55 protein-coding genes (2 of these 55 running past the window's edge) are annotated in these 57671 nt (G+C 46.0%); 26 read left to right on the top strand and 29 right to left on the bottom strand.

Features of this window, described 5'->3' with window-relative positions:
• The 4 genes from dnaX to rluB all read left to right on the top strand — a co-directional run.
• Positions 1 to 101: the 3' portion of a DNA polymerase III subunit gamma/tau gene (dnaX, locus tag NIT79A3_RS08500; protein ID WP_013965807.1), read on the top strand. The gene continues 1504 nt to the left of window position 1, outside the view; only the last 101 of its 1605 coding nucleotides appear in the window; its start codon lies beyond the left edge, outside the window; the stop codon is at positions 99 to 101.
• A 14-nt stretch (positions 102 to 115) separates the two neighbouring features.
• Complete coding sequence (locus tag NIT79A3_RS08495) at positions 116 to 439, top strand: YbaB/EbfC family nucleoid-associated protein (RefSeq protein WP_013965806.1); 324 nt, start codon at positions 116 to 118, stop codon at positions 437 to 439.
• Positions 440 to 576: 137 nt separating this feature from the next.
• Entirely contained in the window at positions 577 to 6078 is a 5502-nt protein-coding gene (locus NIT79A3_RS08490) for a calcium-binding protein (protein WP_013965805.1), read from the top strand.
• 216 nt (positions 6079 to 6294) lie between these two features.
• Entirely contained in the window at positions 6295 to 7134 is an 840-nt protein-coding gene (gene rluB / locus NIT79A3_RS08485) for a 23S rRNA pseudouridine(2605) synthase RluB (RefSeq protein WP_013965804.1), read from the top strand.
• Between the two features lie 190 nt (positions 7135 to 7324).
• Here rluB and NIT79A3_RS08480 read toward each other — a convergent pair whose 3' ends face one another.
• From NIT79A3_RS08480 to prmB, 4 genes are all read right to left on the bottom strand, one after another.
• Positions 7325 to 8011, bottom strand: a complete 687-nt coding sequence (locus tag NIT79A3_RS08480; RefSeq protein WP_013965803.1) for a hypothetical protein — start codon at positions 8009 to 8011, stop codon at positions 7325 to 7327.
• A 30-nt stretch (positions 8012 to 8041) separates the two neighbouring features.
• Complete coding sequence (locus tag NIT79A3_RS08475) at positions 8042 to 8266, bottom strand: hypothetical protein (protein WP_013965802.1); 225 nt, start codon at positions 8264 to 8266, stop codon at positions 8042 to 8044.
• Complete coding sequence (locus NIT79A3_RS08470; protein ID WP_041360261.1) at positions 8263 to 8505, bottom strand: hypothetical protein; 243 nt, start codon at positions 8503 to 8505, stop codon at positions 8263 to 8265. The genes NIT79A3_RS08475 and NIT79A3_RS08470 overlap by 4 nt, the downstream gene beginning before the upstream one ends.
• A 146-nt stretch (positions 8506 to 8651) precedes the next feature.
• On the bottom strand, positions 8652 to 9551 hold the full coding sequence (prmB, locus tag NIT79A3_RS08465) for a 50S ribosomal protein L3 N(5)-glutamine methyltransferase (protein ID WP_013965800.1): 900 nt from the start codon (positions 9549 to 9551) through the stop codon (positions 8652 to 8654).
• Positions 9552 to 9706: 155 nt separating this feature from the next.
• On the opposite strand from prmB, the gene tadA reads away from it, so the two are divergent.
• On the top strand, positions 9707 to 10198 hold the full coding sequence (gene tadA / locus NIT79A3_RS08460; protein WP_013965799.1) for a tRNA adenosine(34) deaminase TadA: 492 nt from the start codon (positions 9707 to 9709) through the stop codon (positions 10196 to 10198).
• The gene (locus NIT79A3_RS08455) at positions 10188 to 10667 is read left to right on the top strand and encodes a L,D-transpeptidase (RefSeq protein ID WP_013965798.1); all 480 of its coding nucleotides are present in this window, start codon (positions 10188 to 10190) and stop codon (positions 10665 to 10667) included. Before tadA ends, NIT79A3_RS08455 begins: the two co-directional genes overlap by 11 nt.
• 140 nt (positions 10668 to 10807) lie before the next feature.
• Here the strand turns inward: NIT79A3_RS08455 and NIT79A3_RS08450 are convergent, their stop codons facing one another.
• On the bottom strand, positions 10808 to 11125 hold the full coding sequence (locus NIT79A3_RS08450) for a hypothetical protein (protein WP_013965797.1): 318 nt from the start codon (positions 11123 to 11125) through the stop codon (positions 10808 to 10810).
• Between the two features lie 458 nt (positions 11126 to 11583).
• Between NIT79A3_RS08450 and NIT79A3_RS08445 the strand changes: the two genes are divergently transcribed.
• From NIT79A3_RS08445 to fghA, 3 genes are read left to right on the top strand one after another with little or no spacing between them, the layout of a single operon-like run.
• Complete coding sequence (locus NIT79A3_RS08445; protein ID WP_013965796.1) at positions 11584 to 12084, top strand: low molecular weight protein-tyrosine-phosphatase; 501 nt, start codon at positions 11584 to 11586, stop codon at positions 12082 to 12084.
• Positions 12084 to 13190, top strand: a complete 1107-nt coding sequence (locus NIT79A3_RS08440) for an S-(hydroxymethyl)glutathione dehydrogenase/class III alcohol dehydrogenase (protein WP_013965795.1) — start codon at positions 12084 to 12086, stop codon at positions 13188 to 13190. The genes NIT79A3_RS08445 and NIT79A3_RS08440 overlap by 1 nt, the downstream gene beginning before the upstream one ends.
• 2 nt (positions 13191 to 13192) lie before the next feature.
• The gene (gene fghA / locus NIT79A3_RS08435; RefSeq protein WP_013965794.1) at positions 13193 to 14035 is read left to right on the top strand and encodes an S-formylglutathione hydrolase; all 843 of its coding nucleotides are present in this window, start codon (positions 13193 to 13195) and stop codon (positions 14033 to 14035) included.
• A gap of 373 nt (positions 14036 to 14408) precedes the next feature.
• On the opposite strand, the gene NIT79A3_RS08430 is transcribed toward fghA, so the two are convergent.
• From NIT79A3_RS08430 to NIT79A3_RS08410, 5 genes are all read right to left on the bottom strand, one after another.
• On the bottom strand, positions 14409 to 14696 hold the full coding sequence (locus tag NIT79A3_RS08430; protein ID WP_013965793.1) for a hypothetical protein: 288 nt from the start codon (positions 14694 to 14696) through the stop codon (positions 14409 to 14411).
• 993 nt (positions 14697 to 15689) lie between these two features.
• Positions 15690 to 16283 carry an RdgB/HAM1 family non-canonical purine NTP pyrophosphatase gene (rdgB, locus tag NIT79A3_RS08425; RefSeq protein WP_198009417.1) on the bottom strand — a complete coding sequence of 198 codons (594 nt, stop codon included), beginning with the start codon at positions 16281 to 16283 and terminating at the stop codon, positions 15690 to 15692.
• Between the two features lies 1 nt (position 16284).
• Entirely contained in the window at positions 16285 to 17022 is a 738-nt protein-coding gene (rph, locus tag NIT79A3_RS08420; protein ID WP_013965789.1) for a ribonuclease PH, read from the bottom strand.
• 27 nt (positions 17023 to 17049) lie between these two features.
• Positions 17050 to 17856 (bottom strand): type I methionyl aminopeptidase, encoded by an 807-nt coding sequence (gene map, locus NIT79A3_RS08415; protein ID WP_013965788.1) that lies wholly within the window; start codon positions 17854 to 17856, stop codon positions 17050 to 17052.
• A gap of 98 nt (positions 17857 to 17954) precedes the next feature.
• Positions 17955 to 18551 (bottom strand): SPOR domain-containing protein, encoded by a 597-nt coding sequence (locus NIT79A3_RS08410; RefSeq protein ID WP_013965787.1) that lies wholly within the window; start codon positions 18549 to 18551, stop codon positions 17955 to 17957.
• A 133-nt stretch (positions 18552 to 18684) separates the two neighbouring features.
• Here NIT79A3_RS08410 and NIT79A3_RS08405 point away from each other — a divergent pair, with 133 nt between their 5' ends.
• Complete coding sequence (locus tag NIT79A3_RS08405; protein WP_013965786.1) at positions 18685 to 19329, top strand: cytochrome c4; 645 nt, start codon at positions 18685 to 18687, stop codon at positions 19327 to 19329.
• A gap of 81 nt (positions 19330 to 19410) precedes the next feature.
• Here NIT79A3_RS08405 and hemL read toward each other — a convergent pair whose 3' ends face one another.
• The 3 genes from hemL to thiD are packed head-to-tail and all read right to left on the bottom strand — an operon-like array spanning position 19411 to position 22228.
• Positions 19411 to 20691: a glutamate-1-semialdehyde 2,1-aminomutase gene (gene hemL, locus NIT79A3_RS08400; RefSeq protein ID WP_013965785.1), complete on the bottom strand. Its 1281-nt coding sequence runs from the start codon at positions 20689 to 20691 to the stop codon at positions 19411 to 19413.
• 48 nt (positions 20692 to 20739) lie between these two features.
• Positions 20740 to 21348, bottom strand: coding sequence for a thiamine phosphate synthase (gene thiE / locus NIT79A3_RS08395; RefSeq protein WP_348225765.1), 609 nt, complete (start codon positions 21346 to 21348; stop codon positions 20740 to 20742).
• Between the two features lie 4 nt (positions 21349 to 21352).
• Positions 21353 to 22228, bottom strand: coding sequence for a bifunctional hydroxymethylpyrimidine kinase/phosphomethylpyrimidine kinase (gene thiD / locus NIT79A3_RS08390; RefSeq protein WP_013965783.1), 876 nt, complete (start codon positions 22226 to 22228; stop codon positions 21353 to 21355).
• A 52-nt stretch (positions 22229 to 22280) separates the two neighbouring features.
• Between thiD and NIT79A3_RS08385 the strand changes: the two genes are divergently transcribed.
• Together NIT79A3_RS08385 and gloA are read left to right on the top strand one after the other, a co-directional pair.
• Positions 22281 to 22469 carry a rubredoxin gene (locus tag NIT79A3_RS08385; protein ID WP_013965782.1) on the top strand — a complete coding sequence of 63 codons (189 nt, stop codon included), beginning with the start codon at positions 22281 to 22283 and terminating at the stop codon, positions 22467 to 22469.
• Entirely contained in the window at positions 22470 to 22859 is a 390-nt protein-coding gene (gene gloA, locus NIT79A3_RS08380) for a lactoylglutathione lyase (protein WP_013965781.1), read from the top strand.
• Positions 22860 to 22908: 49 nt separating this feature from the next.
• On the opposite strand, the gene NIT79A3_RS08375 is transcribed toward gloA, so the two are convergent.
• Positions 22909 to 23613 carry an SAM-dependent methyltransferase gene (locus tag NIT79A3_RS08375; RefSeq protein ID WP_013965780.1) on the bottom strand — a complete coding sequence of 235 codons (705 nt, stop codon included), beginning with the start codon at positions 23611 to 23613 and terminating at the stop codon, positions 22909 to 22911.
• A gap of 59 nt (positions 23614 to 23672) precedes the next feature.
• Positions 23673 to 24056: a Co2+/Mg2+ efflux protein ApaG gene (gene apaG / locus NIT79A3_RS08370; protein WP_041360257.1), complete on the bottom strand. Its 384-nt coding sequence runs from the start codon at positions 24054 to 24056 to the stop codon at positions 23673 to 23675.
• A gap of 147 nt (positions 24057 to 24203) precedes the next feature.
• Between apaG and rpe the strand changes: the two genes are divergently transcribed.
• Genes rpe through trpE form a run of 3 tightly spaced genes read left to right on the top strand, consistent with a single transcriptional unit; the run spans position 24204 to position 27137 of the window.
• Positions 24204 to 24881: a ribulose-phosphate 3-epimerase gene (gene rpe, locus NIT79A3_RS08365; protein WP_013965778.1), complete on the top strand. Its 678-nt coding sequence runs from the start codon at positions 24204 to 24206 to the stop codon at positions 24879 to 24881.
• 45 nt (positions 24882 to 24926) lie between these two features.
• Complete coding sequence (locus NIT79A3_RS08360) at positions 24927 to 25655, top strand: phosphoglycolate phosphatase (protein WP_013965777.1); 729 nt, start codon at positions 24927 to 24929, stop codon at positions 25653 to 25655.
• Positions 25656 to 25664: 9 nt separating this feature from the next.
• Positions 25665 to 27137: an anthranilate synthase component I gene (gene trpE, locus NIT79A3_RS08355; protein WP_013965776.1), complete on the top strand. Its 1473-nt coding sequence runs from the start codon at positions 25665 to 25667 to the stop codon at positions 27135 to 27137.
• 48 nt (positions 27138 to 27185) lie between these two features.
• On the opposite strand, the gene NIT79A3_RS08350 is transcribed toward trpE, so the two are convergent.
• Complete coding sequence (locus NIT79A3_RS08350; protein ID WP_013965775.1) at positions 27186 to 30260, bottom strand: patatin-like phospholipase family protein; 3075 nt, start codon at positions 30258 to 30260, stop codon at positions 27186 to 27188.
• Between the two features lie 448 nt (positions 30261 to 30708).
• Between NIT79A3_RS08350 and NIT79A3_RS08345 the strand changes: the two genes are divergently transcribed.
• Positions 30709 to 31743 carry an IS630 family transposase gene (locus tag NIT79A3_RS08345; protein ID WP_013965774.1) on the top strand — a complete coding sequence of 345 codons (1035 nt, stop codon included), beginning with the start codon at positions 30709 to 30711 and terminating at the stop codon, positions 31741 to 31743.
• 408 nt (positions 31744 to 32151) lie between these two features.
• Here NIT79A3_RS08345 and NIT79A3_RS08340 read toward each other — a convergent pair whose 3' ends face one another.
• The 8 genes from NIT79A3_RS08340 to NIT79A3_RS08305 form a co-directional block, all read right to left on the bottom strand.
• Positions 32152 to 32742 (bottom strand): CBS domain-containing protein, encoded by a 591-nt coding sequence (locus tag NIT79A3_RS08340; RefSeq protein ID WP_013965773.1) that lies wholly within the window; start codon positions 32740 to 32742, stop codon positions 32152 to 32154.
• 268 nt (positions 32743 to 33010) lie between these two features.
• On the bottom strand, positions 33011 to 34453 hold the full coding sequence (gene dacB / locus NIT79A3_RS08335; protein WP_013965772.1) for a D-alanyl-D-alanine carboxypeptidase/D-alanyl-D-alanine-endopeptidase: 1443 nt from the start codon (positions 34451 to 34453) through the stop codon (positions 33011 to 33013).
• 22 nt (positions 34454 to 34475) lie between these two features.
• A complete protein-coding gene (locus NIT79A3_RS08330; RefSeq protein WP_013965771.1) occupies positions 34476 to 34784 on the bottom strand; it encodes a hypothetical protein in 309 nt (102 codons plus the stop codon).
• A 35-nt stretch (positions 34785 to 34819) separates the two neighbouring features.
• Positions 34820 to 35695 (bottom strand): succinate--CoA ligase subunit alpha, encoded by an 876-nt coding sequence (gene sucD / locus NIT79A3_RS08325; RefSeq protein ID WP_013965770.1) that lies wholly within the window; start codon positions 35693 to 35695, stop codon positions 34820 to 34822.
• 34 nt (positions 35696 to 35729) lie between these two features.
• Positions 35730 to 36905, bottom strand: a complete 1176-nt coding sequence (gene sucC, locus NIT79A3_RS08320; protein WP_013965769.1) for an ADP-forming succinate--CoA ligase subunit beta — start codon at positions 36903 to 36905, stop codon at positions 35730 to 35732.
• 151 nt (positions 36906 to 37056) lie between these two features.
• Entirely contained in the window at positions 37057 to 37821 is a 765-nt protein-coding gene (locus NIT79A3_RS08315) for a hypothetical protein (RefSeq protein WP_013965768.1), read from the bottom strand.
• Between the two features lie 158 nt (positions 37822 to 37979).
• Positions 37980 to 38210 carry a BrnA antitoxin family protein gene (locus NIT79A3_RS08310; protein ID WP_013965767.1) on the bottom strand — a complete coding sequence of 77 codons (231 nt, stop codon included), beginning with the start codon at positions 38208 to 38210 and terminating at the stop codon, positions 37980 to 37982.
• Complete coding sequence (locus NIT79A3_RS08305; RefSeq protein WP_013965766.1) at positions 38207 to 39841, bottom strand: DNA mismatch repair protein MutS; 1635 nt, start codon at positions 39839 to 39841, stop codon at positions 38207 to 38209. Before NIT79A3_RS08305 ends, NIT79A3_RS08310 begins: the two co-directional genes overlap by 4 nt.
• A gap of 131 nt (positions 39842 to 39972) precedes the next feature.
• Here NIT79A3_RS08305 and NIT79A3_RS08300 point away from each other — a divergent pair, with 131 nt between their 5' ends.
• The 3 genes from NIT79A3_RS08300 to NIT79A3_RS08290 are packed head-to-tail and all read left to right on the top strand — an operon-like array spanning position 39973 to position 42993.
• Positions 39973 to 41124, top strand: a complete 1152-nt coding sequence (locus NIT79A3_RS08300; protein ID WP_013965765.1) for an efflux RND transporter periplasmic adaptor subunit — start codon at positions 39973 to 39975, stop codon at positions 41122 to 41124.
• Positions 41121 to 41804, top strand: coding sequence for an ABC transporter ATP-binding protein (locus NIT79A3_RS08295; protein WP_013965764.1), 684 nt, complete (start codon positions 41121 to 41123; stop codon positions 41802 to 41804). The genes NIT79A3_RS08300 and NIT79A3_RS08295 overlap by 4 nt, the downstream gene beginning before the upstream one ends.
• Positions 41791 to 42993, top strand: a complete 1203-nt coding sequence (locus NIT79A3_RS08290) for an ABC transporter permease (protein ID WP_013965763.1) — start codon at positions 41791 to 41793, stop codon at positions 42991 to 42993. Before NIT79A3_RS08295 ends, NIT79A3_RS08290 begins: the two co-directional genes overlap by 14 nt.
• A gap of 20 nt (positions 42994 to 43013) precedes the next feature.
• Here the strand turns inward: NIT79A3_RS08290 and NIT79A3_RS08285 are convergent, their stop codons facing one another.
• The gene (locus NIT79A3_RS08285) at positions 43014 to 43211 is read right to left on the bottom strand and encodes a hypothetical protein (protein WP_013965762.1); all 198 of its coding nucleotides are present in this window, start codon (positions 43209 to 43211) and stop codon (positions 43014 to 43016) included.
• Between the two features lie 381 nt (positions 43212 to 43592).
• Here NIT79A3_RS08285 and NIT79A3_RS08280 point away from each other — a divergent pair, with 381 nt between their 5' ends.
• The gene (locus NIT79A3_RS08280) at positions 43593 to 44576 is read left to right on the top strand and encodes an endonuclease/exonuclease/phosphatase family protein (protein ID WP_013965761.1); all 984 of its coding nucleotides are present in this window, start codon (positions 43593 to 43595) and stop codon (positions 44574 to 44576) included.
• 175 nt (positions 44577 to 44751) lie between these two features.
• Here NIT79A3_RS08280 and NIT79A3_RS08275 read toward each other — a convergent pair whose 3' ends face one another.
• Together NIT79A3_RS08275 and NIT79A3_RS08270 are read right to left on the bottom strand one after the other, a co-directional pair.
• Positions 44752 to 46077: an amino acid ABC transporter substrate-binding protein gene (locus NIT79A3_RS08275; protein ID WP_013965760.1), complete on the bottom strand. Its 1326-nt coding sequence runs from the start codon at positions 46075 to 46077 to the stop codon at positions 44752 to 44754.
• A 90-nt stretch (positions 46078 to 46167) separates the two neighbouring features.
• On the bottom strand, positions 46168 to 47721 hold the full coding sequence (locus NIT79A3_RS08270) for a hypothetical protein (RefSeq protein WP_013965759.1): 1554 nt from the start codon (positions 47719 to 47721) through the stop codon (positions 46168 to 46170).
• Positions 47722 to 48109: 388 nt separating this feature from the next.
• On the opposite strand from NIT79A3_RS08270, the gene NIT79A3_RS08265 reads away from it, so the two are divergent.
• The 4 genes from NIT79A3_RS08265 (at position 48110) to NIT79A3_RS08250 (ending at position 52047) form a co-directional block, all read left to right on the top strand.
• A complete protein-coding gene (locus NIT79A3_RS08265) occupies positions 48110 to 49309 on the top strand; it encodes an ABC transporter permease (protein ID WP_013965758.1) in 1200 nt (399 codons plus the stop codon).
• A gap of 166 nt (positions 49310 to 49475) precedes the next feature.
• Positions 49476 to 50768 (top strand): porin, encoded by a 1293-nt coding sequence (locus NIT79A3_RS08260; RefSeq protein WP_156797047.1) that lies wholly within the window; start codon positions 49476 to 49478, stop codon positions 50766 to 50768.
• Positions 50769 to 50839: 71 nt separating this feature from the next.
• Positions 50840 to 51379 carry a glutathione peroxidase gene (locus tag NIT79A3_RS08255; RefSeq protein WP_013965756.1) on the top strand — a complete coding sequence of 180 codons (540 nt, stop codon included), beginning with the start codon at positions 50840 to 50842 and terminating at the stop codon, positions 51377 to 51379.
• Positions 51380 to 51471: 92 nt separating this feature from the next.
• Positions 51472 to 52047 (top strand): hypothetical protein, encoded by a 576-nt coding sequence (locus NIT79A3_RS08250; RefSeq protein WP_013965755.1) that lies wholly within the window; start codon positions 51472 to 51474, stop codon positions 52045 to 52047.
• A gap of 45 nt (positions 52048 to 52092) precedes the next feature.
• Here NIT79A3_RS08250 and NIT79A3_RS08245 read toward each other — a convergent pair whose 3' ends face one another.
• Positions 52093 to 53256, bottom strand: a complete 1164-nt coding sequence (locus NIT79A3_RS08245; RefSeq protein ID WP_013965754.1) for a GNAT family N-acetyltransferase — start codon at positions 53254 to 53256, stop codon at positions 52093 to 52095.
• Between the two features lie 154 nt (positions 53257 to 53410).
• Positions 53411 to 54124 (bottom strand): DUF4214 domain-containing protein, encoded by a 714-nt coding sequence (locus tag NIT79A3_RS08240; RefSeq protein WP_013965753.1) that lies wholly within the window; start codon positions 54122 to 54124, stop codon positions 53411 to 53413.
• 541 nt (positions 54125 to 54665) lie between these two features.
• On the opposite strand from NIT79A3_RS08240, the gene NIT79A3_RS08235 reads away from it, so the two are divergent.
• Positions 54666 to 56180: an ABC transporter permease gene (locus NIT79A3_RS08235; protein ID WP_013965752.1), complete on the top strand. Its 1515-nt coding sequence runs from the start codon at positions 54666 to 54668 to the stop codon at positions 56178 to 56180.
• Positions 56177 to 57671: the 5' portion of an ABC transporter ATP-binding protein gene (locus NIT79A3_RS08230; protein WP_013965751.1), read on the top strand. It continues 584 nt past the right edge of the window; 1495 of the gene's 2079 nt are visible here — the first part of the coding sequence; it begins with the start codon at positions 56177 to 56179; the stop codon falls past the right edge of the window. The genes NIT79A3_RS08235 and NIT79A3_RS08230 overlap by 4 nt, the downstream gene beginning before the upstream one ends.

Here is a 57671-nt window from a genome sequence, read left to right as displayed (position 1 = left end):
AAGCCATTGCAGCCATTGAGAAAGATCCGATTGTGCAAGAACTGATTGAACAGTTTGATGCAAAATTAATCGTTCCTTCAATTAAATCGATTCAGAAATAAAGGAGGTAGTAAAAATGAGAGGTAATCTGGGAAATATGATGAAGCAAGCGCAAATGGTGCAGGAAAACATGCGGCAAATGCAGGAAAAGCTTGCCACCATCGAAGTAGAAGGTCAATCGGGAGCGGGTATGGTTAAAGTCATCATGACCTGCCGCCATGATGTCAAAAGAGTCAGTATTGATGACAGCCTTGTGGGTGATGACAAGGAAATGCTGGAAGATCTCGTAGCAGCGGCTTTTAATGACGCTGTCCGGCGCGTGGAATCCACCACTCAGGAAAAAATGGCGGAACTTAGCAGCGGATTGGGTTTGCCGCCAGGCATTAAATTGCCTTTCTAAAGCAAATTATTAGCTATATACAATAATATGAGGTAATTTAGTTACTTTATTAGGGTAATTAATTTACCTATCCATTCGGTAGAATCAATTTATATACGTGGCATCATCGATGCTGCCTGAGTAAATTAGAGGAAACCATGGATGATAAACACCTGGAAGTGGTACGAACAGTTGAAGCGATGTTCAATGCAGCGCCGGGTGCACATTATTTAAATGAATTTGTTACTTTTATTAAAAATACCGGCAGCTCTGTTAAAGAACTGGCCAATATACTTGCTCAAACCGATGTTTTTAAACAATCGCGCTATTCAGACACGCTATCCAATCATGCGTTTGCCGATCGGTTTGTAGAAAATACAGCCGGAACCCTGGTCAATAAGGAAGATAAATCATGGGCTGCCTCGGAAATAGAAAAAATGCTGGATGCTGGCGAAAGCCGGGGAGAAGTCATACACTGGGCGGCAACAGCACTGGCATCGGTCAATTCATCCAATACGCACTGGGGTAACGGAGCCCAGCAATTCAATAACAAAGTCGAAGTAGCTGCCTACTATTCCATTGATCAGGGCGGATCAGCCACGAGTCTGGTTGTTTTACAGGAAGTAACCGCAAATGTAACCGCCAATATCGGCAGCGTTGCTTTAACTAAAACGGCTTTAAAATCAGGTGTAAGCGGAAAAATAATTGATGGCTATATCAAAGATGCCATCGTATTCGCAGATCTAAATGGCGATGGAATTCACAATGCCAATGAATCCAGCGCCACATCGGATGCACTGGGTAATTTCGTTTTGCCTGGGGTAACTGGTTTCGGTCAGTTGATCGTATCCGGAGGAATCGATATTTCCACCGGGAAAGCCTTTGCCGGAAGTATGACGGCACCGCCAGGTTCAACAGTCATTAATCCACTGACCACACTCATTGATAAGATCGCACAAAATAATGCCATTACAGTGGAAGATGCTACCGCAAAGGTATTGGCATCGCTGGGCTTACATCCAGGTGTTGATTTGCTTCATTTTGATCCCATTTATGAAACTAGCCGAACCGGCACCGATAAAGCTGCAACAGATATCGCTTTAGCCATTCATACTGCAGCGGTTAAGGTAAGTATCCTCATCAGTCAAACTGCTGCAGTATTGAATGGCGCAGGCATTTTAACGAATGAAGCTGCGGCTATTGATTTAACCTATGAAGCACTCGCTGCAGCGCTGGTGAGTAATACAGGCTTAGTTGATTTATCAGCCAGCAATACTATTGCACAAATCATTCAAGACACCACCGAATTGTCAGGTGCGAATAATTCCGTGTTATTCAAAATTGGCGCTTTGGCAACCGATGCTTCGCAGACTATTGCTAATTTAAACAAAGCAGTCGTTAATGCCTCTTCAAACAATCCTGACAAATCAAACATACTATCCACCATTGCCGCTGTTCAGATTGTGTCTGAAAACATTGAATCACTGATGAAATCCGGCGCCGCAACAGGAAGTGTCGAGACTACAGTGAGTCGTACAACCGGGTCCACTTTAACCAATGCAATCGCAACGGCAGGTGCCACGGTAGGTGATGTAACCGGTGACGGATTGCCTGATCCGCTGCTACTGCCTTCTCCTCCCGCTTCTGGCGGTGGCGGTGGTAGCGGCTCTACGTCTCCATCTACTGTCCAGTCTTACTTGGCGACGAATGCCACGGCATTTACCGGCACTTCGGCAAATGACATATTGTCAGTTTCTACTGCGGCGACATGGACTCCTCTCGTGATGACGTCGGTTATTCTGGATGGGGACGCAGGCACCAATACGCTAAGCATGCAAGATGGCTCCAGTATTGCAGCGGCGATCGTAATCAATTTTCCTAATTTAACCTTTGATGCAACGGGAGTGACCGGAACCAATGATGTAACCCTGTCGGCATCACAAAACCAGCTCTTTACTGGAACCATGACGGCGGCAGGTACTGGTGCGAATGGTGAAAAGATCACAATTGTCAGTGATGGTGCGATTACAACGCTAACCGATGTGGAAAATTACACTGTGGGCGATGATTCAACGAATGCCCGCACGATAACGGTTTCTAATGCGGGCACAAATGTTACAGCCGATTCGACAACCGATGCGAATACTTTCAACTTGGGTACGCTAACCTATACTGGCACCCTCACGGGCGATAATACCGTAGACGATATTCTCAGCTTGAGCACCGGCGCGGATGTCAGTGGCGGCACCATCACCAGTGTAGAAGCACTGACACTGGCATCGGGAGCAACGATCACACTTACTGCATCACAAAATCAGAGTTTCACCGGCGCCATCACGGCAGCAGGCAGCGGCACAGGCGGTGAAAAAATCACGATTGAAGGTGATGGCGCTGTGACGGCTTTGTCGAATATCGAATCCTATGAATTGGGCGATGACACCACCAATGCCCGCACGCTGACAACAGGCTCAGCCGCATTGAATTTGATTGCTAATAATGCTACCGACACCGTTACAATAAATGCGACGGCACTGGCGCAAAATACAGAACTCACCCTAGCCGCGACAAGCGCTTCGGCATTAGCAGTGAATAGCTTGGCAGGAAACATTGTTGCTTCTAATCTAACCGGGACACTGGCAATAACCACAGCCAACGCAGCCGATAACGGAATCAGCATTACCACAGGAACCGCAGCGGCATCAGTCAATGTGGCCGCCGGTGCGGCAACCGACACGGTCAGTATCGATGCAACCGCTCTGGTAAATAATACTGCGCTATCCATCACCTCAGGCGGAGCAGCCGCAGGTACCGTAAATATTACCGGCCTGACCGGGAATCTGACCGTTTCAAACCCAGCCAGTGGCACAATCGGTGTTACCGTGACGGATAACGCGGTTGACGATGGAATCGCCATCGCAGCTGGAGCAGCTAATTTAGCAATTTCGGGCGTAGCAGACGGCGATACCGTGACGGTAACGGGATTTACTGGAACAACATTGACTGGAGCAATTGCCAATACCACGGGAAAATTCAATATAACTACAGGTACTAGCACAAGCAGCATCACCACAGGTGCTGGTGACGATACTTTTACTTTTGTTGCTGGCACTGGTTTGACCACTGCAGACACGGTAAACGGAGGTACTGGAACGGATACGGTCGCACTGACGAGTAACACAGCGATCGCTGCAACTAACTTTAACAATGTCAGTAATATCGAAGCCATTACGATCGCCAATACAAATACGGCTGTTGCGATTACTACGCAAGATACTTTAGTCGCAGCGGGCGCTACTTTGACGCTATCGAATGCAGCCAATTCGGGTGTGCTGACATTTATTGGCAGTACAGAAACAAACGGTAAATTCAATATCACTGGCGGTACAGGCATTGACAGTATTACGGGCGGAGCTGGTGATGATACGTTTACCTTTGTCGCGGGTACCGGTTTGACCACGGATACAGTCAACGGCGGCACCGGCACGGATACGGTGACTTTGACCGGCACCACGGCCGTTACAGCGGCTCAGTTCAATAATGTCAGTAATATCGAAGTCATTTCACTGCCCAACATGGTCAATACGGCAGTAGCCATCACTACGGTCAATGCATTGGTGGCAGCAAGCGCCACGCTGACATTATCGAATGCGAGTAATGCGGGCATTTTGACATTTAATGGCGCTGCAGAAACAAACGGTACATTCAATATCACGGGTGGTACAGGTAATGACGTCATTACCGGTGGTTCGGGAAATGACACGATTGCCGGTGGCAACGGTAACGACAGCATAACCCCCGGTTTAGGTGATGATACACTTTCAGGCGATTCCGGCAATGACACTTTCACGTTTGCCGCTGTTTCTGGTTTAACCAGTGGAGATACTGTGGATGGCGGCACAGGAACGGATACGGTGGCGCTGACTGGCAATACCGCTTTTACCGCATCCACTGATTTCGATAGTATCAGCAACATTGAAACCATTACGCTGGGTAATACAACCACAGCTGCCACGATTACTACTAAGGATATCTTGGTTGCTGCGGGCGCCACTTTGACGTTATCTACTGCGACTACTGGCGGGCTAACCTTTAACGGCGCCGCAGAAACGGATGGCGATTTTAATATTACCAGCAGCGCCGCTGCTAATGACACAATTACCGGTGGTAATAACGCTGATAGCATTACTTGCGGCACCGGCACGGACGTCATAGCCGGTGGTGGCGGTGATGATACACTGTCATTTGCGGCAAGCACTGGGCTAACCACGGCAGATACAGTGGATGGCGGAACTGGGATTGACACAATTTCTCTAACCGGTACTACGGCGGTTACCGCGACCAATTTTGATAATGTCAGCAATATCGAAGTCATTTCACTCACGCATACCACTACAAATGTCGCGATTACCACCAAAGATATTTTGGTCGCAGCCGGAGCCGCCTTAACACTTCAAGCAACGACGCTGACTACTGGCATATTAACTTTTAATGGCAGCGCAGAGACAAATGGCACTTTCAATATTACAGGCGGCGGGGCAGCAGACGTTATCACGGGAGGAACAGGTAATGACATTATTGACGGTGGCGCGGGAAATAATGTCATCACAGCCGGTTTAGGTAACGATACGATTACTGGGGGTTCAGGTAGCGAGACTTTCACGTTTGCCGCCGCCACCGGTTTAACCAGTGCAGATAGTGTAGACGGAAGCTCGGGAACAGATACAGTCGCCTTAACTGGAAATACGGCATTTACCGCGTCAAATGACTTCGATAACATCAGAAATATTGAAACCATCACACTTGCCAATACCAATACCGCGGTCACTATCACTACGAAAGATATTCTGGTGGCATCCAGTTCAACTTTGACACTCACCAATGCCGCCAATTCCGGTGTGCTGACATTCATTGGCAGCGCAGAAACGGATGGCACCTTCACAATTAATGGCGGCACTGGCAATGACAGCATCACCGGAGGTGCCGGTAACGATACACTCGCTGGCGGCACAGGTGATGACACGCTCATCGGCGGTGCCGGAAATGACAGTATCACCAGTGGCGCCGGCAATGACAGCATCACGGGTGACGCCGGAGCAGATACGATTACTTTGGGTAGCAGTGCAAACGATAATACCCGTCAGACGGTGATTTACAGTTCCGTTTCGGATGGCGCCGCAGCCGGTGCAAATAGCGGCGCCGACGCAATAACTCAACTTGATGCCAATGCCAATGATGCCACGGATGACCTGTCACAGATTACCGGAACATTAAAAACACTGCTGGACGATGATAGCGATGGGATCTTGGATTATGCAACGAGTGACGGTTCTGATTTGGGTAATCAAGCCATCGCTGGCGGCACTGATCAGGAAGCAATTGTGTTATCCGATGCTGAAATAGAAATTGCGCTATCCGCATTTACCACATCCGGGTTGGCCAATTTGGTTGCCGAGCTGGGAGAAGAAATCGACTTCACCGGAATCGCAACGGGTGAAGAGTGTCTATTCGTCATCAATTTCTCTACCACTCAATCAGCAATCGTACTGTATGCCGCCGGATCCGGCGGTGATGATACGATTGTTGCTTCGGACATACAGGTCCTCGGTATCGTGACACATAATGATGGCACCGGCCTGACGGCAAGCAATCTGACATTCTAACAAGCATAAAAAAATCAAGTTCTAATCATGATGCTGCTCGCGTCTGCCATGCGAGCATTCATCGGCCGCATGAGCTGCTGCTAAATTTTTTGTGACATAGTGTTCGAGAACAGCTATCGATAAATGCATGATTGAACGCTAAATGGTTTAAAATCTCTCTTCTCACGTTTCACCAAATAGTTTTTTCGTCAGCACAATTCCCGGATTTAAGCATTCATGAAAGTAAACAGGCCAATCAGGCCAATAAAGAAAAAAGTATCCGTTGTAAACGTTGTAAAAACGGATGAGGCAGAACAAATATCAGCGCCTTCCAACGCACCGGCAACGCCCACCTTCAAGCTCCAAAAGCTTCTGGCACAAAAAGGATTGGGTTCGCGGCGGGAAATGGAAGAGTTAATTGCTTCCGGCGAAGTCAGTGTGAACGGCAAAACCGCTGTGGTAGGTGACCGGGTTGGCGCGCAAGATGTCGTGCGCATCGGCAAGCGCGTGATTCGTCTCAACCTGGAAGAAAGTCTGCCCAAAGTCCTGCTGTATCATAAACCGGAAGGCGAGATTGTCAGCCGGGATGATCCCGAGGGCCGCCCTTCGGTATTCGACAAACTGCCCCATCTTCGTTCTTCCAAATGGATTGCCATCGGACGTTTGGATTTTAACACCAGCGGATTGCTTATTTTCACCACCGACGGCACGCTGGCCAACCGGCTGATGCACCCGAGCTTTGAAGTGGAACGAGAATATGCCGTCCGGGTATTAGGAGAACTAACTCCCGAACAGATAACACAACTGACCACCGGTGTTATGTTAGCCGACGGGCAAGCAGCTTTTACTTATCTGTCCGAACAAGGTGGCGAAGGCATCAATCACTGGTATCGCGTCATCTTGAAAGAAGGCAAAAACCGCGAAGTGCGGCGCATGTTCGAAGCGATTGGATTGACGGTAAGCCGCCTGATGCGCGTGCGCTTCGGCCCGATTAATCTCCCGCCACGAATCAAACGCGGACAGTGGCTGGAATTGGATGAAAAAGAGATCCGGCGGTTGTTGAGTTTGATTGCGTGACCACCAGGAAACAATTATGCAGAACTGGTCGCACTGCAATAGAAAAATAAACTCAACACCGGTACTGATTTCAAGTTAGTGTGTAGGAAGTATTATCGTGGAGAGGCGCATCTGCGCTTCACTTTGTTCAGAACATCCTACGGCCCTGGCTCTTTTTGTCGTTTATTTACATCGCGGGAAATTATCTTAATTAATTGCGTTTGTTAGATTTCTCTTCAATGGGTTCTTCAACTGTCAACTTCCCTTGATCCTGCATAATGGCTAGAGGCTCAATGCGACGATAAAATGACATTAGTATTTTTAGCTCCATAAGATTGTTTCCGCCACTTCGTCTAGATAACTCTGACTGCATTGACTCTGGTATATTCATTTTTTCTATGAGCAGTTTCTTGGACCTTTTTACATACTCTAAGCGAGCCTCTTCCAATTCCAGCTCTTTAAGTTCTACCTCAAGCTTAGTCAACCTCCTCTCGGATAAACCTTTCTGAATGGTATTATAAGTTTCATGGATATCATCTATTGCATTTGTAACGGTAGCTACGATCCCCGCTAATAACCCAGCAACAACGAGAACTTCCTTTAACTTTATGTGCCCGGGTGATGCATATTGGATTTCTTTGATAGAAGGTTTTTGTTCAAGTGGGATCTTTGCATATAATTCATGATAGAAATTTACGGTACTAAACCCGCCTCTCCATGGGTACTTTGCATAAGCCCCTTGAAACCAGTCAATTATACGCTCATCTTTTGATTGGACCTCAAAACCAGACAGAGAGTACACAAAACTATAACATTGAACATAAAGCTTGGACAGGACAGCAAGATCATCCATATCCCATTCTTTATCGAGTTTTAAATTTGCAAACCCTATTTCCATAAGCTCCCCTTAAAATCTAACACAAATGTGTTATGCATGGGCGGAAAATACCCGTTCAATGACACTTTTCGGTAGCGATACGCGGCTGAAAGCTGTCGCTGGGTATAAATAATCTTCACCGGACTCGTCTATGACTCTTATCTGTCCATGTTTCTCGGCATCGGAATCAGTGAGCACCTCGTAGAGTTTGCGCATTTCCAGCGATACTTCATAGCCTCTGTTATCAACACATATGGCAAATTCGTGCTTGTTCATGATGGTATATCCATATAACGCTTAATTTTGAATTCACGCTTACCAATACCTGCGGCTTCATACCAATGAATTTCAGCTTCACGTATTGACCCATCTGGCAAACGCACTGTGGCATAGCCTTTACGCTTACGCCAATTACCAAGACCGTGAATCTTGCGAAGTCGATTTAATTCTCTGATACCGGAGCCGCGAGCAAATGTTTCAGGTTGTTTGATTTCGCCAATAATTTCAAAGTCCATGCAGGATTCTAGCATAACGAACTAGGACTACCTAGTTGTACAAAAGAATGCATCAGAAACGAATAAAATCTGATTATTCAATTAGGTAAGGAATATATACCTCAGCTCAAATCTTTTTGATATTTCTATGCAAATTTAGTTGTACTTTACCCATGCGGCAACTGCTCACGCTGCAACAGAAATACAAATTCATCCCCGGCGCTGGTTTCCAGCCAAGTAAAAGGTACTTTCGGATAAGCTTGTTCCAGTTCGGCACGGTTATGGCCGATTTCAACCACTAATATTCCGTCATCGGTTAAATGCCGGGCGGCTTGTTGCAGGATTTTCCGGGTTGCATCCAGACCATCGTCGCCGCTGGCCAGCGCTTTTTCCGGTTCATGCCGGTATTCCTGCGGCAATCGCTGCATCGATTCGGCGTTGACGTACGGCGGATTGCTGATGATCAGGTCGTAACGTTTTCCCGATAAAGCTGAAAACAGATTGGATTCAATCAATTCAATTCTTTGTTCCAATCCGTAATCCTGTACATTCTTATGCGCCACAGCCAGCGCTTGAGCGGAAATATCTGCGGCATCGATCTGCGCATTCTCAAAAGCATGCGCCATTAGAATCGCCAAACAACCCGATCCGGTACACAGATCCAGCGCATCCGTGACGTGATCGGGCTCGGTGACCCATGGCGCAAGCTGCGTCTGCAGCAATTCGGCAATGAAAGAGCGCGGTATAATCACGCGTTCATCGACATAAAAACTAAAATCACCCAACCAAGCCTCATGCGTGAGATAAGCAACGGGAATTCTGTCTGTGACACGGCGTTCGATCATTTCCAGCACCTGTTTGCGTTCGCTATCCGTCAGGCGCGCATCGAGGAAGGGCTCCAATTGATCGAGTGGTAAATAGAGGGTTTTCAGAATAAGATACGCCGCTTCATCGTAAGCAGTGGCGGAACCATGGCCAAAATGCAGACCGGCTTTATTAAACTGGCTGACGGCAAAACGTAAAAGATCACGGATAGTGTGAAGTTGCGAGTGGGCTTGAGCGATCATGTGTGATAGAAATTTTAGAAATCAAATGGGTTTATGCAGAATAAGCCGGAAAACAGCTTTCTATGCAGATGCGGGATTTACAATGAGTAGCAATGTAGCATAAAAACCGCGACGAGAAAGCACCGCTGAATAGTCGAATATTACTTAAAACCGCAATGACGTTGGAAACCGATACCGATAAACATTTTATGCAGGTTGCATTGGAACTCGCTCAGCAGGCGCAAGCTTCTGGCGAAGTGCCGGTTGGCGCCGTGGTGGTGCAAAATGGAATCATCGTGGGACGTGGCCATAATCGCCCCATTACTGCTGCCGATCCCACTGCACACGCTGAAATCATGGCAATGCGCGATGCAGGCAGCAATCTGGTCAATTATCGTTTGCAGGACTGCACGCTTTATGTCACATTGGAACCCTGTGTTATGTGTATCGGTGCAATTTTTCATGCCCGCATCCAACGTCTGGTTTATGCGGCAACGGACCCGAAAACCGGGGCGTGCGGCAGTGTGATTGACCTGCCAGCGGAAACACGGCTGAATCATCATTTGCAGGTAGAGGCTGGCGTTTTGGCACCCGAAGCCAGCGCATTACTGAAACAGTTTTTCGCACAGAGACGTAAAACAGCCGGGCGGAGCAATCATGAAAATTAATATTACTGTTGCAACCCAACAACTTGATCTGCTTGATGCGAATGGACAGCTCATCCGGCAATTCCGCATTTCATCCGCAAAAAACGGTACGGGCCAGGAAAATGGCAGTTTCTGCACGCCATTAGGAAAACATATCATTCGCGCCAAAATAGGCGCCGGTCAGCCGGTCAATACAGTTTTTATCAAGCGGCGGCCCACCGGTGAAATTTATACACCGGAACTGGCTCAGCAATATCCAAAACGTGACTGGATTCTGACACGCATCTTGTGGCTTTCTGGCTGTGAGCCGGGTTTTAATCGCTGGGGTTCGGTCGACACCATGCGACGCTATATTTACATCCATGGCACACCAGATAGCGTGGAAATGGGCAAACCCGGTTCAATCGGATGCATCCGGATGCGCAATAGCGATTTATTGGAATTGTTTGACTGGATCAGTGTTGGCACTCAGGTTGAAATCGTAGCATAGTAGGGTACGGGATAAAGTCGGCAGTCCATGCACTAGCAAAGTCGAAAGGTTTTCACTATCCGGAGAAATTCAAGTTAATCTGCTGTGATAACTGGAGGATAAAATGAATCCGTAATTCATCAACAAGTGGTTTTAAAACACTATATCAACATCTGACTATGGCTCTTGCTGTTGCGTGAAGTGGTTTCTAAGTTGCCATTTAATAACGGCTTTAATCCTGGAAATACTTTTTCATGTATTTCTTGTAATTTATATATCTCTTGCAGTACCTCCAAAGGGAATCCTTGTCTATTCTGGTCTTTTTCAACAACGAGCAACTTGTTGATGCACAAATAAAATTCTTTGTAACCCCAGTGTAATTTTATCGTTTCCACTACTCTTGGATAGCTTTTATCAAGAAGCGATTCCTTATCGCCTAAGAAAGCTTTAAACTCTTTAATTGAATTCTTTAGTGACATATATTTATTCCTTTAGATCAATTGATTAGTTAAATTATATTAATCATTGCTAACCTAGGAAAATTCTGACATTTTCAGTTAGTTATTTTCGAATTACGGATTATTTTTTATAAAATTCAATAAATCTGATACTACAATTAAGGAAGCTCTGATTAAATTGATTACATTCATGGTTCGACAACAAGCTCACCACAAACGTAATCAATATATTACCGTTCGTCCTGAGCCTGTCGAAGGACTTAATCAGAGCTTCCTTAACTATAAGGATCATTTTTTGCAGGAATGATCTGTGCTGTGTTTACAAGTGGAATAGGAAAAATAGACTAAAAGTATTTTATAAGAGTTAGTGCTGCTGAATTTCGTTTTAACCGGCGTCGTGTTAATCTTTACCCTGCACTATTCAAATTTTTCTGCTTGAACCTGCTACTTTCGAAATCCTATTACACTAATGATTTGCTATGAACGAAAATAAAAAGATAAAAGTATTATTTGTCTGCATGGGAAACATTTGCCGGTCGCCAACAGCCGATGCAGTTTTCCGGCATTTAGTCAAAGAAGCCGGTGTTGATCATATGATCGACGTGGATTCTGCTGGCACGCATGCATATCATATTGGCGATCCACCTGATCACCGTGCTCAGAACACAGCACTGCAGCGCGGCTACAAGATGCACGATTTGCGGGCTCGTGCAGTTCAACCAAACGATTTTGAGGAATTCGACTACATTCTTGCGATGGATAAGGAAAACCTTTCTTTACTGCAACAGCGCAGTCCTCAACAACATACCAACAAAATTCAATTATTCATGCAATACAGTACTCAAGCTGATGCGGATGTCGAGGTGCCCGATCCGTACTTTGGCGGGAATCAAGGCTTTGAACTGGTATTGGATATGGTTGAGGAAGCCAGTCAGGGTCTGCTGGCACATCTTCGCACTAATAAAAAGGAAATATTCTGATGAAAACAAGAGCCGCTGTTGCTTGGAAAGCCGGTCAACCGTTAACGATCGAAGAAGTTGATCTGGAAGGCCCGAAATCCGGCGAAGTATTGATAGAAATCAAAGCCACCGGCATTTGCCATACCGATTATTACACTCTCTCCGGTGCCGATCCGGAAGGTTTGTTCCCGGCTATTCTCGGTCATGAAGGCGCCGGTGTAGTGGTCGATGTCGGCCATAACGTCAAATCGTTGCGCAAAGGCGATCATGTCATTCCGCTCTACACACCGGAATGCCGCGAATGTAAATTCTGTCTTTCCAAAAAAACAAACCTGTGTCAGGCAATCCGCAGTACGCAAGGACGCGGTGTGATGCCGGACAGTACCTCGCGTTTTTCTCTGGATGGGAAACCGCTGTTCCATTACATGGGCACATCCACTTTCTCCAATTACACCGTTGTCCCTGAAATCGCACTGGCAAAAATTCGCGAGGATGCGCCTTTTGATAAGGTTTGTTATATCGGCTGCGGCGTGACGACAGGCATCGGCGCGGTGATTTATACCGCCAAGGTCGAGGCTGGCGCTAATGTCGCGGTTTTCGGTCTGGGCGGAATCGGGCTGAATGTAATTCAAGGCGCACGCATGGTCGGTGCCGACCAAATCATAGGCATCGACATCAACCCGCAGCGCGAAGCGATGGCACGCAAATTCGGCATGACGCATTTCATCAACCCTACTGCTGTGCCTAATATCGTCGATGCTGTCGTGCAACTGACCGATGGCGGTGCAGACTACAGTTTCGAGTGTATCGGTAATACCAAAATCATGCGCCAGGCTTTGGAATGTACGCATAAAGGCTGGGGACGCAGCATCATCATCGGCGTGGCGGAGGCTGGCGCTGAAATTAGTACGCGTCCTTTCCAGCTCGTTACCGGCCGCAAATGGGAAGGCTCCGCTTTTGGCGGCGCGCGTGGCCGCACCGATGTACCTAAAATTGTCGACTGGTATATGGAAGGAAAAATTGATATCGATTCGCTAATCACGCATACCTTGACGCTGGATAATATCAATGAAGGGTTTAATTTAATGAAAAGCGGCGAATCGATCCGCTCCGTAGTGATTTACTGATCGTGACGACACTGGAAACCCGCAGTCAACATTCGTGTTTTGACGGCATGCAAGGCTTTTACCAGCATCCATCCGCGGTTATCGGTTTGCCCATGCGGTTCTCGGTGTATCAGCCACCGCAAGCGAAGCATCAACGCGTTCCGGTACTGTTTTTCCTGTCCGGGCTGACCTGCACCGAAGAAACCTTCATGATCAAAGCCGGTGCGCAGCGCTATGCCGCTGAATATGGGCTGATGTTAGTATCCATGGATACCAGTCCGCGCCAGACCGGGATTCCAGGTGAAACCGATAGCTGGGATTTTGGTGCGGGTGCGGGGTTTTATCTGGATGCGACCGTTGAACCTTGGTCCAGCTACTATCGTATGGAAAGCTATATTACCCAGGAATTACGCGAAATCATTATCGAACATTTCCCTGCCGATAAAAATCGCATGGGTATTTTTGGTCATTCGATGGGCGGGCACGGCGCATTGACATTGGCATTGCGTCACCCCGGATTGTATCGCTCGGTTTCGGCATTTGCTCCTATTTCCGCACCGATGCAATGTCCCTGGGGGCAAAAAGCTTTCCGCAATTATTTGGGTGAAAATCAGGAAAACTGGCAGAAATACGATGCGACCGCACTGATTGCCGCAGGTCATCGCGTTCCGGAATTATTGATTGATCAGGGATTGAACGATCAATTTCTGGCCGAACAATTGCATCCGGATCGATTGGAAAATGCCTGCGCCGCAGCCGGACAGAAACTGACATTGCGTTACCACCAGGACTACGATCATAGCTATTATTTCATCAGCTCGTTTATCAATGATCATTTGAGACATCATCGAGAGCAGCTTGGGTAGTTTGCGTGTTTTACATTTCAAATGTTATGGGAAATATCGTGGATAAACATGATTCACGTCATTGATGAATCAGAAGAGATTATTTGTATCTGAAAACAGCTATTGCGATTTATTGGCGCTTTTCTTGACTCGCGACCTCGTATATTGACACTGTCTTACTTCGGACGTGGAACGATTGGTGCGGCGCTATTCATCTGGTATTGGGTAAGATGACGCGAAGAGTTCAAGCAGCGTGTTACGGATAAATGAAGCAGAATTTCGAAAGAACGAAGAAAGAAATCGAGCGTGGCATGCGGCCAGCTGGTAAAAAATTACGGTTATGATGGGCAATAAAAAACCCGCCGTAGCGGGTGCTTAGTATTTGAATGAAGTTTTAATCATGTTTAGATTGGTGGCTGGAGGTTTTCTTTTTTTCATCTCCATCAAAAGGCTTGTTATTTGTTGATGGATCAACAGGAGGACGCTTGCTTAAATTCCGGTTGTTAACACTTTGATCATTTGTGTCATGAGGAGATTTTGAGGTAGGTGCCGATAGGGAGTTATATTCGCTATTTTCTACGGGTTTCTGATTTTTTGTTGATGAATCCGAAAAAGCAGAATTGTTCGCTATCAAAAGAGCGGCGCTTGTGATCAACGATAAAAATAACTTTCCTAATTTCATGATATATCACTCCATTTATAAATTAATAAGTAATAATTATCTACACGATTTATTTATGATTCAGTTCGCTAACGCACTTAGATGGAGTAGCAATAAATAACCGCCTTGCGGGCGGTTAAGGAAGGGTTGTAGATATCAGCTAGAATATGTTCCACACGAATAATCCTACCACTGAAAACGCGATTATCACAGCGTAAAATACTGCGCTATCCTCTGGTTCTTTATGATAAATTTTATTTGTTGACATGGTACACCTCCAAATAAGTGGGTGAGAAAATAGATTACACAAATTAGTTGATAAATTCTATAAGGTCGAATACTTAAGGGTATACACGTATGAAAAACCTACCGGGGGGGTGTTATGAGTAAATGCACGGCAATATAACAACAGTACAATTGTTCAATCTTTCGGGCACGGGAATCTCGGGATCGCTCAGTGGAGGGTTTTTACTGGGAGGGGCAGACCGGGGAGGCCATTCTGGTGTAGGTTCGTGATTTGGTGTGATTACATCGGGAGGAGGATCACTCGGTGGGATGTGTTCTGGAATTGGTCTGGCTGGGATTGAGAATGATAATTCTGGAGTGGATTTCATAACGCATTTCCTATTGATAAAACTATAACTATCTAGATTTGCGCTTGAAGTGTCTGTACGTAAGGTCACACACAATTATTGAAAATAAAATTTATGATGGCTATGTAGCAGTTAGTTGTTGAATTTTCCAATTCACTGATGGCAAATGATTTTTTGATAACCATAAAAACATATAACCAATTGATTAAAAATAAATCGTGTTAGTTTGCAGGTCATTTTCAACAACCAATTGTGACATAGCCTTTATGATTAAGATTGGCGATGTATCGTTTTTTGTTGGAGATCGATGAGCAAAGTATGGGGCCACCCAAAGTATGGGACCAGATCTAGAATTGAGAATTTTTTGTTTCTGAGAAGAATTACTCTGACGAACCAAGGAAATTTTGCAGGTTATTGGTTTTTAGAATTTCCCAGCACGTAAAATTTCCGCCAATTGTGCCAGCGCCTTACCGCGATGACTAATTAAATTCTTCTGTTCAGCAGAGAGCTCAGCCGATGTTCTACCAAACTCGGGCAAAAAGAAATACGGATCGTAACCAAACCCCTCATCTCCCCGCGGTTGATCAATAATTTCACCATACCACGAACCATCGACGATAATCGGTTGCGGATCATCGGCATGACGAACCAGCACAATCACGCAATAGTAATAAGCGCGCCGGTCTGAGTTATTTTTAAGCGCTTCGACTAATTTTAGGTTATTGCGGTCATCGGATTTTGGATCTCCGGCATACCGCGCGGAATTCACACCGGGTGCACCGTTTAAGGCGCTGACACAAATCCCCGAGTCGTCGGCCAGCGCCGGCAATCCCGAACAGCGGCAGGCATGGCGTGCCTTGGCCAGTGCATTTTCAACAAAGGTACCATGCGGCTCATCAATTTCGCCTGCGTTAAAATCAGATTGCGGTATTATTTCAATGGATAAAGGCGCCAACAAGGCGTTTATTTCACGTAACTTACCTTGATTATTACTCGCGATAATCAGTTTTTCCAGCTTAGCCATGACTTGCTGTATCCTGTGCCAAAACTTTTTTCTGTAAAGCGATCAGTTCTTGGATGCCGTACTGCGCCATATCCAGCATACTGTCCAATTCTATGCGGCTGAATGCGGCCCCTTCCGCAGTTCCTTGTACTTCAATCATCCTCAGGTTTCCAGTCATCACCACATTCATATCCGTGTCACACGAAGAATCTTCAATATAATCCAAATCCAGTACCGGGATTCCCTGGTGAATGCCCACCGAAATCGCCGCCACATGGTCAATGATTGGCGTGGTTTCAATCAGCTGCCGGTAAATTAATTTTTCGACCGCGTCGTGCAAAGCTACAAAAGCACCCGTTATACTGGCGGTTCGGGTGCCGCCATCGGCCTGTATCACATCACAGTCGATTTGAATGGTGCGTTCTCCCAAGTGCTTTAGATCAACAACGGCGCGCAAAGCCCGTCCAATCAAACGCTGAATTTCCATCGTGCGCCCCGATTGTTTGCCTTTAGCCGCCTCGCGTTGCATGCGTGAATGCGTTGAGCAAGGCAGCATGCCGTATTCGGCAGTCAACCACCCTTGCCCCTGCCCTCTCAAAAATGGAGGAACTTGTTCACTGATGCTGGCTGTGCAGATGACTTTGGTGTCGCCGCATTCGATTAAAATGGATCCATCGGCATGCTTGGTATAGTGGCGTGTGATTCTAACGGGGCGGATTTGCGCGGGTGTGCGGTGATAACTTCGTGTCATAGTCAATAAAATTCCGGAATGAAAAGCTTAACTTGCAAAACGGTAGACGGGTTTAACGGGAGCGCCCGCCGATACCGTCAGAACCTCATGCCCATCTTCAGTAACCAGGATGGTATGTTCCCATTGCGCCGACAGGCTGCCATCCTTGGTGGTAATGGTCCAGCCATCCGGAAGATGGCGAATGGCTGCTTTTCCGGCATTAATCATCGGCTCGACTGTAAAGATCATTCCCGGTTTAAGTTCCAGACCTGACCCCGCACGTCCATAGTGGAGCACTTGGGGGCTCTCATGAAATTTTGCGCCAATCCCATGCCCGCAAAATTCTCTGACCACACTATATCCCACCCCTTCAACCAGTTTCTGAATGGCATGTCCGATATCACCCAGATGTTTTCCCGGTGCTATTTCATCGATGCCCCGCCACATCGCTTCAAAAGTCACTTCGCATAAACGCTTAGCCTGTATGGATGGTTCGCCGACATAAAACATCCGGCTGGTATCCCCATGATAACCTTCATAAATCACGGTAATGTCAATGTTAATAATATCGCCGTTTTTTAATTTCTTCTGCCCGGGTACCCCATGGCATATCTGATTATTTACCGAAGTACAGATAGATTTAGGATAGGGGGTGTGCCCTGAGGGTGCATAATTCAGCGGCGCGGGTATCGTTTTCTGCACATCCACCATGTAATTATGGCAGAGCACATCCAATTCTTCGGTAGTAACGCCCGCCACAACAAAGGGGGTTATGTAATCTAGAACCTCTGAACCCAACCGTCCCGCAATACGCATTTTTTCAATTTCTTGCGGTGTTTTTATAGATACCGTCATTATTGTCTTATTGATTATTCAGTGATAGCTATGAAAATAGCTGCGATTTCTAAAAAATTTAAGAACTATGATTATGCAGCTTCACAGCGCATTGTATATCATGAACGTTCACATTTACCTTGCGCCAATTGCGTGTCATCAAATTGTTCAACTAATTTTTGCATCTGCTCTTTAATCCGGTGCGTTGGGTTATGAATTACAATTTTTTTGAGTATAACGCGGCGGTCTTCTATCTTAGCATTTGTAATTCCCTTTTTTTCAATCTCTCTGAATTGTTTCAGTGCATCCTGTTGATCGTAAAACATGCCGAGCGATATGGCATTCTCCCATTTGCTGTCATCTTTTACACGAAAACTGACAATGCCAAGATTGCGTAATTTGTTGATCTCACGATTGGCGGCTTCTTTATTCGGAAGTCGTGGAATATATAGCCAATACATAGTGGTATCGCCGGATTCTTCCTGGCTATAAAACAAATCAGGAAATAACTCTGTCAGCACCTTTTCAGCATACCGTATTTGCTCTTCATAAAAATTACCCCACACCAGACAATCCTCGTTCACCTGTACTAATATTATTTTTTCGGGATTTATTAATACCGGTGCATTGGTTGCATTTTGTTCGGTAAACTGAAACCTTATACCAATCTGATAAGCGATATTAATCATCAGTAAAATAATAAAGATTATTTTCATTGAAAAATAAAATATTAAATAGTAGAGATTAACTTAATTTTGTTGTTAACGCTCTTGTGCCTTGCTAAAATATACCGTTAATTCTCAAACAAACCTACCAACTTTTGATTGCCTTTAAAAACGGAATAGAAATATGAAAATGATTAAGAATATGGTAATGCTCGCAGCACTCGCAATGGCTGCACCGCTTTCAGCTGAAACAACGGACGCCGCGAATGCCGCTCCAGCGACTGTTACAGAAATCGCATCTGGCGTATGTGCAGGTTGCCACAATGCCGATGGCAACAGTGTCATTCCGATGAACCCTATCCTGGCTGGACAACATGCTGAGTATATCACCAAGCAGTTGATGGATTTTAAAGCAACTGATAATGAACCGCCTAAACGTAATAGCCCTATCATGTCTTCGATGGTTGCTGCACTTACGCCGGAAGATATGAAACAACTGGGTGCCTACTACGCCCAGCAAAAGACAATTCCAAGTCAAGTTTCTGTTGATGATGATAAATTAATTGAGCTTGGAAAACTTCTTTATCATGGCGGCAGTCTCGCAAATGGCGTACCCGCTTGTGCAAGCTGCCATGGTCCCAATGGATCGGGTATTCCACCACGCTATCCCGCAATTGCTGGACAGCATGCCGAATACACACTGACACAATTGAATCTGTTTAATACGGGTGACCGCGCAAATGATAAGGATGTCATGCAACAAGTGATTACCCGCTTGAACGGACATGAAAAACGGGCAATTTCAGCCTACATTTCCACCATGCGTTAGAATTTACTATCGCTGTTTAATAAAAAAGGCGGCATCTGCCGCCTTTTTTATTATCTATAAGCGCTACTCAGACTACTTTCCTTACCAGTTCTTGAATATTTTCTCTGCTGCGGACAAGGTTTTCTCTAATTCATTATCGCCATGCATTGACGATACGAAGCCAGCTTCAAATGCCGATGGTGCAAAATAGATTCCTTCGTCTAACATCGCGTGAAAGAACCGGTTAAAAGCTTCCTTATCGCATTGCATCACTTCAGCAAAGCTAGTGGGAATATTCTTTCTAAAATACAGCCCAAACATACCACCGACTGATTGTGCACAAAAATCAATGCCATGATTTTTTGCTGCCGCCGTAATTCCATCTACCAATTGTTGCGTTCTTTTTCCTAATTTTTCATAAAAACCGGGTACTTGCACTTGCTTCAATGTAGCTAATCCTGCCGCAACTGCCACCGGATTGCCGGAAAGTGTCCCTGCCTGATAAACCGGACCCAGTGGTGCCAAGCACTGCATGATATCGCGGCACCCGCCAAATGCAGCCATCGGCATACCGCCACCAATCACTTTACCTAATGCAGTCAGATCGGGTTCAATCTGATAAAGCCCTTGCGCGCACCCAAGACCAACACGGAATCCCGTCATGACTTCATCAAATATCAGTACACTGCCGCTCTGCGTACACAATGTCCGCAGTCTGGCAAGAAAATCCGCCTTGGGAGCAACCAGATTCATGTTGCCTGCGACCGGTTCAACAATCACTGCAGCAATTTCCTGCCCCCATTTGTTAAATGCTTCTTCAATGCCGGGTATGTCATTGTAATCCAGAACAATCGTATGCCCGGCGGTTTCAGCCGGCACACCGGCAGAACTTGGATTCCCGAAAGTTAATGCACCAGATCCCGCTTTAACCAGCAAAGAATCATCGTGACCATGGTAGCAGCCTTCAAATTTAATTATTTTGCTTCTGCCGGTAAACCCGCGCGCCAGCCTAATTACGCTCATCCCCGCTTCAGTACCGGAACTCACCAATCTGACTTGTTCGATGGAAGGAACCAACTGACAAATCAATTTTGCAATGTCCAGTTCTGCCTCCGTCGGCGCGCCAAAGGTTAAGCCATTTTGTGCGGCTTTTTGCACTGCTTTCACCACGTCTGGATGTGCATGGCCCAGAATCAAGGGACCCCATGAACCCACATAATCAATGTACGATTTACCGTCGGCATCCCAAAAATACGCGCCTTCTCCCCGTTGAAAAAAAATAGGCTCACCACCCACCGATTTAAATGCGCGAACAGGAGAATTAACACCGCCTGGAATATATTGCTGGGATTGTTCAAATAATTGATGATTGCGTGAAGTCATTTGGTTACTCATGATAAAAATTATAAATAAAAACAGGTTATAAAGACGCTAATTCGTTTCTGCAAATAATTGCGCATACTGTGCTGCTTTGGCTTTAATGTTTACGGATTGGAACAAATCATTACAAACGGCTATTGCAGCACATCCGCTTTGAATAACCTTTTTGGCATTAGTCAATCGAATGCCTCCAATCCCGACAATGGGAACAGTTATTTTATTTTTGGCTTCAGCGATTAAATTCATCGTAACAGAAACTGTATTGGGCTTAGTCAATGAAGGAAAAAAAGCACCAAAGGCAACATAATCTACCCCTTCTTTTTCAGCCTGAAGCGCCAAATTCAGATTGTTATAGCAGGAAGCGCCGATAATTTTATCGTCCCCTAATTGATTTCTTGCTTTTGCTATTGCTGCGTCATGTTGACCGACATGTAATCCATCCGCACCAATCTCAATGGTTAGATCAAGGTAATCGTTGATAATCAAAGGAACAGTGTACTCTCTACACAACTGCAATAATAATCCGGCTTGCTCTTTCAACAGAATCCTGTTGGCTGATTTATTCCGATATTGTATGAGTTGCGCCCCGCCTTCCAACACTTGCCGCGTCTTGTCGAGCAGGCCACCCGTATTTTCAAGTTCTGGTGTAATCGCATACAATCCGTTAATTTTTGGGTTTCTCAATGATTGGCTCTTCGTTCTCGTTCTCGTTCTCGTTCTCGGTATCTTCTATCTCTTTAGCCCAGAAAAGTCTGTTGGGGATATATTGTCCCATTCCAGGACGAAATCCGGCTTGCAGCGTGTGCCAGGTGTAATCCTGTGCCTCGATAACACTTTCGCTGACAGATAATCCATTGGCTAATGAAGCTGCTATCGCTGACGCCAAAGTACAACCCGATCCATGATAAGTATTTTCGAGCCTTTCCCATTCATCGGTACGCATAACACCATCAACAGAGAACAAAGTATTCAACACGTGCGCTGAATTCTCATGCGTGCCAGTTATCAACACATACTCGCACCCCATGTGTAGCAATCTTTGTGCACAAAGACTCAAATCCAGCTTGACTTCATTAGCGTCATTTTCCTGCTGTGCAAGATGCCTGGCTTCCAGACTATTGGGCGTTAATATCGTAACTTGTGGCAGTAACAACTCACGCATCGCATCGATCATTTCTTCGTTTGCCAGCTCATCGCCGCGCCCCGAGGTTAATATAGGATCCATGACCAAAGGAATATGCGGATAATCCGAAATAATTTCCGCAATAGCAGCGATGATCTCAACGCTGCCTAATAAACCAATCTTAAAGACATGAACAGGCATGTCTTCCAAAACTGCTCTCGCCTGATCAGCGACCCATTCAGAATCCAGGGGCATCACATCCTCGACACCAGCCGTATCCTGAACGGTTATCGCCGTTATAATTGATAATGGATGGCACCCCATACTGGCAATGGTGAGTATATCAGCCTGGAGGCCGGCTCCACCACTGGGGTCATTGGCTGCAAAAGAAAGTACGATAGGGGGTGGCTGTAACATGCATTAATACCGTAAAATATCATTTTAACCTAAAAGGAAATTGCTATCTATCATGCCTACCGAAGAGAATCGTAATTACAATCGTTATATGTGTTTAATTTGCGGCTTTATTTACGATGAAGCCCTAGGATCTCCGGATGAAGGCATTGCACCGGGCACACGTTGGGAAGATGTGCCGATTAATTGGACCTGCCCGGAATGCGGTGCACGCAAAGAAGATTTTGAAATGGTAAAAATATAAATGCGCATTTTGCATACCATGCTTCGAGTTGGCAATCTCGAAAAGTCTCTTACGTTTTACACGCAGGTATTGGGCATGAAATTACTGCGCCGCAAAGATTATCCGGATGGCAAATTTACTCTTGCATTTGTAGGCTATGAGGATGAAGCAAGCGGCACTGCCCTTGAATTGACACACAATTGGGGCACCTCGTCCTATAACCTAGGGGAAGGCTTTGGCCACATCGCCATTGAAGTTGATGATGCGTATCAGGCCTGTGAGAATACCAAGAAACTGGGCGGAAAAGTAACCCGCGAAGCAGGTCCGATGAAACATGGCACAACAATTATTGCATTTGTGGAAGACCCCGACGGATACAAAATAGAATTTATCCAGAAAAAAACAGCTTGACCCTACAATACCCTTGACCACCGATTTAGCGATACGCTTTCTGCAAGAGCTACCCATGCAGTAAAAAAATTGTCGGTATCTTATTGATATCCGGTAAAGAACATTTCCATTCTTTAACGGATTTTGTGGCAACCAGCTCACTGGAAAAAGTAAGGTGACTTGCAATACACAAATCGGTGCTGTCACAGCAGACATTAACCAACTGCTCCAGCAATTTCTGATTGCGGTAAGGCGCCTCGATAAAAATCTGTGTTTGCTTCAGACTGATCGATAATTTCTCCAGCTCCACTATTCTGCTTGCTCGCGCTGTGCTTTCAACCGGCAGATAGCCATGAAAGGTAAAGCGTTGACCATTCAAACCAGACGCCATCAGCGCCAGCAAAATGGATGAGGGACCGACTAAAGGCACAACTTTGATATTATTTTTGTGCGCCAATCTGACTAATTCGGCTCCAGGATCCGCCACTGCTGGACAACCCGCTTCAGATAACAATCCTACATCGTGCCCGGCGAATATTGGATCGAGCAATGCCAGCAGATCTTTTGCTGGCGTATGCTCATTCAAGGTTTGCATGCTTAATTCTTGTAATGAATGTTTACAATCAATTTGTTTAAGAAATTGCCTTGCCGTTTTGGGATGCTCGACAATGAAATGCGCGATATCAGCGACACACTGCTGGACCGCCGATGGCAGTGCCCAAGCAATGTTTTCCTGACTGATAGGCGTTGGGATCAGGTAGAGTTTGCCGGTCATGAACATACCGGAGGCTTGAAAGCAACTAACATAATGTCATGATTAATAACCCAGAGATCCTAGTGCAGAATTCTGGGTACACTCAATATAAATTCCGGTATCGCGACATCAAAATGCACGCCATCTTCAGCCGCCATCTGATAACTCCCTTTCATCGATCCCACAGGGGTTGAAATCACCGTTCCACTGGTATATTCAAAGCTATCACCCGGCTTAAGTAACGGCTGCTCCCCCACGACGCCCAGCCCACGCACTTCCTGAGTTGTTCCATCCCCATTATTGATGATCCAGTGCCTGCTGATTAATTGGCTAGTTACAGTTCCCGTATTCGCAATAGTTATGGTGTAAGCAAATACATGCCTTTCAGCATCCTCATCGGATTGATCCGGTAGATATACCGTGCGGATACTGACATCAATTTCATATTTTTTTTCTTCGGCCATCATTTCATTCCATACACTTTTTGATAGTGTATCAAGAAAAAGTATCCGGCGTATTAATCAGGATAATTTAAGCATTAATTTCCACTCTTTTACGCGCAATCTGCGATTTACGGTTAAAATAACGGATTTGTTTATTGAGAGGTTTTCATGTACCGCATTGCACCGAGCATTTTATCAGCCAACTTCGCCAAACTGGGCGATGAAATCACCGCCGTTATTGAATCAGGCGCAGATATTGTTCATTTTGATGTCATGGATAATCATTATGTTCCTAATCTCACCATTGGCCCTTTGGTATGCGAAGCCATTCGTCCCGTCACTGACGCATTGATTGATGTGCACCTGATGGTTGAACCTGTCGATCGTATTATTCCGGACTTCGCCAAAGCAGGTGCCAATATCATTTCATTCCATCCCGAAGCATCTAATCATATTGATCGCACGATTGGATTGATTAAAGAACAAGGTTGCAAAGCCGGTTTGGTGTTTAATCCAGCCACTCCCCTGCATTATCTGGATCATGTGCTCGACAAACTGGATCTGGTCCTCATCATGTCGGTTAATCCCGGGTTTGGCGGACAAAAATTTATTCCTGAAGCATTGAACAAATTACGTGCCGTCAGAAAACGCATCGATGCGAGTGGCAAAAATATCATGCTGGAAATTGATGGCGGTGTTAAAGTGGATAATATTGCTGAAATCGCCCGTGCCGGAGCGGATACCTTTGTAGCTGGATCAGCTATTTATTCGGCCGGTAAAGACAGCGACCCGCATCGTTATGACACCGTCTTGGCAGCATTCCGCGCTGAATTAGCAAAAGTATAATTTTCTAACAATCCTATTTAGCATATTGCTATTCTGCATATTCAAATGAATCATAGTCTTTCTGGCAGCGTAAATGCCTCTACAAAAAAAATCGAATTTCCGCTAGCGGTCAAAGTGATCATGATAGACCTGGACGGCACGCTGCTTAATACCGCCGACGATCTCGCATTATCCGCAAACCTGATGTTAAAAGATTTGGGATTACCGGAACAATCAACAGCTACGATCCGCTCGTATATCGGCAAAGGCATACAAAAACTGGTAAAACGCACATTGACAGGGCAACTGGATGGTGAACCCGATGCTGCCTTATTTGAAAAAGCATTGCCTATTTACGAAAAGCATTACGCCAATAATTTGAGTGCAAACACCCGCCCCTATCCGGGCGTGCTGGAAGGCATCAAAGCCATGCAACAGGCAGATTTCAAATTAGCCTGTATCACCAATAAAGCTGAGGCTTTTACCCTGCCGCTGCTGCGCTCGACTGGGTTATATGATCAATTTGAGATCGTGTTATCCGGTGACAGTCTACCCAGAAAAAAACCCGATCCGATGCCATTAACGCATATTTGTAAGCATTTTGATGCGCAACCGCACGAAGCCTTGCTCATTGGCGATTCACTGAATGATGCCATTGCCGCCAGAGCTGCCGGTTGCCATGTGTTCTGCGTTCCTTATGGCTATAACGAAGGGCGCAATGTATACGAGCTTGATTGTGATGCAATTGTCGAATCATTGTTAGATGCATCAAAACTCATTAAAAGACTGTCTTAAAAAACCAAGATGACCGAAGCCGAATTTAACAAGCTCGTGCAGCAAGGATACAATCGCATCCCAATAGTGCTGGAAACTTTCGCGGATCTTGATACCCCTTTATCCATCTATTTGAAACTGGCTAACCAGCCCTATTCGTATTTATTGGAATCCGTCAAAGGCGGGGAACGTTTTGGTCGATTCTCATTTATTGGTTTACCGGCAACAGCACGGATTGAAGCGCGCGGCAATGCAGTTACCACAATCGCTGATGGCAAATCGGAAACAATTCAAGTGAACGACACCCTGGCATTTGTCGAATCCTATCTGGCGCAATTCAGGGCAGCACCCTGTCCGGCTGGAAAATCCCGTTTTTGTGGCGGTTTGGTTGGCTACTTCTCATATGACACTGTGCGCTACATTGAGCACAAACTGGCAGGTCATGCGAAACCGGACACTTTGAATACGCCGGATGTCCTACTGTTACTGTCGGAAGAATTGGCTGTGGTAGATAACTTGTCCGGCAAGTTATATCTGATTGTTTATGTCAATCCGGAAAATGAGAATGCCTACCAATCCGGGCGCAATCGCTTAAAAACTTTATTGGTCAAGCTTCGTCAATCGATAGCCATTCCAACCGAGCAATCCGTTAGTTCCGGGGCTGCTGCATCTGAATTTCCTGAAGCCGGCTTCAAAGCTGCTGTCGAACGGGCAAAACGCTATATCTATGACGGTGACATTATGCAAGTCGTTTTGTCTCAGCGCACCAGTAAACCTTTTAGTGCGTCTCCATTGTCATTGTATCGCGCGCTTCGCAGCCTTAATCCTTCACCGTATATGTTCTTCTATCATTTTGATGATTTTCATATCGTGGGTGCTTCTCCGGAAATATTGGTGCGTCTTGAAGGCGATACCGTTACAGTCCGACCGATTGCAGGTACCCGGCCCCGTGGAAAAAATCTTCAGGAAGATGCCGAACTAGCAGCGGATTTGCTCGCCGATCCGAAAGAACTGGCGGAGCATGTGATGCTAATGGATTTAGGCCGTAACGACATTGGACGAGTTGCGCAAACCGGAACGGTAAAAGTAACGGAAAAAATGCAAATAGAAAATTATTCGCATGTCATGCACATCGTATCCAATGTGGAAGGTAAACTAAAACCTGAGTTGACAGCTATCGACGTGCTGCGCGCGACGTTTCCGGCAGGAACAGTCAGTGGCGCCCCTAAAGTACGCGCCATGGAAATCATTGACGAACTGGAAATATCCAAACGCGGTATCTATGCTGGTGCAGTAGGTTACCTGGGATTTAATGGCGATATGGATCTGGCGATTGCAATCCGTACCGGTGTCATCAAAGATGGTCAATTACATGTCCAGGCAGGTGCAGGAATTGTTGCCGATTCGGTTCCGCAAAATGAATGGATCGAAACGCAGAATAAAGCCAAAGCAATACTGCGCGCTGCAGAAATTGCCGAAAATGGACTGGATAGTAGAATCTGAATCCCCACAGCTTTCTGTGGGGTTAAACCAGTCTTTATTAGGAAGCATTCACGAGATTTCTTCCATTAAATGGCGATTCCAGAAAGAAATAAATCGTTTGCCGTAAGTCTCTTGTGTTTTCTTCCAGACTTCGTTTATTTGTGGATTTCTTGCCCAATTCTCAAATAATCTTTTCCAACCTTCATTATCTTTATGATTCCAAGTTTCTTCCAAATTCAAATCCAAGTAAACATTCTCCATTAGCTGAATCATTTCGCTACACATATAAAATACCGCGCGATTCGGCACACTTTCAAGGGAACGTAATTCATCAGCCAGTGACTCTAGATTCTTATCAGAGCCTAACTGTTTCCAAATGTCCACTAATTGATCAGCATGTTGAATGAACTGTGCTTGATCTACCAACTGTGGCGTGTTGATTTCGTGTAACTCTTCTGCAATATTTACAAATTTGTCTCCATCTTTGACTTTATCAAGTAATCCTTTAGTAATTTCTTTCCCCAAATTACGATAGCATTCAAATTGATCTTCTGCATAAAATTGATCGCCTGTAGTTTCGTGTGGGAAATCTGGATGGATAGCTTTATATTGTAAAATAGAAGTATTCTCGCAACCATTCATCGATGCTTTTAAATAAATAAGATAGCCTGTATCCGGTCCGTCAATATTATCTTTTAGATATTTAATTTTTCCCACTGCCCAACGATCACGGCTCCAGCCAAGGTTATTTGGTGGTCGAATTGCTCTCGCATCAATGTCAATTTCAGCTAAGCCATCAACTTTGCAAATACGAATTAATGTTGCCAATCCTTCTAATTGCAGTTGCGGATCGCACTCACCATCGCTGATAATAATTACTTTACATTTTCGCTTAATCAATTCATAGGCAGCTAAGTTCTCAAAATGTCCACCATCAGAAACGGCAAGAAAACTTGATTTCTCATTAGCACAGCCGAACAATTCACTCAATATATACCTAAAGCTAAACAAAGGTGATGGATTATGGCAGGCAGATTTGCTTGGATTGGGAAACCACCAACCAAGTCTAGCATTGAACAGAGTCATAAGAAAAGCAACCGGCGCTGAAGTATGATAGCCACTATTGGGGCTGGCAGCAGCACCCGACACAGAAATACTTTGACCAAGTGTAGGTTGTGCTTCTTCTCCGCCATATTTATTAGTCTCCATATAACCAATAATCTCTATTTTACTTTTATTCTGATTTTTAATTGAATAAGAACTACCACTGCTTAGTGGTGTCAGTGTAAAAATACTACTGTGTCGAGTATGTAAGGATAAATCGCTTGAGCCAGCAAGATTTAGCGCGCAATTGATAATGTGCAACGGTCCTCGCGGCACTTCCTTTTCATCAAGCAATTCAGCTAGCTTGATATCATCTTTAGCATCAAATCCAGTAAACGGGTGTGGTTTACGATCTTCTTGATGACGGCTTGCTCCTAAAAAGCACCGTGTCAGCCGATGTCGATAAAAAGCATTCAGACTGAATTCATTAATATCAACACGCCAAGCAAAAACTGACACTCCTAGAAAACAGATTGTAAAAGCAATTGCAATATCCCCCAAATCACCCACTAAAATCAGAGAACCAAAATCATAACAACGTACATCTGAATAAGCACCAATTGATAGGTGCAGGATTACCGATATAAGCGCAAATAATCCAAAAATAAAAACAATCGGAGCAATCTTGGCAATGATCTCTTTGAGTTTTGCACTACCCCCTTTATTATTTATCCCGTTGGTATCAACTGATTTTCCAGCAAATAAGCCTGCCAACGTTGTTCCAATCCAAGCAATATTAGCAGCCACAAAATGCCCAACATCACCTCCACTCGTAGTGTATTTCTCGATTATCCAAGGACCAAGGAAGATAAAGAAAATAACCACCATCCAAGTAAATCCATAAATGGCAAGCCATGCACCAAAACGACTCCACCACTCTCTAAAATAATCTGTTGATGCTCGACCCAGCATACCGATTTGCAGAACAATACTGAATGAGAAGGTGCCAAATAACGCTGGTGGTATAAAGGCAAATGCCAGGAATTTAGCATAATCATTCCCTTCTATTTTCCAACCCGTCACAACAAATAAAATGGCAGAAATAAGTAACAACGATACTGCAGTTACACCTATTCCGATAAATATTCCACTAATTATTCTTATTAGAATTGCACGATTAACGATAGAATAATATATATAGAAAATGGATGACAAAAATATCCACACAAATAATAACCAATTATTCCTCCCTACTGGAAATATAATGTCTCCAAAATTTTTTCTTGCCTCACCTGCTAGGTAGTGCGGAATTTGCACCCAAAACGAAATCGTAAGGAAAAAAGTACCCAACATTAAGACAACAACTATCCACTGAATTGCTTCTTGTCCGATTCGCCTTTCAGGCAAAGAATTAGAATTGTTATTGTGTAAGCTGTTAAGACATAAAGTGATCCAAATAGAAGTAAAGGACAGTAGAAGCAGCGAAAGAATTGAATAATGAATTGAATAAGATTCATATTTCGAGGCCCAATCAAAAAATTCAACCAACTCTTTCATTCCCAGTAATAAGCAAGCTATAGATAAAAAGATCATGATTTGAATCAAGAGAGTATTCCGTAACCATACAGTCACCATAGACCATGTGTCGGCACTTAATAAACCCATCTTCGGCGACAAGTAATTAGAATAACGACGAAGATAAGCGATGGAATTTCCCCACTCCATCCCTCCATCTGGTTTTTTCTCTTTTTCTCCTAGCTCCTTTTCTACCCTTTCTCTGTTTTCTTCCTCTTCTCCTGTTTTTCCTTTTAGCCAATTTTCATTTCTATGACAATTGGCGCTTAGCCAAGCACCGATATATCCTCCTCCAGATACAGTGGATAAATAATCGACTTTCTTGAGCAATTCCTTTTCATTTAGTGCTTCTAGAACGCCCAAACCAAAAGTGGCACTACGAATTCCACCACCAGATATTGCAAGACCAATTAAAGCTTCCGGTTCGGATTTTTCATTGTCGATTTCTTCAGGGATCGTATGCTTACGACGAGCTTGAACAAATCTTTTTTCTTGTTCAAATACTTCTTTGAATTCTATGCGCATTGATATCTCCTTACATTAATCTATATGATCTGATGTATTTTGACTTTGCTCAGCTTTAATTTAAAAGAATACGAAATTTATTGTTTTTTAAGAAAAAAATGGAAAAAATATTTTTCTCCTTGACTACTCTGATTTAATGTTTATTGTAATTACATTACTAAGATATGCTTAGGTAAATTTTTTTGCCAAAATTTATTCTAATTAATAAAGAAATGGAAAACTGTGACAAAACACACATCCAACCCATAATTTTTTCTTATAGAGTCGGCTATTAAACAGTTCGATTTTTTATAGCAGAGAAGACCGGAATACGGAGTTCCAATAAATCTTTTTAATGGCCGGATCAATAATCTGAGGGCATCGCTTGAAAGTTTCTCATGCAGTTATGCTCTTATAGATCCGGCCAATAAATAGTTTGATTTTTGTTGATTTTGCATGTCGTAGGAGGATGGAAAAAATAGATGCAAGAACCTTAAGAGATGAAGCGCTGCATGAACGTCGCCGGCAAGTGATTCGTCTTCACAAGCGAGGCGGGAAACCTGGGCAAATAGCGCAGGTTACGGAGCTGAGCGACACGGCTGTGAAGAAGATTATTCGACTTTATGAAGAAGGTGGTGCAGCTGGACTAAAGCCTGGTAGACGCGGCCGACGTACGGGTGACAAACGCAGCCTAAGCGAAGAGCAGGAGTTGAGATTGCAACGGCTTATTTGTGATAAGCGTCCTGAGCAACTGAAGATGGATTTTGCGTTGTGGAATCGTGGGGCGATAAGACAGTTAATTGAGCAGGAATGTGGCATATCCATGCCGATACGCACGGTGGGACACTACCTCAAGCGTTGGGGATTTACCCCGCAGAAGCCGATCCGACGTGCTTATGAACAACGCCCGGAGGCGGTAAAGCAATGGCTCAATGAGCAATATCCGGATATTGCCAAGCGCGCTCAAACTGAAGGCGGGGAGATTCACTGGGGTGATGAGACAGGATTAGTCAATACGGATGTGCGAGGACGTGGCTTTGCACCCAAGGGAAAAACACCCGTGACCTACGCTCCTGGCACGCGGCAACGGTTGTCAATGATTGCCACTGTAACCAACAAAGGCTGTGCACGCTGGCAGATTATTGATGGAAATTTCAATTCAGATAGACTCATTGAATTTCTCGAACTACTGATCAAGGATGCAGGGAAGAAAGTGTTCTTGATCCTGGATAATTTGAGAGTGCACCACAGCAAACCAGAGAAGGCTTGGCTGGAAGAAAATAAGGAAAAGATCGAATGCTTTTATTTACCCAGCTACAGTCCGGAATTAAATCCAGAAGAAAGATTAAACTCAGATTTGAAGCAGGCTATCGGTTCGAAAGTTCCGGTGCGTACCAAGGAGAAATTACATGCCGCTGTCGATGATCATATGTTGATGCTGCAGAATAATCCAGAGCGCATTGCTTCTTACTTCCAAGATCCGTACGTAAAATATGCCGCTTAAAACTATTTAATGGCCGGATCAATAATAAACACAAAAACTTATTAACTCTATGGGTTGGCACGAACTCTGCGCCAAAAAAATGAAAATGATCCTTATCAGTACCATTTTCTAAAAACTTCAATTGATAACGCTCCGCCACTCCAAGGAAAAAATCTTTGAGGACAACATCAACTTGCTCATCAAAAACAATCCATCTGTACTTTGCCGAAATACCAAGTGATACTGTTTAATCGTGACAATGTGACTCGTATTAATATATTCGCTCATACATATAATCCCAGCTGCAAGCGGTGGGAAATATAACCCGTAGAGACTAAAAAGATGGAAGATGAAGAGCTGCTATCACTTAGTCCTGATCAAAAAATCAAACCAGCTCAGAAAGCTTATGAACTGGTTTGATTTTTTTAATTAACTTGCAATCAACGTCGATTCAATTTCCGCAAAACTCTTGGCTACATTGTTGGGCGGAATGACTGTACCAAGCTGTTTCTCAATTTGAGTCCAAGAAAAAATACCGCATATCCTGGATAGTCCGATGGTATTTTCGTCTATCACCAGCGCGTGCAACCGGTCGCTTTCGCGCAAACTGGCCACAATGTTACCGACTCTGGCATGCGTCACTTCTTCCAATGGAATTGCTTCCAGTTTCTCCAGCGGCGTCATCATGTCTTGCACCAGAATCTCGCTGTGCTTAATACCCCTTTCCTGAATAAACCGCATGGGCTTCTCGCCCAGAATATCGGTTGCAGTAATAATTCCCGCCAATGAATTATCGTCATTCATAACCAGCAATGTACGCACACCACGATGCATCATATAGTTATTGGCAACTTCCATGGTGATATTTGGCGCGATGACGGCTGCATGCAATTTACGCAAATCAGTCATTACCTCAGATGCGGGTGAATCCAATGTGACTGGGTTTGGTGAAGCGGGTTTGGATATCTGTACAGTGCCGGTCAGATACTGCACAGGAAGAGATTTATATTCATTCATCATATTGTGTACTCCCTCTAGGGTTGATGGGAACAACTGACTACAAAATAGATAATCTACCTTGATCTGGAACTCTACGCCGAATAGTACTTGGAATCAATAGGCCTGGTATCAACACAGAAATAACTATTGGGCACCTCTAAAAATTCAAAGTTTTAAACAAAACGAGCCACGAGAAAAAAATGGTTACGCAGTATATGTATGATATGTAAGGAAACATCTTTTACGAGCAACAAAGTGTTGTGACGAAATTTAGATTTTTAGAGATGCCTTATTGCCGGTTATAAACCCATTGCACCAGCATATCCATCGCAACACGGGATTGTCCGGCTTGATCGTGATTGACAAAGAAGACCACAATGACACGCCGCCCCATTTTGTCCAGCAAATATCCCGCCAGTGCGCGCACATCGTTTAACGCACCTGTTTTCATATGCGCCAAACCTTTCACCGGTGTATCCGTAAAACGATTTTTCAAAGTTCCATCCACTGCCGCAATGGGAAGTGACGAAATAAACTCCGGCATTACCGGACTTTTAAAAGCCGCAAGCAAAAGCTGTCCCATATGCCGGGCGCTGATCCGTTCCTTGCGTGACAACCCGGAGCCATTCTCCACCACCAATTCCGGGAAATTCAAGCGCTTGGTTGCCAGCCATTGCCGGATAGCCGCATCCGATTTTGCCAAAGTAGCCGGAGAATTATTGCTTACCACCTCACCCGTGCCTAGTGTCAAATAGAGTTGCCGCGCTGCAATATTATTGCTGAATTTGTTAATGCCCCGAATGACATCCGCCAGTGGCGGGGACTGATAAATCTTAAGCGGTGACAAACCCTTTGGTGTCCCACTCACGATCACATCGCCATGAAACAGACCGCCCTGCTGTGCCCATAGGCGTTTAAACAAATCCCGCGTATAGATGGCGCTGTCTTGCAGACTCAACATATACGATTGTTTGCCGCACTGCTTGGAAAAACTACCGTTCAGAACCACGGTAAAATTATTTTTATCTTCTTTATCCGCAATCGCATCAATCGACAGTGAGTTGCGCCAATCTCCACAGGCACCCTGGGTAAGCTTCAAGTTATTCTGCACCTGCAAAGATTCCGGCAATGGATCAACAGCGACACGCACTGAATTCTTTTCCGGTTGCGGAAACAGATGTATCGTGGATGTGCGGTAATTCACCAACAATGCTTCCGGAAGAATGTTGTAGGTGCGATAAGGCTGCCCGTCAAACTCACCGGGATCATCATTGGGAATATCATAATGCGAATGATCCAAAACCAGATTACCTTGAATTTCATGCAATCCGGTTTGACGCAAACGATGAATCAACAGCCAGAAATTCTCCAAATCCAGTTTGGGATCACCATACCCCTTAATGATCAGGTCGCCATCCAAAACACCATCTGTGACTTTGCCATTGGCATACAGTATAGTCGGCCAAGTATACGCAGGCCCGAGTAATTCCAGTCCGGCATATGTTGTCAATAACTTCATCACCGAAGCAGGATTCATTGCCACATCGGCATTAGCCGCCACAATCGGCTGATTCGCACCAATCTCCTGTACATACACACCGATAGCGGATTCCGGAATGGCGGCTTGTAGCAGTTTTTGTTTAACGGTAAGGGGCAGTTCATTGGAAAATACAGAAACCGATAGTGCGCTTAGCAGGATCAACAGACTGAGATACAGGCAAATACGGATCATTCTGTCAGTAACCGCTTAGTTACTATTTCTTCCCATTGCACATCGAGAATCCGTCATCCCAACCCATCCGGTATTGATCATCTTTATCATAGCGATTCAGGTCTTTAAACGCCCAACTGGTTCTTTTGGCAGTTTCACAGCCATCGATATAGCCTTGCTGAGTATTCAACGGATAGCCGGTTAAGTTGTATTTCGGTTTCGCGCTTTCCGGTAACGGGCCTGCCGGGCGTTCAGGTTTTCTGGCGGGAAGTTGTTGTTTCTCCGGCACTCCGCTACAAGCAGAAACGACTAACGCCACTAAAAAAATAAAAAACGATAAACGATAACGCATGCATAGCACCTTTGATAATTGCGGAAAAGATTAAATTATAAAGCCGATTTTAACAATTTTCCCATCTCAGCCGGATTGCGGGTGACTTTGATACCGCAGGATTCCATCACTTCCAGTTTTTCTTGTGCCGTTCCCTTACCGCCTGAAATAATCGCCCCGGCATGTCCCATGCGCTTACCGGGTGGCGCGGTCACGCCGGCGATAAATCCGACGACTGATTTTCGCATATTATCTTTCACCCAGCGCGCGCAGTCCTCTTCGTCGGTGCCGCCGATTTCACCGACCATCAGTACGGCATCGGTTTCGTCATCTTCATTGAATAATTGCAAAACGTCGAGGTGCTTCAGTCCATTTACCGGGTCACCGCCGATTCCGATACAAGTGGATTGCCCCAATCCCAGCGCCATCAGTTGTGCCACGGCTTCATAGGTCAATGTGCCCGAACGAGAAACCACGCCAATGCGGCCTTTTTTATGAATGTAACCCGGCATAATGCCGATCTTGAGTTCATCCGGCGTGATGATTCCCGGACAATTCGGGCCGATTAGCCGGGTTCTCTTACCCTGCATTTTGTAGCGCGTGCGGAGCATATCGCGCACCGGAATGCCTTCGGTAATGCAAATCACCAGATCCAGTTCGGCTTCTACGGCTTCATCTATCGCCGCTGCGGCAAAAGACGGCGGCACATAAATGACGGAAACATTCGCACCGGTTTGCTGTTTGGCTTCCTTGACAGATGCATAAACCGGTATGCCTTCAAAATCCTCTCCGGGTTTGCGCGGATTCACGCCTGCGACATAGCACTCCTTGCCGTTTGCATAATCACGGCACATACGTGTATGGAATTGCCCGGTTTTACCGGTAATGCCCTGCGTCATCACGCGGCTGTTGCGATTAATCAGAATAGACATGGCAAAACTCCTTTTATGACTGACACTGACAACCTCACGACGATGACTTGGTTTTGGCCGCGCTGACTGCTTTCTGCGCTGCATCGGCCATGTTTTCCGCCGAGATGATCGTCAAACCGGAATCGGCGAGAATCTTTTTCCCGAGATCCACATTGGTGCCCTCCAGGCGCACCACTAACGGCACGGTCAACTGCACCTCGCGCGCTGCTGCCACCACACCTTGCGCAATCACATCGCATTTCATGATGCCGCCGAAAATATTCACCAGAATCGCTTGCAACTTGGGATTACGCAGCATCAACTTAAACGCCTCGGTCACCTTCTCCGCCGTCGCGCCGCCGCCGACATCGAGGAAATTCGCAGGATTGCCGCCGTACAATTTAATGATATCCATCGTTGCCATCGCCAGTCCCGCACCATTCACCAGGCAGCCGATATTGCCATCCAATGGAATGTACGATAACTCGTGTTTGGATGCCTCAATCTCAACCGGGTCTTCCTCATCCAGATCGCGCAGCGCGACAATCTCCGGATGACGAAACAAGGCATTGTCGTCAAAATTCATTTTGGCATCGAGCGCAATCACCTGTTTCTCAGCAGTTAACGTTAGCGGATTAATTTCCAGCAACGACGAATCGGTGTCATCAAAAGCCTGGTACAGACCTTGCAACAACGTAACCGCTTGCGGCACACTTTGCGCAGGAATGCCGATTTTTAATGCAACTTCCTCGGCTTGCTGCTGACTGAGCCCCGCAATCGGATCAATAAACACTTTATGAATTTTCTCCGGCGTTTCAGCCGCGACTTTTTCGATCTCCATGCCGCCTTCCGAACTTGCCATCAGGCACACGCGCTGACGGCCGCGGTCGATCACCATGCCAACATAAAATTCTTTCTCGATATGAACACCCTGTTCGATAAAAAGCCGATGCACGATCTGCCCTTCCGGGCCGGTCTGATGCGTCACTAGCCGCATGCCCAGAATCTCCCCCGCACGTTGCCGCACCTCATCCAACGACCTAGCAACTTTCACCCCACCGCCCTTACCGCGCCCGCCGGCATAAATCTGCGCCTTCACCGCCCACACCTCACCACCCAGTTGCTGCGCAGCTTTCACGGCTTCGTCAACACTGAAACAAGCAATGCCTTTCGGCGTAACAACCCCATATTTCCGCAAAATCTCTTTTGCCTGATACTCGTGAATTTTCATTGGCGTAACTCCATTTTTAAGGCCTTCGGTTTTAACAGACTGCTAATGTAGGGTGTAATAAGCAAAGCGCATGACACCGGATGTGCTTCATTCGGCGTAATATTGATTGCACCCTACCGGGCTGTTCGAGCGCAAGCGATTATTAATAGATTTAACACGTTTCCAAATATTCAAGGTATTTTTCAATCAGATAAACAACAGATTTACGTGCTTCTTCAAGCTCAGCTATATCTGCGTCTCTAAGCGCACCTACCGCTTTGCCTCTGTGTCGACCCTGTTTGAGCGGGAGGGTATTGGCTATTTTACCAATTTCACCCCAATCTGTAATTGTGATACCTAGTTTATGTATTGCGCTTCCCTTTGATCCAAACCTCTCGGAGAGAGAATCTCTAATTTCGTATAAATGCACTAATTCATCATCAGGGTCTTTCACTGATTTTTGGTAGCTCTTCAACATTTGGTCAAGCGTGGAATCGGAATTTCTATGCTTATCTATAAGAATTGCCAAATGCTTTTGTTTATCTAAACGCTCTTTTTTCGTATCTGAAACAACATTTCCATCTTTATCTTTTACTATTAAGTCTATTGTTCCAAGGCTCATGGTCATGACGCATGATTCAACTTCAAGAAAATGATTCTTTCTCCCATCATCTCGAATATCTGCTCGGGATGATTTACTCAATTCGAAGTCTCTATGCGTCATGATTTGGACGGCGTGTAATCTATTTTCGATTTGTCGGGTCAAAATCTCCCGTATCGAGCTATCAGGATGGTATAGGTCGGGATCTATTTTTGCGATTGCGATTCCATCCTTAATCTCAAGATCACCACCTTCAAATAAAATTGCAATCGGTTCCTCTAGATAATTTTCTGGAGAATATTTCCACTCAAGTTGAACAGTTATAACTTTGCTCATTGCCTATTCCACCAACGTAATATATGCAACATGTTATGTCGCATAATTCAGATGACGTATCTTATAACCTGTATAAGCATAAATTGTCCTATTAATAATATGACGCAAACCTAAAAATAACCAGACAATTAATGTCAACAAATAAGACATTCTCGGACTTAACACTTTGACTCGGCTTGCCAAGAAATATCAATCTTTCTATGTTGAATTACACAATCTCTTAAATACAAATTGATGAGACTTTGATAAGGCACCCCTGTCTCGTCGGCCATTTTTCTAAAATAACTAATGACATCTTCGCTCAAGCGCATCGTCACAGATTTCTTGAGTTTGGCGGCATACGGATTTTTACGCAACTTCATTTTTGACAAATCATATTCCGCCTTCATGATATACCACCCTGCCGCTCCAAATGCGCCTCAACATCCTTCTGACTAAACCCAATCGCACTAGCAACACGATCCGCATGGCTGACTTTGGAGATGCCCGCGACCAAACGGTGCGTCGGGCCTTGCGGCATGAATTCGACTTGCAGGTAGCGGCCAATGCCGTCTTTTTGCAGCAGCTCACAAAGTTCGTGGTTATGCGTGACCAGCAAAGTGCTTGCGCCGAGTTTATGAAATCCTTTTAAGATATATTCCGAAATGGTCATTTTTTCTTCAAACGTTGTGCCTTCGGATAATTCATCGAGTACCACCAGGCTGCGCGGGGTGGCGTTGAAGAATATTTCGCGCGTACGCTGGAGTTCATGGCCGAAGCGCCCCATTGCGGCGCTGAGCTGGCCGGGGTCGGGGACTTGGTAATAAATATGCTCGGCTGGAACCAATTGACCTTGCGTGGCGGGAATGTAGCAGCCGATTTGCCCGAGTAATTGGATTTGCGCGATGGTTTTGCAGTATGCCGTTTTACCACCGCTATTCGGGCCGGTGATGATCAGTACGCGGCCTGCCAGATCCAGGTGGATATCGTTCGGCACATAATCCGGCATGTTCTTAATCAGTAGCGGATTCCTCGCTTGACTGACGGTCAGCCGGTGCTGCTTTTCATCGAGAATTTCCGGCAATACTTTGTCTCCGGTACACGCTTGCCCATAGCGGACAAAAGACAACAGCTCATCGAGCAATCCCAATGCTTCGATCGCCTTGGCCAATTCCGGGCTTTCGCGGAATTGTTTGCGCAACGGATATATGATCGAATCGCGATCGGATACACCAATCGCCAGCAGAACAATTGGAAACACCGGCAAAGTGAGCGCCAAGATACCGTAAAAGAGATACGAGGTGCCCAATGCAGGCATCAAAATTTCCATGAAAAACAGAAGGCCATATCCGGCGGCAAGGGAAAGGAGCATCGGCATAATTTTAAACAAAGAAGGGTGGAAGCGTGAATACAGGTCAAAACTGGTTTTTTCTTTTCTTGGTTTGAATTTGCCCCCCATCGAATAAACCGGGCCTTGCATCAGCGCGAACGTGCGCGCTTGGCCAAAATCATGGATCGCATTCAGCAGTGTACGTAAATAAGCGGATTGCGGGCGTGGCAGTGCCTCGGCTTTCTCAACCAGATCGACTGCAAATTGGGTACCGTCTTGATATTGCCGGTAGCCGTAGCCGCCAAATTCCAGCTTGTCCGAGCGTGAACTCGGCGCATCGGTAGCCAAGCCGCCTGAAAATTCGCCATACAGAAGATGTTTCAGAGATTTCTCTCCAGAAGTGATTTTGCCGACATAATGAGTCAGCGCGTTATAGAGCGCCGGATTCGATTCCATTTCACGCAACGCAATCTGCTTTTGTTGCAATACCTGTGCATCCAGAGCAGGACGGGCGATAGACCGGTACAACGCCAATCGTCCGTTCTCGGTTTTTGTTTGATCAATCGTGCGAAACAGCGCTTCGGCTTCTATCGCTTCAAACGTTTTCGGGTCTAATGCTTCATAATCCGCCTCGGTTGGGCGGATATCATCGACCGTCGTGGGTCGATCGGAATCGGATAAGATGAATTTCTTGCGCCAAATATCAATCATACGGATAGTCTATTTCAAGGTTTTTGTGAGTTGCCATCAAGCAGCTTTAAATGAACGTGTAAAATACGCAGTTTTAGAACGAAACACAACCCAATGCCACCCGATTTCACACTGACTTCCTTTACCTGATAATGCCGCCGATCAAAAAACCGCTACGATTAATCAGCCTTGCCATTGCAGTGATCGCAATCGCGCTTGCCAGCTGGTATTTCACCCGGCCCAAGCCGCTGGAAGTGGAATTGGCTACTATCGCAACCGGCAATGTCGAAGCGAGCATTGTCAACACGCGCGCGGGCACGATTAGATCCTGCCAGCGATCCAATCTCGCACCCATTACTGGCGGACAAATTGCCAAAATTTGGATCAAAGAAGGCGATCACGTGCAAAAGGGTCAGGTTTTGCTGGAACTATGGAGTCAGGATCTTCAGGCGCAGCGTGAACTGGCGCAGCGGCAACTCACGATGGCGCAGGAACGCCGCCGCGAAACCTGCATCCTGGCGGAAAACGCCCGGCGTGAATCGGTACGCACGCAGCAATTGGTTGCGCAAGGCTTTGTCAGTTCACAGCGCGCAGAGGATGCCGATGCCAATGCACGTTCCCGGCAGGCCAGTTGTGATGCAACCATCTCCGATATCAAGCGCGCCGAAGCGCAAATTCGCGTCGCTCAGGCGGGAGTGGACCGAACCGTCATTTCCGCACCTTTTTCGGGTGTCATTGCACATATCAGCGGCGAATTGGGTGAATTCACCACGCCCTCACCGCCCGGTATCCCAACCCCGCCGACGATTGATCTGATCGACGACAGTTGTTTATACGTCACTGCGCCGATGGATGAAGTCGATGCACCCAAAATTAAAATAGGGCAAGAGGCACGCATCACGTTGGATGCGATGCCGGATAAAATTTTCCCTGGAAAAATCCGTCGTGTTGCACCGTATGTGACTGAAATTGAAAAACAGGCACGAACAGTGGATATCGAAGTGGATTTTCTGCAGATCCCAACCGATACCTTGCTGGTGGGCTACAGCGCCGATGTCGAGGTTGTTCTTGAGCGCAAAGACAATGTCCTGCGCATTCCGACACAAGCCATCCGGCAAAATAACAAAGTCTGGATGATTGATGCCAATAACCGCTTAGTCGAGCAGCAACTGGAAACCGGACTGAGCAACTGGAGCTTCACCGAAATTCGCAGTGGTTTGAAAGCAGGCGATCGCGTGCTGATTTCATTTGATCAGGACAACATCAAAGACGGTGTTGCCGTGCAACCCAAAAAATCCCAATGATCCGCCTGACAGCCATTACCCGCACATTTCACATGGGTGACCAGGCGGTTTATGCACTCAATAACATCAATCTGCATATCGCTGCAGGTGAGTATGTTTCGATCATGGGTCCTTCCGGCTCCGGGAAATCCACGCTGCTGAATATTATCGGTTTGCTGGATAAACCCGATAGCGGTAGCTATGAATTGGATGACCGGCTGATTACCGATCTGTCGGAAACGGAGCAGGCGCAAATCCGCCGGGAAAAAATCGGTTTTGTTTTTCAATCGTTCCACCTGGTTCCTCGCTTAACGGCTGCAGAAAATATCGAATTACCTTTGATTCTAAGCGGCATGCCATCTGCGCAACGCCAAAACCTTGTGAATGATGCCTTGCAAGCATTTGAGCTTAAAGAACGTGCACATCACCGTCCAGCCGAACTTTCCGGCGGGCAGCGTCAGCGTGTGGCGATTGCGCGTGCCACGATTATGCATCCCAGCGTCATTCTGGCCGATGAGCCCACCGGCAATCTGGATCACCAGATCGGCGCTGAAGTCATGCTGCTGCTGGAAAATCTGCATCACACGGGCACCACGCTGATTGTCGTCACGCACGATCGTGAATTGGGTTCGCGCGCGCATCGCCAAATCGGCATGCGCGACGGAAAGATATTGACGGATCAAGCCGATGACACTCACTGATACGCTGCAAACTTCATTTAAAACCGTAGTGAGCTATCGCATCCGCTCACTGCTGATCGTATTGGCGATGGCGTTGGGTGTGGCGGCGGTGGTTGTGTTAACGGCTCTGGGCGACGGCGCCAGAAACTATGTGATCAACCAATTCTCTTCCATTGGCACCAATTTGCTCGTAGTGCTTCCCGGGCGCGCAGAAACTTCCGGATCATTTTTAGGCGCGGTATTAGGTCAGACACCGCGCGATTTAACCTTAAAAGATGCGCAATTACTGGGCCGGTTGCCGCAAGTCCGGCGCTATGCCCCGCTCAATGTCGGTGCCGCGGAGCTTTCTGCTGCCAATCGGCTGCGTGAAGTCACAGTTTTAGGTAGCACGGCCAATTTAATACCGATCCGTCATATGAAACTGGCACAAGGAAGTTTCTTGGCGCATGGCACCGAGCGCAGCGCTCAAATTGTTTTAGGTGCAAAAATAGCCAATGAATTTTTTCCCCGCAGCCAGGCTATCGGACAACGTGTCCGGTTAGGCGACAACCGGTTTTTAGTCTCCGGCGTTCTGGCATCGCAAGGTGAATCAATGGGTTTCAATACCGATGAAATCGTTATCATCCCGATTGACTATGCCCAAGCACTATTCAATACCACCTCATTATTTCGTATTCTGATCGAAGCCAAAAGCCACAGTGAAATTGAATCCGCCAAACAAGCCATTTTGGCGACCATGCGGCAAAGTCATGACGGTGAGGATGACACGACGGTCATTACACAAGACGCCATCCTCGCCACCTTTGACCGGGTTTTACAGGCATTGACTTTGGCCGTCGCCGGCATTGCCGCGATCAGCTTGATTGTTGCCGGTATTTTAGTGATGAATGTGATGCTGGTTTCGGTCAACCAGCGCACAGCGGAAATTGGCCTACTGAAAGCCATCGGCGCAACATCCGCCGACATCCGCCGCTTATTTTTTGCTGAAGCAGTTTGGTTGTCGTTGGCTGGCGCTATTTTGGGATTCTTACTGGGACAGTTTGGCAGCCTGATGTTGCGTTTGGCCTATCCGCAACTTCCCGCCTGGGCACCCGCTTGGGCCTCGATTGCCGGTATTCTTGTCGCACTGATCACCGGCATTCTGGCGAGTTTGTTACCCGCCAGCCAAGCGGCCCGATTGGATGCTGTGAAAGCATTGGGTAAAAAATGAATAAAATACCATCATAGAAATTACTTTTTGTCTCCAACAGATTTACCGTCAGCGTCAGCAGCACCCGTATCATGTCTCGTCACATCGTCCGGCCCATAAGCTGAAACCTTTGGTCTATCCATCAGATGTCCATCCGGCGTTCTTCTTGGTTCATTACAACCGGTGAGCACCCAAGCGGCAATTAATACAGTTAAGAATATATATTTCATCGCTATCATTTTAGTCTCCCATCTATAAATTTTAAGACTAATCTACTTGAGTTAGATATAAATTGATCTAAATCAATCCTGATCTGTCAATTAAGCGGAATCATCAAAGCAACCAAATAAGCAGCGCTGATTTAAAGCATTTCTTTTTATTTTAATCGCGCTAGATTTCATTGATATTTTCCTCTTTCACTCATTGAAAGTAACGCGGCAAACCAAATTTTTTCTATTTGTTAAGCTTTCATTTACTATTTTTTTGGAGTAAAAAGAGGAAGTCGTGAGTTTTGGTGTGCGACGAGTTTAGAAGATAGGCTTTGGAACGTAATCTTTTAGTAAAAGCCATGCAAATACTCGATCGGATGTCTGTTTGCAGTGCCAACAAGGAGACCCAGCATGCGAAACATTCTTTTCGTCGTAATTCTCAGTATTGCAGCTTCATCCGGTTGCGCCGGTCAGTCCCTTGGAAAGGAAGATGGAGACGAGCCACTGGTCCAATGCGCTGATGTTGCAAATCGCAAGCATTTGAATATCCTATCCATCAATCTTCTTTTCTCCGAGATTGAAACACGTGATCAGCGTTTAGAAGCTATTGCCGAATTTGCAGCAAAAACACCTGTCGATATCATTCTGCTTCAAGAAGCTGTTGGCGGCACTTTAGCTCATACGGCTAATAGTGCGCTGGATCTTCAGGGAAAGCTTAGTGCCAGAATGCGCAATTACGAATTGTATACGGCATTCGAGACCGGTTTGCCCGGTCTACTGGCGGTGGCCAATGCAGTGCTGAGCCGCTGTGAAATTGATTTCAAGATTACCAAGCGTTTGCCGCGCGCTTCTGAATTAGAATTTCAGGGACATGACATCAAACTGCCGAGAAACGTGATGATGGCACGCATTAATATTCCCGGCTCTGGAAAAATGAATATTTATAATACCCATCTTTGTGCAAAGTGTTCTGCGGATGAGCTCAGTGCTCAACTGAACGTATTACTACCTTTCATCGAGAAGGTAGAGGCATTTTTCCCGCAGGATAACCCTGTCATTCTTGGCGGGGACTTCAATATCGACCGTTTCCGCACTGATCCCTTCGAGGAACGGCTTTTTTATGACAGAGTCATTGAAGCTGGTTTTACCGATGCCTATGCTCAAAACCGTTCATTAGAAAATCTATGCGCAGATGCCGGGCAAGCTGACAAACATTGCACAGTGGGTGTTTCAAATTTGGATGCGGGAGATGCTGCCCGGCGCATTGACTATATTTTTGTAAATAAAATAAAGAACATACGTGAAAATCGAGTTGTTTTTAACACGCTTATTGATCCCAATCAACCTACCGTGTCCGATCATGCCGGTGTCTTTATTTCAGTAGTCTTGCCATGAATCAATGGAACTCATAAAGCAATTCGCTCCGATTCCTTTCAATAGAGTCCCATTGATTCGTGGACATGAAGCAGATGAAGAAGCAAACAAGAATGTCAAATGCAAGCCCTTTGAACTAATAAGCTTTGCGTGAAGGAGATTCAATACGGACAAAGAATTCTCAACTGCAGAACGATCATTCGGCGTCGATAAATTGATATTGATATTGTCCGTCTTTTTTGACTTTTTCCACCTTCCAGATATGCCATTGCGCCAGTATGTTTTTACCATTGTCACGGATAAACTGGTAGCGGTCTAGCTTGCCTTCAAATATTTTATCATCACGCACGGCTTTTTCCATTCTCGCGTTCAATACGGAACGTGCATCCTCAATCTCATGTCTATTTAAGAGAAGCATCGCCCAATACTTGAATGATGCACGCTCGCGGCTTTCCGTCGCGTAATGCTGGCGCGTTTCATCAATCAACCAGTTAACAATCGAGCGGGCATCTTTTCCAATAAACTTGAAACCGTTATCACTAGTTTCAGAATACAGCTTCCGCTTGAGTGGAAAGGTCAGATGGACATTTAACTGAATCAAATCGTCTTTGCCGTTGTCGAGCAGTTCTTCATCCGCTGCGGCATCGCTCAGAAAAAGTGTTATCTTCTGATTCGGGAGTAATCGTTTGATCTGATTGATTAGTATCAGTGCGTTTGACCAGTCTCCAGCGAAGAAAACAAAATCGATATTGAGTTTCTTGAGTGTTTCTGCCGACGGCACCGACATGTTGTTTGACCAGAGTGCCACCTTCATTGCCTTTTCATTCTTTTTTTGTACCCATTCAACAAACTTAAGTGCCAGATACTTGGAGTAAACCGGATTGTGTTCATCTTCCACGACCCACAAGATGGAGTTTTTATTCTCGGCGGCAAACTGCCCAGCCCTGGCTGCCTGTTCATCATCCGTTGGCCACAGGCGAAATAGCGGACTATAATCGATTAATGATTCTTGATCCGATTTCTTTACGGGGATCAACTGCGGATTGGTTTCCATCGTGAGGATCACTGGAACAGGGGGCGTCGCTTGCAGAAGATATGCGGGTAATGCCGCTTTCGTCTGCGTGCTCTTGACATGTCCGATAACCATAAGTGTGTCTTTGCGCGCCGCAAGATTGTCAGAGATTTGACGCGCCTTGACAGGATCGTCCTGGTCATCCACACACTTGGCCTTGATGGGCACATTGTTAATGCCTTCACCCAGAATGAGTATGTCTCCACTATCACACGGCATATCCCGGAAACCTTCAAATATTTCAGCAATGGCCGGATTATTCCTGTGATCACCCACAAGATAAATATAATAACTATCCGCGCCAGTCCACCAATCAGTGATCCGGCTCACAATGATGATGCCAATAAAAGCCGATAGGATGGGTATCAATACAAATTTACCCAATGGCGCGAGCAATAAACGGCCCAGTAAGTTGGTGAAGAGCTTTATGTCTGAAGCGGGTCTTTTCATTCCGTTTACTCTTTCCTTTGAATAGTTTTATAGGAGAACGTGCTGCTTGCTATTTGGTGGAGAAAAAATAGAAGTCACCCAGAGGATAAACTAATCACTTGGCAGGTAGTACCGCATTCTTGTTTCGCCGTAAAGGTAATAGCGTGCACCAAGCAGATTGTCGTGCCAGATAAAACGGTCCCTCGTCGCCGGGTCCGAGAATATCTCGTAAAAATCTCCGCGATAAGGCTGAACGCTCGCCGGATCAGTGGCTGCGGCGCCGCCATCCACTTGAATGTAATTTCCGCTAGCTTGCGGAAAGCAAGGGGTTCTTTCGGGTTCGCTGGAGAATGTCCATCCTGAGAGCGCCAGAGCGTAGTACCCGTAAGCATAAGGATTACCACTCACCACCTCGGCCGTCGGTCTCAGGAAATCGAAGTAACAAGCCTCTTGAAGCATGCAGCGATGACTATCCCCAACACCCGAGAGCTTAGCTGCGGCCGCGATAAGTGTCCCCGCTTGTTCGTCATCGTCCATGCGGAAGAAGCTCGGGCAAAGCTGCACTTGCCGGTTGCTAGAAGCGCCGCCTGCAGGTAATCCCGTCGGCAAATTGACCTCGCTGCCTCGCGCATCTGTGCAGACCTCTGCAGAATCCGGAAGACAAATGAGCGTCAGATCACCCAGGACTTGGCTCGCTGCCGAGAGATTGTCGCGGATCATCGTCAGTTGCGGCCGATCAGGGCAGTGAAAATGCCGATAACTCGCATAGAGATTTTCGCCCGTCCCCGGCCAGCGCGCCAGGGCATTGCGAACGAGTTGATTGGCCAGATTACGTGCATGATCGATCACACCGTCCGGATTACTCACGCCGGTAGTTGCCTGATCACAGCCAGCGCCGCGAGAAATCTCTTTCCGGCTGGAGGTCTTATAGTGTTCGCTGAGTGCGCCTGCCAATTGCGCCGTCCCTTCCCCGGAAAATTCCAGCGACGACCACATACCTTTGCTCATATCGAAGACTGCGCGCCCATCGCTTGTCTGCGTCCCGCCGACCGCTCCGCTTGTCACCGAGCCTGAAGACCGCAATCGAAACCACGCCAGATTCTCCCGGACTTCTTTCAGCTCGAAGACAGTCTGACCGCCCGCCTCCATCCCGCCACCGTCGAGGGATATCGTATGTGTGAAAGTATCACCGATCTTAACCGGTTTATCGGGGAAACGAGGCATCCAGAAAATATTGCCGCGATTGGCCGGCCCGGCTGCTTGAATGAGCGATTGATAGCGCGGCATGCCACCGGAAAAAGAGTATGCCGTTACCTCGCCCGCGGCTGAGATATTTGCTTCGAACGTAACACCATCATAATAGTTAATCCGGCGTCCTTTATTGCTCAGTTCGATAATCCGCGCGCTCAATGTGGGCGTCGCTGCGTCGCGTGCCTGCGCGACACGGAACTCTACTGTGCGATGAAATTCGGAAATGAGTTTGGTACCGCTCTCCTGGCGGCTATGATCCGTCTCATAAAACATCACGTCCGGCGCGAAGTTGTAGAAAAATCTATATCCCTCTTCGGCTGCCACGGGCTGCGCCCAGAATAACAGGACTACGATGACTCGCCATTTTGAAATAACACACATGATTCCGGCATTCATCTCAGTATACTGTGCCATTCTCTTCCCCAAAACAAACCATAGTGGCATTTATGCATGTATAGGAAAAAACATTATTTCTTATTCATAGAACTTGAATTTACCGAAAGCCAGATAAGCTGTCAAAATCATGCATTGCCGCAACAAAACTTTCTGCGTCTTTACTCAATCAACACGAAAAAAACAGAAATTTTGTACACAATCTATAGCACCCCATACTTTATAAACAAATGCTTGGCATTAAAATTCTGGCTAGTACAGCTAGTAAAATCAGGAAGCACGCTGAAATTGATACCCAATTCAGCCGTCACAGTAGCACAACTTTCAGGCTCTTAGGCAGGCACATTACTATCTTGGTACACTGCTTAGGATTAGAAATATGAAAATTTAATGTTACTTAAAGCAAACAATGAACACCCTCGATACTTTTCATTTTGCCTTCCGCTCTTTAACGGCGCATCGTCTGCGTACCGTTTTATCGGCATCGGGTATTGCCATCGGGATTGCTGCGGTAATTCTGCTGACCGCGATTGGCGATGGCGTTCAGCGTTTCGTATTGTCGGAGTTTACTCAGTTTGGCACCAACATCGTCACGATCACACCTGGAAAAATTAATACGCATGGCGGTTCCTTAGGCGCCATCGGTAGCGCGCGGTTATTGACAATAGAAGATGCCATAGCACTGAAACAGAGCCGGTATGCGCAATATACCAATGCCAGTGTGGTCGGCAATGCGGAAATCCGCGCGCAGGGTCGCAGCAGGCGGGTAACTGCGTATGGCCAGGGGCCTGATTTCGCCAGAGCATTCAACATGCAAGTGGCGGCCGGGCAATTCTTACCGGATGATGATCCGCGTAATCCGCGCGCGTACGTTGTGCTCGGTTCAAAAGTGCGCACCGAATTATTCGGCGACGCCAATCCGCTCGGCGCGCTGTTGCAAGCCGGCGGATCGCGCTTTCGGGTTATTGGCGTGATGGCATCCAAAGGTAATGTACTCGGTTTTGATCTGGACGATACGGTTTTCATGCCCACAGCCCGGGCATTGGAAGTATTCAACCGGCAAGGCGTGATGGAAATCAATTTAGCTTATTTTCCAGATGCACCGGTACAAGCTGTAGTCGATGATATTCAGCGTATTCTGGTGGCGCGGCACGGCCGTGAAGATTTCACCGTCAAGCCGCAACAACAATTGCTTAGCACATTATCCACGGTTCTGAACGTATTAAAATTTGCCGTCGCCGCACTGGGTGGTATTTCGTTATTGGTTGGTGCAGTCGGCATGGTCACGCTGATGCATATTGCGGTTTCCGAACGCGTATCGGAAATCGGCCTGCTCACCGCATTAGGCGCAACACGCGCGCGCATCCGCATTTTGTTTCTATTGGAATCGATCGCGCTATCCACCCTCGGCGGTCTGGCAGGATTGATCATTGGAACCGGCATTGCAGGATTGCTCAAACTTCTGATTAGCGGCTTGCCCGTTAATATTCCGTGGGATTATGTGCTCGGTGCTTTGGGTTTATCCCTAGTGATCGGTCTTGCTGCCGGCGTGATACCGGCGATGCGCGCGGCCAAACTGAATCCGGTAGATGCTTTACGCACGGATTAGGAAGGCATTAATCTAGCCGTACGTGCGGAAAAATAGAAATCCTCACTCCCCGCACCACTTCCCATTCTGGTAAAAGATGCGCCGCTTTCGCACGCTTCCGATTGATATATAATCTGCACACACTTTATTCGCAAAATGGTGTCGCGTGTCAGAATGCAGACTGAGCATGAAAAGCACTATCAAGTTTTGTGGGCTTGTGATGCTGACAAGTATTGGCATTGCTTCATGCTATGCAGCCAGCTTTACCTATAAAGGCGGTCCCAGAATCAAGAGCGATGATGGTAATTTTGAAATAGGACTGAACGGTCGAGCACACCTTGATGTGCATTCATTGTATCCGGATCAAGCAAACTCAAATTACCCGGCGTTTGGTAGCCAGCTTTTAAACGGAAATGATCGAGACGGATTCAATTGGCGCAGGACTTACGCCACGCTGACCGGAAAAATTTATGATGCCAATTTCAAATTTGAGAATGATTTTGCGGTCAATGCTATCAGCCCTTTTCCGCATAGCCTTCGCGAAGCTTGGGTATCCGCAAAACTAGGCCCAGGCCAGCTCACACTAGGCCAATTCAAACCCTATCGGGGCTTGGAAGAAATCACCAGTTCCAATGAAATTACACTCATGGAACGCCCGTCGACTTCATCTACCGGAATATATAGCGGACGGCAGTTTTTAACCGGCGTTGGCTACCGGTCAATGATCCGGGATAATTTAGGCCTTGGTATCGATGTGATGAGCCTTTCCCATTTCGGCTTGCCGTTTGAAGGTATTACTTATGGCGGGCGGGCCGTTTGGCTGCCTATCCTTCAAGAAGGCAATATTCTGCACCTCGGATTCTCAGTCAGCAGAGATACCAGCAATAAAAATTCCCTGACAGCCAGAATCGTAGATATTTATGGCGGACGTGAAGGTATTAGCCAATCTTTGGGACTTGCCGGGGCAGGTTTTGGCGCACCCCATAGCAATAGCCAGTCGACCTTTTCGGCAGAAGCAGCTTATTCGATCAGATCACTGACGCTACAAGGTGAGTACGCACTATCAAGGCTGGATAACTCACATCAGGTTGATGGAAACTTAAAGAATTCCACGATTCAGGCCTTCTATGTACAAGCAAGCTGGTTTGTCACTGGCGAAAATGCAGTTTACCGGAAGGATCGTGGCGCCTTTGGTAAGCCCTTGCCTAACGGCAAATGGGGGGCGCTGGAAATTGCCGCACGCTATGACTTGGCTGAAAACATCAATCAAAATCTCACTGCAGATCCGTGCAGAACCGGCACTTCAAAATGCCAAGTTCAGGTAATTACATTGGGAGTGAATTGGTATCCTTATCAAGGCATCCGTTTTATGCTGAACTATTATCTTACTGAAGCCATGACTGGCCATGCCGGTGTAGGCACCCCAACACAAAAGGATAATTTATCTGTTCTTTCTGTCCGCACTCAAATAAGTTTTTAATTCAAGAAGTGAGTTAAAATGAAAAAGGATACGTTCTACTACCTACCAACCCATCGATTGAGGGAAAAATTATGCGTATTTTTCTTGCGCTGATCATAACTTTTCTGATTCATCCCGCTTTTGGCTGCAACAGCACGTTGTTGGATCATAATTTTCGCAAACTCGCGGCACCGGAGACAGTGAATCTATGTGCAGCCTACTCTGGCAAAGTGCTGCTGATCGTCAATACCGCGAGCAAATGCGGTTACACGCCGCAGTATGAAGGATTGGAAAAACTGTACACCCAGTATGAGAAACAAGGTCTCGTCGTTCTGGGTTTTCCATCCAATGACTTTATGGGCCAGGAGCCGGGAACTGAAGCGCAGATTCAGGAATTCTGTCACCTGACCTACGGTGTTAACTTTCCGATGTTTGAAAAAACAACGGTGATAAAAGGAAATGCGCACCCTTTCTATGTGCAATTGGCCGAGTTATCAGGAACCTACCCGACATGGAATTTCCAAAAATACCTGATCGACCGCGACGGCAAGCTGATCACGCACTTCAGTCCGCACACAAAACCGTTTGATCCAGCAGTTGTGACAGCCATCGAACAAGCTTTGCAAAAATAAAATAATGAACCGCCTATCAATGAGAAGAAATTTATCTAATCAAAGCAAGTCATCTTGATACGCGCCGATACTAAAAGGAGGCAATACAAGAAATGAGCCTATTATCGATCCTAGCATTCTCGTTGATTTTCGGACTTATGGCTGGCGCCAGTGTCGACAAATCGCATATTCTCCCGGTAGCCCTGATTACAGCGATAATTCTCTATGTGTCGAGAGATAAAATCGCCGCTCGAGAGTTGAAAGCTCTCTCGCATGCCGACTCACAACAAAACACCAATAAAGCAAACAGCTATTACGCCTGGCCGGAGCTGGGACAATTTGCTTTCGCAGTTGACGGAAAATCCTTTCAGAGCGCGATCAAACTATTGCTACAAGAAAATGCAATTGCCCCTGATGAAGATTCAGCCCTCAAAACCCACATTCTGACAGCGCATTTGATACCGGATAACAACAACCCCTCCGACAGTAGCGCTGTCCGGGTGGACATTAATAGCCGGACAGTCGGGTACTTCAATCGCGAGCAAGCCTTGGGCTTCCGGAATAGATTAGATGAAAAGGGACTCTCGAACCAGATCACTACGTGTAGCGCAATTATCAAAAGGTGCAATGATGGAAATGGGAAAACCCCCAATTATGACGTAAGGTTAGACATAGAACTGCTTGAGTAAGATGAGTCAACTATGAATTCTTCAATCGAAAATGATTTCTTACTTCTATTCTACCAATCCATCTTTGGCTAAGATCAATGGTAAATTTGTTATCATGCTCGCGATGTCCAATTGGTTTTTTATTTTTCCGCTAAATTTGGCATTATTGGGTTCCGGAACTCGCCCCAACAACCTACTTGCAAGTTTCATGAGAGTTTTGTTCTGAAAAAACTCAGTAGACAAGCATCCATTAATATAAAGATCCAGCCGTTCTCCAGAAGCAGGGTCTACAACATGCGACTTTAATAAACCCTCTTGTTGAAAACCCAAATGCAAAGTATTGCGCTGGCTTTTTGGATTATCTCCATATACATAGCTGATTAGTTTGTGGATACCAATTTTTGAAAACGCGAATTCCATGATGAGTAAGGTAGCCTCAAGGCTGATGCCAAATGGCTGTTCTTCAGGGAAACCGACAAGAATCTCAGCTCTCGAGTTGTTTAAATTCAGATCGACCAATTCAGCCAATCCGGCAGGATCCCCATCTTTCTCCACTATCCAGCTGATTCGTTTGGTCTCCAACGGTGAGTGATTGGTTGATTGTAAATCGCGCTCAATAGCCTCATTGGAACTATCCTGAAAAAGATGATAACGGTGCTGGAATTTAGTATTACGTCGGCAAGACATCAGAAAGGCACGATGTTTTGGCGCCATTCTGACTAACGCGGCCCTTTTTCCATGACGTGATTCACGCCAAACAGGCGCCAAGCTGAATGATATCGCCTGCAAGTGCTCCTTGAGGGCAGATAAATTTGGTGGAGTCAAACGGTAAGCCTCACCAAAAGCACTGAGGGACAGTTCTTTCTCTCCACAAAACCATGCTGCGCGCCCCAACGCAATGGTTGAAAATAAATTACCGGGTTCTAAATTATTGGCCATTGTAACGACGCGTAATGCAACAGCAGGACGCTTTGCCTGCAGATATGCTTCGGAGAGGGTGTTTAAATACTGAATATTGGCGGGCTCAAGACGGTGTGCTGTCTCAAGACAATGTATTGCATCAGCAAAATTTCTTTGGGAAGCAGGCCCAAAAGCCAAAAGAAATCCTTTTGCGAAATAACCTTGCGCATCAAGTTTGTCTGGATGAATTAAATCCAGACTATTCTTAACTGCTTGCCAATTTCTTGCAAGAATAAGAGCGGTAAGTTCAACTTGCTCCTGTGCTGTCATGGCTAATGATTATTAAAAACGATTGCAAATCAATAAAGGGTATTTCGGAAGTTTAATACTAAAAATTCACCTCAGCTTTTTTAGAAGCTGAGGTTGGTGCAGTTATATGAAATGACAGCTAAATACCGAAATAAAATACCGGATCAAAAGCTAATCAACCTACCTTTCCATTTTCAGCCACATACTGCAATCCGTTGCCGATCAAAGCCGCATATTGCTCTGTATTCAAGCTACTTTCGGCAGCCAATGCAAATAAACCTGCTTGAGAATAAGTGCCGTCAGCAAGCAATTGTGTAAAATGATTAAGCTCATCTTGATCAGGAACATGACCGACAACATTGGTATAGAGTATATTGACAAGGCTGGAATCACTTATACCATCCGGGACATATTCTGTAAGCATCGTTTGGGCAAGACTTTCGACCTTTGAACCATCGAATGTAGTACTGTCATTAATTTCATCCGCTTTGGCAATCCAATGACCAAAGGTTGTGGCACTCGGCAGGGAATCAAAACCCGCGTACAAAAGAGCAAGCGCAGCACCGGCAACTTGGTTTGGAGAAGCGATATCTAAAGCCACGTGGACACCGTCAGAGAAACTGACGCGCTCAATGTCATGCAGAGAATCCGTTGCAGCAGCAGTACTACTGCCACTCTTGCTACCATCCTTACTGCCACTTGTAGATGTAATAGTATAGTTAATCGCCCAAGATCCATCTTTACTTTGAACGATAGAAGAAATCTGGCTATAAGGGATAACGTACGAAACAGTATCCACATTATTCCCGCCTGAAAAACTAACATTCCCAGATGCACCACCTTCCAGATTCACTGCAGTGTCCAATGAAGTAGATCCTGATTTGCTCATAACTTAATTACCCCGTTATTTGTAAGATTTACAATGTTTTTAATTAAACAACTACATAAAAGCTCCATGGACCTGTCCCGGAACTGAATGGACTTAAGAAAATCTCATACAATATGAGATTATTAATCTTCTTGTATCGCCTTGCATAATAATACAAATTAAGGGATCCGATGAGGTTAATTCTAAAGAAAGCATTGATTACATGCATAACTTTCTGGATTCATATAGAATCAATAACTCATTGATATATTAATGTTATAGAATATTTACAATATTATTTATTTCCAAATTCTATTCATTTCCAATGAAGAATACTTAAAAAGATAAGCCACAAGAATAATTGCATTATCAAATTGAGGTTTGAGCTTCTACAAGAAAATTATTCGAAATGTTAACTCTATTTCAACAAATAGGCGCTAGCATAGAGTTGTCGTGTTTTCCACAGCGATAAACTTTCAAAAAATCACAGCATTCATTTATGATATAAGTAATCAATTGTAATTAATGCGACTTCACTGACACAGCGCCTATTTTCCCGACTATGCCCTTTAGCCCAATCATTCTGTGGACAGATGCGCTCATCTATTTATTTGTCGCTATCGTACTTTTTTTTATTGGGTATGTCCGTCATCACGAGCACCTGCTGACACCCTGGAAACGCGTCGGGCACAGCGCCAGCGGGATGTCTGCCCTTACCATTCTGATTTTTTTCCTGGTGATTGGGTTACTGGATACCGTTCATTTCCGCCCGATCCTTGATCATAAAACCAATGACGGGGAAAAGATCTACAGTGTTGAAGTATTGAGTCTGCTGGATATTGTGGTGACGCCGCTGCGCACCCAAGTGGAGAAAACCTATTCAACGCCGCTGGCGTCTCATCTCTTTGCAAAAGAAACGATTGAACTTCCGGACGGCAAGCAAGTGCGCACCTTCGCGCGGCTTGAATATGGCGGTGCGCACTTGCAAAACCCGGAAACGGAACACATTGGCGATATTACATGGCGCGGCGCAACAGGGTTGACCTATGGTCTATTGACTTGGAGTATCCTGGTTGTTTGTTTGTGTGCGCTCCTGGCGCACCGTAACCAGCAAAGCTTCCAGCATAACCTATTCGCTATTTGGCGCCGCACCACCGAGATTCCCTGGTATGCCATATTAATCACATTGTTAATTCTGTTGATGCTAATCGGCTGTGTATCCACACTGGCATCGCACTATCATGTTTTGGGCACAGATAAAGTCGGGCAGGACATTTTGTATCAATCGCTTAAAAGTATCCGCGTCGCGCTGGTCATCGGCACCCTCACAACCCTGATCATGCTGCCGTTCGCGTTGCTGCTCGGAATTATGGCGGGTTATTTCAGCGGTTGGATCGATGACGTTATCCAGTATATCTACACCACGTTGAATTCTATTCCCAGTGTTTTACTGATTGCAGCCGCCGTATTGATGATGCAAGTGTATATCGAAACGCACCCGGAAATATTCGAGACCATCGCCTCACGGGCGGATCTGCGTTTATTGTTCCTGTGCATCATTCTTGGCATCACCAGTTGGACCGGTTTATGCCGCTTATTGCGCGGGGAAACGATGAAATTGCGTGAATTGGAATATATTCAAGCCGCGCATGCATTTGGCGTCTCGCATTGGCGCATCATCAGCCGTCATATTTTGCCGAATGTCATGCACATCGTTTTGATTGCAACCGTGATGGATTTCAGCGGCCTGGTTTTAGCCGAAGCCGTTTTATCGTATGTTGGCGTCGGCGTGGATCCCTCCACAATCAGCTTTGGCACGATGATCAACGCCGCGCGTCTGGAAATGGCGCGTGAACCGATGGTTTGGTGGGCATTGATGGCGGCCTTTGGTTTTATGTTCACATTGGTACTGAGCGCCAATCTCTTTGCCGATGCGGTACAAAATGCGCTCGATCCGCGTACCCGGATATTGAAACAAAGAAATAGTTTTTTTCACCGTCCAGCAAAGCAAGAAGCCATTCCGCTAAATAAAACCCCGGAAACTACCACGCCATCAGGACCGTCTCGGCATCCATGAAAACCTTACTGGATATAGAAAATCTTCAGACTCTGCTGCACACCGGCAATGAACCAGTGCGTGCTGTCGATGGGTTAACGCTGAAAATTTCACCAGGTGAAACATTTGCCTTATTGGGTGAATCCGGATGCGGCAAATCGATGACAGCACTATCGATAATGCGTTTACTGCCCGATGCCGGTGAAATTGTTTCAGGCCAAATCAAAATCGATGGCACGGATGTGCTGCAATTGCCCGAAACCGAAATGCGCAAAATCCGCGGAAAGCGCATCAGCATGATTTTTCAGGAACCGATGCTGAGCCTGAACCCGGTTATGACCATCGCCGAGCAAATTGATGAAGTGTTGAAGCAGCATCTCGATCTTCCCCGGCAAGCCGCGCAACTGCGCATCCAGGAGTTGCTGGAACAAGTCGGTATACCCGATGCGCCGCGCCGCATGCATGAATATCCGTTTCAGTTTTCCGGCGGGATGAAACAACGCGCCATGATAGCCATGGCGCTTGCCGGTGAACCTGAATTGCTCATTGCGGATGAGCCGACGACCGCGCTGGATGTCACCATACAAGCACAGGTACTGGATCTGATGCGGCAAATCCAGCAGCGCAAGAACATGGCGATTTTGCTGATTACCCATGACTTGGGGGTAGTGGCCGAAATGGCGCAGCGCGTCGCAGTCATGTATGCGGGAGAAATTGTCGAACTGGCAACCCGGGATGATTTCTTTAATCATCCCGCCCATCCTTATTCTCAGCAGTTATTTGCCTCCTTGCCCGGAAAACAAAAACGCGATCAATCATTGGCCGTCATTAATGGCAATGTGCCGCCCTTATCGCAACAATTTTCAGGTTGCCGTTTCGTCGATCGTTGCAATCAGGCGCTGACGTTGTGCCGTGACACCATTCCGCAGTGGCATCCGGTCTCCGGTCAACATCAGGTTCGCTGTCATTTATATAACAAAGATTCGGTGCATGTTCCCAGCAGCCCGCTGGCAGACATCCCGGCCCGGAATATTGCAAACACTCAGCAAACAACACCGGATTCAACAGCATCTCCTTTATTACAAGTAACCGGTCTCAAAGTGCATTTTCCGATTCGCAAAGGATTATTCAAACGGGTGACCGGCCACGTCAAAGCGGTCGATGGAGTATCGCTGAAAATTGCTGCCGGTAAAACTTTGGCGCTCGTCGGTGAATCCGGCTGCGGCAAAACAACGATCGGCAAAAGCATTTTGCAATTGATTCAACCCACTGCCGGTAGCGTGCGCTTCAAAGATCAGGAATTGGTCGCGCTAGGCAGAAACCAATTGCGGCAAATTCGCTCACAGTTTCAGATCATTTTTCAAGACCCCTACTCTTCGCTGAATCCGCGCATGCGCATTATTGAAATTCTGCAAGAAGGCATGAATGCATTGAACATCGAAAAAATTAATCACACAGACGCCAATAACCTATCCTCCGTCCCCTCCAGAGAAAAAGAAATTGATGCGTTAT

Origin of the sequence: Nitrosomonas sp. Is79A3 (assembly GCF_000219585.1) — a bacterium.
Taxonomy (GTDB): domain Bacteria; phylum Pseudomonadota; class Gammaproteobacteria; order Burkholderiales; family Nitrosomonadaceae; genus Nitrosomonas.
This window is presented reverse-complemented; position numbering and strand designations above follow the sequence as displayed.

Coding starts and splice junctions, on each gene's coding strand:
- NIT79A3_RS08480 (WP_013965803.1), bottom strand. CDS start 8,011: ATGGAAATAGGGTTTGCAAATTTAAAACTCGATAAAGAATGGGATATG.
- NIT79A3_RS08305 (WP_013965766.1), bottom strand. CDS start 39,841: ATGATTGATATTTGGCGCAAGAAATTCATCTTATCCGATTCCGATCGA.
- NIT79A3_RS08405 (WP_013965786.1), top strand. CDS start 18,685: ATGAAAATGATTAAGAATATGGTAATGCTCGCAGCACTCGCAATGGCT.
- NIT79A3_RS08410 (WP_013965787.1), bottom strand. CDS start 18,551: ATGAAAATAATCTTTATTATTTTACTGATGATTAATATCGCTTATCAG.
- NIT79A3_RS08250 (WP_013965755.1), top strand. CDS start 51,472: ATGAGCCTATTATCGATCCTAGCATTCTCGTTGATTTTCGGACTTATG.
- sucD (WP_013965770.1), bottom strand. CDS start 35,695: ATGTCTATTCTGATTAATCGCAACAGCCGCGTGATGACGCAGGGCATT.
- tadA (WP_013965799.1), top strand. CDS start 9,707: ATGACGTTGGAAACCGATACCGATAAACATTTTATGCAGGTTGCATTG.
- NIT79A3_RS08240 (WP_013965753.1), bottom strand. CDS start 54,124: ATGAGCAAATCAGGATCTACTTCATTGGACACTGCAGTGAATCTGGAA.
- NIT79A3_RS08385 (WP_013965782.1), top strand. CDS start 22,281: ATGCCTACCGAAGAGAATCGTAATTACAATCGTTATATGTGTTTAATT.
- NIT79A3_RS08445 (WP_013965796.1), top strand. CDS start 11,584: ATGAACGAAAATAAAAAGATAAAAGTATTATTTGTCTGCATGGGAAAC.
- NIT79A3_RS08285 (WP_013965762.1), bottom strand. CDS start 43,211: ATGATAGCGATGAAATATATATTCTTAACTGTATTAATTGCCGCTTGG.
- rluB (WP_013965804.1), top strand. CDS start 6,295: ATGAAAGTAAACAGGCCAATCAGGCCAATAAAGAAAAAAGTATCCGTT.
- NIT79A3_RS08280 (WP_013965761.1), top strand. CDS start 43,593: ATGCGAAACATTCTTTTCGTCGTAATTCTCAGTATTGCAGCTTCATCC.
- NIT79A3_RS08475 (WP_013965802.1), bottom strand. CDS start 8,266: ATGAACAAGCACGAATTTGCCATATGTGTTGATAACAGAGGCTATGAA.
- prmB (WP_013965800.1), bottom strand. CDS start 9,551: ATGATCGCTCAAGCCCACTCGCAACTTCACACTATCCGTGATCTTTTA.
- NIT79A3_RS08340 (WP_013965773.1), bottom strand. CDS start 32,742: ATGATGAATGAATATAAATCTCTTCCTGTGCAGTATCTGACCGGCACT.
- NIT79A3_RS08275 (WP_013965760.1), bottom strand. CDS start 46,077: ATGAAAAGACCCGCTTCAGACATAAAGCTCTTCACCAACTTACTGGGC.
- NIT79A3_RS08430 (WP_013965793.1), bottom strand. CDS start 14,696: ATGAAATTAGGAAAGTTATTTTTATCGTTGATCACAAGCGCCGCTCTT.
- NIT79A3_RS08265 (WP_013965758.1), top strand. CDS start 48,110: ATGAACACCCTCGATACTTTTCATTTTGCCTTCCGCTCTTTAACGGCG.
- apaG (WP_041360257.1), bottom strand. CDS start 24,056: ATGGCCGAAGAAAAAAAATATGAAATTGATGTCAGTATCCGCACGGTA.
- trpE (WP_013965776.1), top strand. CDS start 25,665: ATGACCGAAGCCGAATTTAACAAGCTCGTGCAGCAAGGATACAATCGC.
- NIT79A3_RS08455 (WP_013965798.1), top strand. CDS start 10,188: ATGAAAATTAATATTACTGTTGCAACCCAACAACTTGATCTGCTTGAT.
- rph (WP_013965789.1), bottom strand. CDS start 17,022: ATGACACGAAGTTATCACCGCACACCCGCGCAAATCCGCCCCGTTAGA.
- NIT79A3_RS08295 (WP_013965764.1), top strand. CDS start 41,121: ATGATCCGCCTGACAGCCATTACCCGCACATTTCACATGGGTGACCAG.
- NIT79A3_RS08310 (WP_013965767.1), bottom strand. CDS start 38,210: ATGAAGGCGGAATATGATTTGTCAAAAATGAAGTTGCGTAAAAATCCG.
- NIT79A3_RS08330 (WP_013965771.1), bottom strand. CDS start 34,784: ATGCGTTATCGTTTATCGTTTTTTATTTTTTTAGTGGCGTTAGTCGTT.
- NIT79A3_RS08450 (WP_013965797.1), bottom strand. CDS start 11,125: ATGTCACTAAAGAATTCAATTAAAGAGTTTAAAGCTTTCTTAGGCGAT.
- dacB (WP_013965772.1), bottom strand. CDS start 34,453: ATGATCCGTATTTGCCTGTATCTCAGTCTGTTGATCCTGCTAAGCGCA.
- sucC (WP_013965769.1), bottom strand. CDS start 36,905: ATGAAAATTCACGAGTATCAGGCAAAAGAGATTTTGCGGAAATATGGG.
- map (WP_013965788.1), bottom strand. CDS start 17,856: ATGACGGTATCTATAAAAACACCGCAAGAAATTGAAAAAATGCGTATT.
- NIT79A3_RS08490 (WP_013965805.1), top strand. CDS start 577: ATGGATGATAAACACCTGGAAGTGGTACGAACAGTTGAAGCGATGTTC.
- NIT79A3_RS08470 (WP_041360261.1), bottom strand. CDS start 8,505: ATGGACTTTGAAATTATTGGCGAAATCAAACAACCTGAAACATTTGCT.
- gloA (WP_013965781.1), top strand. CDS start 22,470: ATGCGCATTTTGCATACCATGCTTCGAGTTGGCAATCTCGAAAAGTCT.
- NIT79A3_RS08290 (WP_013965763.1), top strand. CDS start 41,791: ATGACACTCACTGATACGCTGCAAACTTCATTTAAAACCGTAGTGAGC.
- NIT79A3_RS08350 (WP_013965775.1), bottom strand. CDS start 30,260: ATGCGCATAGAATTCAAAGAAGTATTTGAACAAGAAAAAAGATTTGTT.
- NIT79A3_RS08315 (WP_013965768.1), bottom strand. CDS start 37,821: ATGAGCAAAGTTATAACTGTTCAACTTGAGTGGAAATATTCTCCAGAA.
- hemL (WP_013965785.1), bottom strand. CDS start 20,691: ATGACTTCACGCAATCATCAATTATTTGAACAATCCCAGCAATATATT.
- rpe (WP_013965778.1), top strand. CDS start 24,204: ATGTACCGCATTGCACCGAGCATTTTATCAGCCAACTTCGCCAAACTG.
- NIT79A3_RS08245 (WP_013965754.1), bottom strand. CDS start 53,256: ATGACAGCACAGGAGCAAGTTGAACTTACCGCTCTTATTCTTGCAAGA.
- NIT79A3_RS08260 (WP_156797047.1), top strand. CDS start 49,476: ATGAAAAGCACTATCAAGTTTTGTGGGCTTGTGATGCTGACAAGTATT.
- NIT79A3_RS08360 (WP_013965777.1), top strand. CDS start 24,927: ATGAATCATAGTCTTTCTGGCAGCGTAAATGCCTCTACAAAAAAAATC.
- NIT79A3_RS08375 (WP_013965780.1), bottom strand. CDS start 23,613: ATGACCGGCAAACTCTACCTGATCCCAACGCCTATCAGTCAGGAAAAC.
- NIT79A3_RS08235 (WP_013965752.1), top strand. CDS start 54,666: ATGCCCTTTAGCCCAATCATTCTGTGGACAGATGCGCTCATCTATTTA.
- NIT79A3_RS08440 (WP_013965795.1), top strand. CDS start 12,084: ATGAAAACAAGAGCCGCTGTTGCTTGGAAAGCCGGTCAACCGTTAACG.
- NIT79A3_RS08270 (WP_013965759.1), bottom strand. CDS start 47,721: ATGGCACAGTATACTGAGATGAATGCCGGAATCATGTGTGTTATTTCA.
- NIT79A3_RS08255 (WP_013965756.1), top strand. CDS start 50,840: ATGCGTATTTTTCTTGCGCTGATCATAACTTTTCTGATTCATCCCGCT.
- thiD (WP_013965783.1), bottom strand. CDS start 22,228: ATGTTACAGCCACCCCCTATCGTACTTTCTTTTGCAGCCAATGACCCC.
- NIT79A3_RS08495 (WP_013965806.1), top strand. CDS start 116: ATGAGAGGTAATCTGGGAAATATGATGAAGCAAGCGCAAATGGTGCAG.
- NIT79A3_RS08345 (WP_013965774.1), top strand. CDS start 30,709: ATGGAAAAAATAGATGCAAGAACCTTAAGAGATGAAGCGCTGCATGAA.
- NIT79A3_RS08300 (WP_013965765.1), top strand. CDS start 39,973: ATGCCGCCGATCAAAAAACCGCTACGATTAATCAGCCTTGCCATTGCA.